This is a genomic window from Rothia nasimurium (assembly GCF_928382285.1).
Taxonomy (GTDB): domain Bacteria; phylum Actinomycetota; class Actinomycetes; order Actinomycetales; family Micrococcaceae; genus Rothia; species Rothia nasimurium_E.
Map to the genome: position 1 here is coordinate 229832 of NZ_CAKMSS010000002.1, position 57671 is coordinate 287502.

Consider the following 57671-nt stretch of genomic DNA (forward strand, 5'->3'; position numbering starts at 1 on the left):
GTTGGTGACCCACCGGATTGAGAGCGGTTCTGGGGCTTCCGGCAGGTAGGTGGCTCGCAGGTAGTCAGCTCGCTCCCGCAAAAACTCATCGAGAGCACCCCGCTGGGCACCGGCGTCCTTACGGGCCCGGCGGGCCTCTACCTTAGGTAGCATGCGGCGCAGGTAGTCCTCGATCTCCCTGTCGGTGGAGGTGGCGGGGACCATCAGGCGCAGGCGTCCGTCCTTATGCGGCGCTAGCTGTACCGTGCGGGTGCGGCGGGTAGAGCGCACCACCTCAATCTCAGGGCGGGACGCCGTTGCCGGCAGAATCTCACGCGAAATAGCCACTAGACCCCCTTGGGAGCAATGTCGTTGATAAAGCGGGAGCGTTTGCGCCCAGCCCTTCCGCCGGGGGTGCGCGAGCGCGACCAGCTGAGGGTCAGGTAGGAGCGGGCGCGGGTGATACCGACGTAGAAGAGACGGCGTTCTTCGTCGACCTCGTCGCTGGTTTGGGCGAAGGAGATGGGCATAAGGCCCTCGTTGAGGCCGCAGAGGAAGACGGCCTCCCACTCCAGGCCCTTGGCTGCGTGCAGGGATGCGAGGGTGACGCCGTTGAGGGAGGGGGCATCGCGGTGCTGGGAGCGCTGGATGAGCACGGCAACCAGCTCGTAGAGGGTGAATTCGGGGGGCAGGTCGGTGGCGCCGTTAGCGGACGCCCGCTCCCGCGCTTGCCTGCGCTCGTCGGCGAGGCGGTCGGCAAGGGACACCAGGGTTTCAAGGGACTCCCAGCGGGCTCGTTCCTGGCCGGAACGCTGGGGGGCTTTGGCTGACCAGCCCAGGTTTTTGAGGTTATCTCGCACAAGCTGGGTGACGCTGTCAGTAGCTTCAGCGCCCTTGGCTGCGCCCTGGAGCATGCTGATAGCGGTTCGGACTTCGGGGCGGTCAAAGAACTGTTCTGCGCCGCGCAGCTGATAGTTGATTCCGGCGTCGGTGAGGGCCTGTTCCAGGGCAGCTGACTGGGAGTTGGTGCGGTAGAGCACGGCGATATCGGCTGCCGGGACGCCCTCTTTGTCGATGAGGTCCTTGATGTCTTCAGCGATACCGATTGCTTCTTGCTCGTCATCGGCGTACTCAAACCACTCAGGTTTAGCCCCGGGCTCGCGCTGGGAGACCAGCTGCAGGGGCGGGGCCCAGGAGTAGCGGGTGGAATCGGGCATCTGACGGCGGGCCGCTAACAGGCGGTTAGCCAGGTCGACCACCTGCGGGGTGGAACGGTAGTCACGCACCAGCTTAACCACGGTAGCGCCCTCGAACCGGGTGCGGAATTCGAGCAGGTGGCGGCTGGTTGCCCCGGCAAAAGAGTAGATGGTCTGGGAGGCGTCGCCCACCACACACAGGTCATCGCGGCGCCCCAACCAGGCGTCCAGTAGGCGTTGCTGCAGGGGGGAGACGTCCTGGTATTCGTCCACCACGAAGTGGCGGTACTGCTGGTGAATCTGGGCGGCGATATCGGGGTTTTCCTCGATGATGGCGACGGTCAGCAGCAGGATATCTTCAAAGTCGATGACGTTGCGCTCGTCCTTCAGCTCCTCGTAGGTACGTAGCAGGCGCACCATGTCGATGGGGCTGATATCTGCCGGCAGCTCCCGGTGAGCCAGGTGGGGCATGAGGGAGTCGGCCGTGAGCATGGAAACCTTAGCCCACTCGATTTCGCTGGCGAGGTCGCGCACGATGGCCCGGTCGGTAGCCAGCCCTAGGCGGCGGGCTGATTCGATGATGAACTGGGACTTGTTCTTGATAATCTCGGGCAGGGCTCCACCGATGGCCTGGGGCCAGAAATAGCGTAGCTGGGCGAGAGCGGCTGAGTGGAAGGTACGGGCTACAACCCCGGCGGCACCCAGCTGGCGAAGGCGCACCTTCATTTCTTCGGCTGCCCGGTTGGTGAAGGTGAGAGCCAGGACGGCTCGTGGGTTATAGCGGCCGATGGCGATACCGTAGGCGATGCGGTGGGTGATGGCCCGGGTCTTGCCGGTACCGGCACCTGCCATCACGCACATGGGCCCGGCCAATTCGGTAGCCACCCGACGCTGTTCGGGGTCAAGCCCCTCAAGGATAGTCTCGGGGTTGGGGGCAGACAGGGTAATGGGCTGGGCCCTGAGCTTATCGTGAATCATGGTGCTTCTCCCCTACCCTCGTATGTTCTTGCTGGCCGCGTGCGGCCACGCCAGCTATCTAGTCTACCGCTCAGCAGGCGTCTGAGGATGCCCCAGCGGCTGCCCCAGCCAGAACTCGATCAGGCGGCGGGAAATAGAGCTGGGCCCGGGAAGTTGCACGGTACCTGAGCGGTGGGCTTCAAGTAGTTCGGCTCGGCTAAACCAACGAATTTCTTCAATTTCAGCCCCGTCGGCTTCAACCTGGTTGGGGTTGGAGATTTCAGCGAGATAACCGCACATCAGAGACCTGGGGAAGGGCCAGGGCTGCGACCCTAGATATCTCAGCGAGGTGACCCGCCCACCGCACTCCTCGTAGACCTCTCGGAGCACAGCGGTTTCAAGGGCTTCCCCACCCTCAACAAAACCGGCGAAGGTAGAAAAACGTCCCTTCCCCCAGGCCCGGGACTGCCCCAACAGAATCTTGTTCTCCCCCTCACAATCAGCGGTAACAGCTGTAATAACAGCCGGGTCGGTGCGCGGGAACAGCTCCCGCCCTTCGTCCGTAACCCGCACCCAGCCACCGCGGGTAGCATAGGTGGGGGCGCCCGTCCGCCCATCAAAACCAGAGGATGTATGCCAGGCACTCAAGGACGCCGCTGCCGCCAGCACCTCGCCCCAGGCAAAAGCGGCTCCCTGCCCCTCATAGGCGAAGGCTGCATAGTCGCGGACGCTCACCCAGCTACCACCAGACCGGGCAGCTATCACCTCGGCCAGGGTCTGCTCCTGATTTTCAAAACCCTGAAGATTGAGCGGGGCATCACCCAGGCTAAGGTAGCGGTCAAAGTCGGCCAGGAGTACCAGCACGGGCTGCTCCATTTGAGGCGCTGCGGAGTCCTCCCCCACCTGCTCCGGAGCGGACGCCGGCACCCGGCTCCCAGCGAAAATCAGGGAAGGGTGCTGGTGGCGGTCGAGTGAAGTGTAGCTCAGCAAGGCTTCGCCGTGCAGGTCAAAGACACCGGCCAGGTCTAGTGGCTCAGGGTCTTTACCTGTTTCTGCAACGAGCACCTTGCCCCCGTCCAGAGCGATGAGGGCAGGTCGAACTTTCCAGGGGTAAAGGCCGTTTGACGGGGCATCGGTCGGTAATGGCCACTCTGTTAGAGCCCGCCCCAGGTGCCCAAAGAAACCGGAGTGTTCTCGCACTGCGCCGGTGATTCGTACCCGGTCGGTAGTCAGAGGCAATCGCCCCAAGGGTGAAAACCTGCCCTGCCCACCCGGGGTCGGAGCAGCGTCCCTCCCGTACTGCGAACCAGCTACCGACAGATTAGTCATATTTTCAGCATTCATATCGGGTTCGTTCCAACTTCTCTTGTACCCTTAAAAGTGTGACTTCAACACCGCTTCAACTTGCCGCCATCGTATCAGCTGGGGTTCCCGGGCTCTACCCCGTAGCAGCCCTGCCCTCAGCCGACGACGCCCTGGACTTCGACTCAGCCATCATCATTGACTCAGCCGACAAACGCTGGCGCGTCCGTGCCCCCAAACACCCCGAAGCTAGCGTGCGACTCGAAGCGGAGCACGTCATCCTCCAGTCTTTTACCCCGGGCCTGCGTGCCCGCCTGCCCTTCCTCGTACCCACCATCGTAGGAACCGTCCCTCTCGACGGGCGGCAGGTCTTTATCTACACCCATAATCCTGGGGCCCACTACGACATCGATGACTTAGCCGACCTTTCCCACCATACCCGGGAAGGCCAGCCCAATATTGCGGACGAGATTGCCCGCCACATCGCTACCATTCACGTTTTCCCCACCACCATCGTTGAGGACGCCGACCTACCGGTCTACACCGGCCAGCAGGTTCGCGAGCGCCGCCTGGCCGAGCTAGATTTGGCTGTTGCTACCGGCAAGGTGCCCTCTGGGCTGCTCACCCGCTGGGAAGAGCAGCTCAACGATTCAGCGATGTGGGACTTCCGCCCCCGCGTCATTCACGGGGACCTCAACGAAGACAACCTGGTGCTTGATCAGAAGAAAATCGTTGAGATCACCGGCTGGTCAGAGGTCTGCGTCGGTGATCCCGCTGCTGACTTCGCCTGGCTGTACGCCTGCGAAGACCCCCTCTTCAGGGAGAGGGTCTTTGCGTCCTACCGTGAAGAGATGCCCCAGGAGCCCGACCGGAACCTCGAAGCTCGAGCTAACCTCTATGCGGAGTTCGGTCTGGCCCAGTGGTTGATCCGCGGGGTTGAGCTAGAGGATAGGGTAATGATCTCAGAAGCTGTTTCTATGCTGGATCACCTTGAAGCCGAGCTACGAGCTGTTGGGGCGATTCAGCCAGCCAGCTGAGCCGCTCGCTCCACAGCCTTCTCTAACTCTGCCCGAGTGGAGAAGTTGGTAACTTCGATACTCTCTCCGGTGGAGGCATAGAAGAAGTGGGCTTCTACGTTTTCTTCGGGCACCCCTTGCAAGCGAGCAAAGCCCAGGCGGTAGAGGGAGAGCTGCACTGAGCGCTCCTTGAGCTCCTTCTTGGTGCGCGGCGGCTGCCCCGTTTTCCAGTCCACCAGCTGCCAGACGGTCGAGCCGTCGCCGTCCGTCCGGGTAAAGATGGCGTCGATGCGGCCGCGCACCGTTACTCCGGCAAGAGGTGTTTCCAGCGGGTATTCCAGTGCCCAGGGTTCACGGCTTGCCCAGTCGCTGGCGAGGAAGTTCTCTCTCAGGGCCGGAATATTGAGCTCTTCTTCGGTGCTGTCGTCATCGAAATCTTCGTCCATGTCGAGCATGCCGCTGGTGCCAAAGTGGTCTTCAACCCAGCTGTGGAAGATGGTTCCCTGGCGGGCCGCGATACCCGGCTTTTGGGGCATGGGGCGTCGCATGTTGTCGATGACGGCCTGCGGGTCTTTGACCAGATTGACGAGCAGGGAGGCTGACAGATGGCCGGGTAGCTCGAAGGAGCTGTTTTCCGCGGGTGCGGCCAGCAGGCTCAGGAGCAGGTCGGTTTCTTCCTGCCAGTCCTCGATAGCGTCTCGTGTCTCTTGGGCCTGCTCCGGGGTGGGGTCGGGGAGGGCAGCGAGAGCTTCAGCGAGCGCATCTGCCTCAAGCCCACCGCGCAGCACGTTCTGGGCTGCACGCTCGACTACCTGGCGGGGGCTGAGCCCTGTTAGGTTGCCCTGTTTGCTCTCGTTCGGGCTGGGTGCAGGGCCTGCTGCTTCGAGTTCCTGAAGGGAGGTCCAGGTCATCTGGTGGGGCCCGTCGAAGGGGTCGAAGGGCCAGAGGGCAGTGGTAATCGTGGCTGACTGGGGGTTGACGGTGCCTACCTGGTCAGGGTCAAGATCGCTCAGAATTTCAGCTAACTCAACCGGGGCATCGAGCAACTCGGCGACGAAATCAGACATGAGGCGGGGCTTAGCCGTGGTTCCCTTCCAGGCCGAGGTAGTCAGAACGAGCAGGGATCGGGCACGGGTGTACCCCACGTAGGCCAGACGGCGCTCTTCCAGGGTGCGGTGTTCTACCGCTTGCTCCGAGAGCTGGGCCATGAAACCACCGAGATCCTGCAAATGATCAAAGTCTGACCGCCAGCCGGGTAGGTAGGCGGCGTCCCCGCGCAGGGGCCAGGGCAGGGTGTCCGACTGCTTGGTCCATCGCTCGTCCTTAGCATCGGGGAAGTCTCCGGCAGCCATGCCCGGAATATACACTTGGTCCCACTCCAACCCCTTTGAAGCGTGCACGGTAAGAATCTGCACCGCGTCGTGGCGGGGGGTCTCTGCTGCCATTTCGAGCCCGGCTTCCTGCTGGGCTGCCGCATCGAGCCAGGCTAAGAAGCCGCTAATTCCCGATGCCGAGGCGCCGGTGGCGCTGAGGGCAAAGCGGACGCCGGCTTCTCCCTCTTCCAGGGGCTGGCCGTTGGCAGCGGCCAAGAGCAGGGCGTTCACGCGGGGAGCTGTGGACTCGTAGGTAGCGGCCACATCGTAGAAGGCGTCAAGGTGCCTGCGGGCAGAAGATGCGTGAACTCCCGGGCGGGCGGCTAGCTCAATATCTAGCAAAAGAGTACGCTCAATTTCGCTGATGAGGGTGGTGAGGTCATCAGCGGTGAACTGGCGTAGGTAGGCGAGCTCCCCCGCAACTGCCCTCAGGCGGCCAAGCCCCTCAGCACTAATGGACCGACCTGTGCGGGCTGACGCCCAACCCTCCTGGGGTAGGTTTTCGAGCGCTTCGATGAGGGAAGCACCGTCGGTGACGTCGGGGGCGGCTGCCTGGAGCAGGCGCCGGTAGTCTTCGGTGGACGCGGGCACTTGCCCGCCAGCGTCCTTCAGGTCCCTCGCGGTAGTGGCGCCGCGTTCAGCGGCTTCGCTCAGCCCCTCAACCTCGTCGAGGACTTCCTGCTCAGCGCGTAGAGCAGCGGCCTGGGCAGTGATGCCGAACCTGATTTCGAGTTCACGCTGGCGTTTGAGAGTCTCTGCCCACTCGCCAAAGGCTAGAAGGTCAGATACGCCAAGTCGCCAACGGGCCCCAGCCAGAATACGCATGAGGGCATCTGAGCGCCCCGGGTCGCTGAGCACCCGTAGGACGGCCACAAGGTCCACAATCTCAGGAGTATCGAGCAGACCGCCTAAGCCTACGACCTGGTAGGGAACGCCCAACTCGTCGAAGGCCTCTTGCAGGGGTTCCATCATGGCACGCTTTTTGCAGAGGACGGCCATGGTGGGCATGTCAGACAGTGGACGGCCAGCGAAGGTGGAGCGTTGCTCGGCAATCATTTGGCCAAGAGCCCGGGCTTCTTGCAGATCGGTGAGGTATTCGCCCACCAGCACCCGCCCTTCGGTGGGGTTGGGGCGAGCGACCAAGGGCGGCACCTCAATGGCGTGGGTCCGCTTGACCCAGTCAGGGCTCGCGCTCAGGGGCTCAGCTACCCGATTGGCAGCTGCCAAGATAGAAGTGTCATTTCGCCAGGCCACGGTGAGGTAGCTGGCGGTACGGTCTTCTGCTGGGAAGTAGTCGTAGAAGCTAAAGAGCTGACCGTCAGAAGCTCCGCGGAAGCCGTAGATAGACTGCTTGGGGTCGCCCACCGCCATCACGGGGTGGGCAGGGGCATCTGCTTTTGCCCCGAACAAATCGGAGAAGAGCTGCATCTGGGCATGGGAGGTGTCTTGGAATTCGTCCAGCAGCACCACCCTAAAGCGTTCCCGTTCTGTCTGCGCAGCTTGAGGTACGGTCTTCGCGATGTGGGCAGCCTTGGCGATGAGGTCGCCGTAGTCCATCACCTGCATCTGTTCTTTGATGGACGAATAGCGTTTGACCAGCTCAGCGTAAAAAATACGCAGTTGTAGCCCCTGCACCAGGGCTCGTTGTTCAGTGGTAGCCCCCTTAACCGTGGGCTTACCCAGGTGATCTACCTGTTTCAGAGTTTCTGTGCACCAGTCGATGACAGTATCTGGGCTTACCAGGTGTTCAGCGCACTCGGACGAGAGTTTGATGATGGATTCCACCATAGTTGATTTAGCGACGTCTTTTTCAGGTAGCTTACCCTCATAGTGCTCCACGATTTGGGCAACCAGCTGCCAGGTTTGAGCGCCACCCAGCATTTGGGCGTCATCTTCTACGCCGATGCGGAGCCCGTACTGCTGCACCAGCGTATTAGCGTAGGAGTGGTAGGTGGAGATGGTGGGGTCGCTCGTAACTCCGTCCGCGCCCTGATCAGGGTTTTCTCGCACGAGCCCCTGGCGGCGGAGCTCTTCAAGGCGGGAGCGCATACGCTCCCGCAGTTCGCCGGCGGCCTTGCGGGTGAAGGTTACCCCCAGTACCTGGTCGGCGCGCACAAGCCCGTTTGCAACCAGCCACACCACCCGGTCCACCATGGTGGCGGTCTTACCTGACCCTGCTCCCGCTACGACCAGGCGGGGTACTAGCGGGGAGCTGATAATGGCAGACTGCTCCGCTGTGGGCAGGGGGCGGCCCAGGGCTTTTGCAATATCTTCGGGGCTGAGAAAGGTTTCTGCTGGCTTCTGTTCAGTCATGATTCTGCCTTACTGGGCGGGGCGGACGGTGATAGCGCGGCCCCGTGAGCAGATGGGGCAAATATCGGGGAGGGCACAGCCGATGCCAAAGGGGCCACCTGCGGTATGCCGAGCCTGCAGGTGCTCCCCTGCAATCAGTTCGGCAGCCCGGTTGATGAGTTCAACAGCCCAGGTACTTTCAGCGGTCAGCGGGGCCTGCTCCTGCTCGGAGTAGCTCTTCGTGGTCCCACCAATTTGTAGAAGTAGGGCACCACCCGAAAGCTCGTGGAGCCCGTCGAGTACCGGCACCTGGTTCGGTTGCGGCTTCGCTGGCTGCTCACCCTCTTTCTGGGCTAGGGCATCGTGCTGTAGAGCCTGCTGCATCAGCGCCCCTGCACCGGCTTCAAGAGCAACCTGGTAGGCAGCGAGCTGCGGGTGCTGTTCAAGATCTGCCTTACTGGGTTTACTCTTACCGGTCTTTAGATCGATGATAATGAAGCGCCCTACCTGGTCTACCTCGATGCGGTCTACACGCCCCGACAGCAGGGCGTCCTTGGCGGGGCCGGGCACCAGCACACTAAAGGAACCCTCGACACCCACCAGGGAGCGTCCTTTACCCTTGAGGTCTCGCACGTAGTCAGCAAACTTCTGGAGCATGCCCTCGGCCCGCTCCACCATCTTCTGGCTCTCCCAGGTGTCAGGAAGCCCTAGCTGGGGTAGGCGGCGGTGGAGCTCGTCGCGCAGGTCGGTTCCGTTCCCATCGGGCATATCTTCGCAAATGGCGTGGATGAGAGTGCCCAGCGATCGCGAGGCGTCGGTGGCAGCTTCAGCACGGGAGGCAGCTACAAACCAGTCCAGGGGCGAGCGGTGAATCTTTTCAATCTGAGACGGCGATACCGGAATCGGCCCGTCCCCTTCAAAGGCCGGAGCCAGTGAGGACAGGGGCAACAACCCCCACCAGGAACGGGGGTGGGCACCGGGTAGGTTCAGCCCGGAGGTCTGCTCAGGGTCAGCGAGGCGGCCCAGCAGGCGGGCAGCGGCATCGGCTTTCGCCGGTGAAATATGCTGGGCTTCTGACCACTGGCGCAGTTCGGCAACCAGCGAGCGCAGGGTCATGGGGCGGCGGACCTCGGTGAGGGGACGCTCGCCACCGGGGGCCGGGGCAAAAATATCGATCAGCTCGCTGGGGGCCTGGTCGGCAGAAGATACAGCGGTGCAGACTACCCGGGAGCGGGCTCGGGAGGTTGCTGTGGCGAACATACGGAACTCGTCAAAACGGTTGGAGCGCAGCCTCTCAAGGAGTGAATAGCCGGGAGCTGCTCCCCCGCCGTTATCGTGCCTGTTTGCATCCAGACGCCCGGTAGCTGCATCCACGAGGTCGAGGGTTCCCAGTAGGGAGCCGCGGACGGTGGTGTTCGGCCAGGTGCCATCTTGCAGGCCGGCGATGTAGACGGTGTCCCATTCGCGCCCTGCGGCGAGAGCAGGGGTCATGATTTCTACGGCGCCGCGGTGGTTGGTGCGCTCTGCCAGGGTATCCATGGGTAGGTCTTGGGCATCGATGTAGGCCAAGAACTGTTCGGCGGTGGCTCCCGGCATCTGGTCGGTATAGCGTTCAGCTGCCTCAAACAGGCCTATCATGGCGTCGATGTCCCGCCCGGCGCGGTCGGCTCCTGCACCGCCTGAGAGGGACTGGGCTTTCCAGAGGGGTGCGAGTTCTGATGCCTCCCAGAGTGCCCAGAGGACGGTTTCGGCGGTAGCGCCGGGCTGGTCGAGGGCTTTATCGCCTGCGGTGAGTACCCGGCCCAGGCGGCGGGCAGCGGCGCTGCTTTCGCCGGTGGGCAGTAGTTGGGGGTTGATGAGGGCTTCAACTAGGAGGGCATCGCTGTCGCGGGTGCCCCCGGCGCGCAGTTCTTCGGCGCGAAGACGCTGGCGTAAACGACGCACATCCATGGTCGAGGCCCCGCCCAAGCGGGAGGTCAGCAGGGAAACCGCAGTATCAGCACCCAGGCCCCAGGTGTTTGCTTGCTGAGTAGCTGATAGCTCTGTCTCTGCGGCGTGAGGGCTCGTGGCCCGCTCTGTAGACCGTAGGCGCCGGGTGTGCAGGATTAGCCCCAGGGCATCGAGGAAGGGGCGGGCGGCAGGTTCATCGCGCACGGGGGTGATGGAGGCTGCTGTTTGTACGGGAACACCCAGGTTAATGAGGGCTCGTTTGAGCCGGGTGACGTCTGAGCCGTTTCGCACGATAATAGCGCTACGCTGGTAGGCCCTGCCCCGGTAGAGGTGGTCTTCAAGAATCATTTGGGCTAGCAGCTGGTTTTCCTGCTGGGGGGTTTCTACAACCAGGCCCTGCACCTCGGGGTCTGGTTCTGCTGCTTTTGCGGGGTTTAGCAGGGCGCCGTCGTCCCCGACCGGCAGGAGGGCTTCTTCGCTGGGCGCCTGCGGGGCGGGGGTAAGGACGCGCCGGTGGGCTGCCCGGGGCACAACGGGTAGGCGGGAGGCCAGTTCTGCCCAGCGCTCGGCGATAACTGGTGCCATGCGCCAGCTCGTGGTGAGCTCTTCTGTAACGAGAGAGGGGAAGATATCGGGGAGGTCGGCTGCCAGCTGGGGGCTGGCTCCGCGGAAGCCCTGCACGACCGTATCGGTGCAGCAGGTCATGACCACTACCGGGCCCGAGGCAAGAAGGCCGTCCAGGTCTGATGATTCGGCTTCTGTGACAGAGGCCAGCGAGTTACTGGCTGTGGCACGCAGGTACTCTGCTGACCTGCCGGTCAGAACAGCCAGCAGCCGGTAGATAGAGGGAGTGAGTTCTTGCACGTCGTCAATGAGTACCAGGTCAAAGCGGGTGCGTTCTGCACTCAGCACATCGGGGTGGGCTAGCAGGGTCTTGGTGGCCTCGTGGATAAGGGCTGCGGGGTCGAAGGCATGCGGGGCGCGGAGGGCGCGCACCTGGCGGTATTCGGTATAGAGCTTAGCCAGGGCCTGCCACTCGGGGCGGTCGAAGCGCTGTGCTAGGTCTGCAACTGCTGAGGCTGTGAGGTCGTATTCGGCCATGCGGTCGAAGAAGTCTCGCACCTCGTGGCGGAAACCGCGGGTTTCAAGGGCTTCACGGAGGTCATCGGGCCAGATAATGCCAGAGCCTTCGCCGCTGCGGTGGCCGTCGAGGAGTTCTTTAATCAGGACGTCCTGCTCGGGGCCTGAAAGGAGCTTGGGGGTGAAGTCCAGGTGGGGTAGGTAACCCTCGATATGGGCCCGTCGCAGCAGATCAAAGGCGTAAGCCTGCCAAGCTCGCACCGGGGCGGTTGAGACTGTTGCGGTGATACGGGCTGAAAGCGTTTCTCGGAACCTGGTTGCGCTGACGCGTGAGGGGGTGAGCACCAGCAGACGGGCAGGGTCTTTGCTCTGCTCAATGAATTCGGTAGCTGCTTCTAGCAGGGCCTGGGTTTTACCGCTGCCGGGCGCGCCCAGAAGCAAGGTAGCGCCCTGAGTCTCTAGCTGCTCGTGTGTCACCGTGCACTCCCCATCTTTTGTCGTGGCCGAGGTTCTCACTGTATTCCAAGTTCATCATAGGTGGCTGACATTTTAAGAGCCTGGGCGCCACCTGCCCCAAATATTTTTGTGGCGCTACTTCTGTCGCTACTATCGAAGGTATGACTTCATGGACCGAGCTTCCCCGCGCCACTTTCGATCTTGAGACAACAGGTATCGACCCTAAGACCGCCCGCATCGTCACGGCTTCTTTGGTCTTGGTTTCTCCGGACGGCGAGGTTTTGCGCGCCGGGGAATGGCTGGCTGACCCCGGGGTTGAGATTCCTGAGCAGGCATCCGCTATTCACGGCATCACCACCGAGTACGCCCGCGAGCACGGCAAGCCTGCCCAGCAGGTGGCCTACGAGGTGGCTATGGCTCTGGGCGGTCTCTTCGCCGACGGCGTTCCCGTCATCGCCTTTAACGCTGCCTACGATTTCTCGGTGCTGCATTTTGAGCTGGCCCGCTACGGGTACCCGCCACTGACCTGCTACCCCGTGCTCGACCCCCTGGTCATCAATAAGCACGTGCACAAGTTTAAAAAGGGCAAGCGCACCCTGGAAGTGCTAGCCAGCGAATACAGCGTGGAGCTGGAAAACGCCCACACTTCGAAGGACGATGCCCTGGCAGCTGAGCGCCTACTGACGGCTATGAGCTTTGAATACGAAGAGATCGAACAGCCTGCTACAGCCCTGCACGAGCAGCAGATTACCTGGGCAGCTGAGCAGGCAGCCGAGCTGCAGGACTACTTCAACCGTATTGGCAAGCAGGCGGACGTCAGCGGCGCCTGGCCGGTGCGCAAAAATTAAGACAATATAATTAGGAAAAATAATGCAAAATAAACTACCTGTAATCTCACTATTCTCAGGGGCTGGAGGGTTAGACTTAGCCGTAGAAAGAGCGGCAAATGCGCCCCTTGAGATTAATTCAAAACCAGAAAGTCCTTATAAAGTAGCGGTATCAACCGATTATGACCAAGATACTTCAAAAACCTTCAAAGATAATTTTGGAAATACGCCTTCTCTTGTTGGAGATATCCGTGAAATTTCAACTAACCAAATTCTAGAGGCGGGTGGATTGTCACGGGGTGATGCTGCCCTTGTAATTGGTGGCCCCCCTTGCACACCTTTTTCAAAGTCCGGATTTTGGCTAGCAGAAAAACGTGAATCTAGAGACCCAAACGCATCACTCCTCGATGATTACTTCCGAGTTGTTTCAGAAGCTTTGCCTGAAGCATTTGTTTTAGAAAATGTCCAAGGACTGACATATAAAACTCATAAAGCCCAGCTAGACCGCTTAATTTCTCAGTTATCATCAATTGGATATAATCCTCAATTCAAAGTTCTGCTTGCCGCGGATTTCGGAGTGCCACAGCTACGGAAACGAGTTTTCATCGTTGGGCGCAGAGATGGTAAGAAATTTGATTTTCCTGAAAATAAATTTGCTGGAGACAGTGAGCACAGCAAAAGGAGATTAAACGAGACACTTCCGCCACATATCACAGCCCGCGAAGCTTTTAAAGACCTCATCACCACTCCTGAGCCTGGAGAGTTAGTAACTGGTACTTGGCAAGATTTAGCAGCTGAGGTACCACCAGGTGAAAACTATCTTTGGCACACAGAACGTAAAGGCGGAAGGGATATATTTGACTGGAGAAGCCGATACTGGACATTTCTTCTGCGCCTCTCCCCCGATAAACCATCTTCAACTATCCAAGCCCAGCCAGGCCCATGGGTTGGCCCCTTTCACTGGGAAAATTTGGTGGATGAAGAGTCTGGAAGACTTGCAGCTCGACGATTAAGAATTCCTGAACTCAAAAGGCTTCAAACTTTTCCGGATAACTTCAAAATAACCAATAATAGACAATTAGCTCAAAAACAAATCGGCAATGCTGTCCCTGTTGAACTTGGAAAAGCAGTGTTCAACTCACTAGCAACACAGCTTGGACATATAGAAAAAAATGAACAATTTAATTCACAAACAAAAATATGGTAGGGGACGCTAAGCAATGATAGACTACAACAAAGCAGAAGAATTACTACACAAAGCTTACAATTTAGCCCTTGAGGGAAAATACTCTGAACAATGGATTATTAATATCACCACGATATGGAGTTTTAGCGCAAAGACTTATACACCAGCGCTAGGAACAATATTACTCGCAAAATCAGTCAACAAAGACATTGATGTATTTTCAATCAAGAAAAACAAACAGAATAAAAAATCTTACTCACTTCGATCCCTGTGCCACAGAACATTGGTACCCATTTCAAATGAACTAAATTTTTCAATTAGAAACACAGGGCGAGAACCACTCAACAACCAACCATTTTTTCGCTACGACAGAATTGATGAAATATCCCGTGTAAGAGATTCTCAAGAGTTAGATGTATTTCAAAATTTACTTCATGATAAAATATCAAAATTAGATGAAGAGCAAGCATTAATCGCACTCTCCTCATTTATTAAGATTGGAATGGTCGAAAGAGCTAATTCGTTAGCTCTACAAAATTTAGAATTATCTTTAACCAGCACAAACCTAATCGATTCCATTAAAGAGCTTTACAAACTAGATAACGCTGGCCCATGGGTCACACAAGCACTTGGTGCAACATTTCTAGAATTTTTTGGGGATAATATTGCAACCCGAAGACTCAATGATCCTTCACGGGATTTTCCTGGTGATGTCCAGTGCATAGTTGATAATGCTCCACTCATTTCTCTTGAGGCGCGCAATAAAAGGATAACCGAAAGTGATGCAACGGTATTTATTGAGTCCTGCGCAAGGGCCGGCATCAAAAAAGCTATCCTTTTGGAAATAACCAATAATCCGACAAATCTTGATAAAAATAATTTACCATTAAGGTTTTGGGATAATTATCTAGTTTCAACCTTGATTATTGATAGCGTAGAGGAGCTTTACAGTCTAAGCCTGAACTTCGGATTTCACACCCGTTCCAATCATGCCGAAGTTTTCGCCAATAATCTAACCAGAAACCTAACTTCAATTGAAGCACCACCATCAATATTAAATCAATGGATAACTCAGATAAATCCTAATTATGAAAGTTTAGATCTTACCTCCTAATTAATAAATCCAGAAACTTAAAGAGGGAACATTTTTTCTTATCATCTATACTTCACTTATAAGACAAAGTGCCATAATAGCTAAACGTTAGGATTACTTAGATTGTCTTGGAAGGCAGGCGGACGTCAGCGGCGCCTGGCCGGTGCGCACCGACTAAGGTTCAGGTAGCGTGAAGGCTCCGTCAGGACGCCGGTAGGCAGGTAGGTGCCTTGAGCACCGTCACCTGCCCACCGGCGTCCTTTTCTGCCTTCCCTCTACTAGATTTAAAGGAGCAGATATACCACAACCGCAAGGACGACCGTGAACGAGCCCGCGCCCACCAACAGCATCTACCTCGGCTCCACCCGCAATCAGCACAAAGAACTGGTAGCCCAATCGGCGGTCGTCCTCAAACTAGGCCTGCTCCTCATGAAATCTGGAGCCAGCGCCTACCGCGTCAAAACCTCCATGTCCCGCCTGGCCAAAGCCGTAGGGCTTGAAGAACACCACGCCCAGGTACACTTCACCGAACTCTCCACCACCGCCTACTCCGGCGGAAACTTCCGCACCGAGATTGCAGAAACCCGCGTCAAGGGAATCTCCGCCTACAAAATCGACCTGCTCAGCGACTTCGTCTCGTCCCTGCCCGAGCGCATCGACCCAGCTCTAGCCGACGCAACGCTCACCCGCATTGAGAAAGAAAAGCCCCTCTACGCCCCCTGGCTCCTAGCTCTCGCTGCCGCCCTAGCCTGTGCAGCCTTCGCCTTCCTCAATCGTGGCGGGGTCATTGAATGCTCAGTCGTTCTCATCGCGGCCTTCGCCGGCCAGCTCCTACGCTCCACCCTCGCCCACCGGGGTCTCAACCATATGGCGGTCTGGATGCTCTGTGGCCTGCTCTCAGCCGGTATCTATGTGGGAGTCATGTCGGCGCTCATCGCCCCCGGTCTCATCGCGGATAACCACCTGGTGGGCTTTATATCCTCGATTCTCTACCTGGTACCGGGTTTCCCCCTGGTCACCGGCATGCTAGAAATAGCCCGCATGGACTTCTCCTCCGGTATCTCCCGCCTCACCTATGTTGCCCTACTCCTGGGTAGTGCGTCCTTCTCGGTCTGGCTCATATCCCTGGTCTTTAGCCTGCCCCTAGAGCAGGCCCCTGCCCCGCAGCTGAATGCCTGGTTGCTCCTGGTCCTGCAAATGCTGGCCTCCTTCACAGCGGCCTACGGTTTTGCCATGCTCTTCTCAGCCACTCCCCTCTCTTGCGCCTGGGCAGGTGCGATTGCCGCGATTGTGAACCCGGGTCGTATCTGGTTAGTAGAAGCCGGGTGGGCACCCCACCTCGCCATTGCCCTGGCCGTTTTTACCGCCGGGGTACTCTCAGAAATCATCGCTCCCCTCCATGCCCGCAGGGTTTCCCGCATCTCCCTGGCGGTACCGGCTACCGTCACCATGGTTCCCGGTGTCATGTTTTACATGTCCATGGCCCACTTCTCTAACGGCGATGTCAATGAGGCCCTAGCCAGCTTCGTGCAGGTCCTGCTTATCTTCGCTGCTCTAGGAATGGGCCTGGCCCTCTCCCGCCTGCTCATGGACAAGAACTGGCTCTACGACCGCGACACCCAGAACCTGGCCACCCTGCCGCAGGGGCACATGCGATAGCCGTAAGTGCTCCCAAATACCAGTATGAACACAAGCGCGGTGCACTGGCCGGTAGCCAACTGGCTGGGGCTGGCATGAATCGCTTGCGAGCTTGCGAGCCAGCGAGAAGGTTAGTTGGCGAAGGTCAGTGCACCGCGCTTATGCATAGGGTTTTACTCTAGGCTGTCGCCTCCGCCGCTGCTCGGGCGGCGTCGGGCAGGGCCGAGATGATGCGGTCCATGGCGGCATCATCGTGGGCTGCCGAGAGGAACCATGCTTCAAAGGCGCTGGGCGGCAGGTAGATGCCGGAGTTCAGCATGGAGTGGAAGAAGGCATTGTAGCGGTAGGTTTCTGATGCCTTGATGTCTTCGTAGTTGTGCACGCCCGTATCAGCAGTGCCAAAGGCCACGGAGAAGAGGTTGCCTGCGGTCTGGATGGAGTGGTTGACCCCGGCGGTGTTGAAGGCTTCGACCAGGGCGGCCTGCAGCTGGGCTGAGCGGGCGTCAATGGTTTCGTAGACGGTGGCGTCAGCGGCCTTGAGGGTAGCCAGACCGGCGGCCATGGCGATGGGGTTACCGGAGAGGGTACCTGCCTGGTAGACGGGGCCCAGCGGAGCCAGGTATTCCATGATTTCGCGCTTACCACCCAGGGCAGCCATGGGCATACCGCCGCCGATGACCTTGCCGAAGGTGAAGATATCGGGGGCCCAGTTACCTTCTGAGGGGGCGGAGTAGCCCCAGTAGCCTGCGGACGAGACGCGGAAGCCGGTCAGCACCTCGTCAAAAATCATGAGGGCACCCTGTTCGCGGGTGATCTCGCGCAGGAAGGCGTTGAAGCCCTCAGCAGGGGTCACAACGCCCATGTTGCAGGGGGCTGCTTCGGTGATGATGGCGGCAATTTCGCCGGGGTTGGCGGCAAAAGCTGCGCGGACGGCGTCCTCGTCGTTGTAGGGAAGGACGATAGTTTCGGCGGCAGTAGCGGCGGTGACGCCTGCCGAGCCGGGCAGGGCCAGGGTGGCGACGCCGGAGCCGGCTTCTGAGAGCAGGGCGTCGACGTGGCCGTGGTAGCAACCGGCAAACTTAATGATTTTGTCGCGGCCGGTGTAGCCGCGGGCCAGGCGGATGGCGGTCATGGTTGCTTCGGTGCCGGTGGAGACCATGCGGATCTGGTCGATGGTTCCGGGGGCTACGGCGTTGATGCGGTCAACTACGAGTTCTGCCAGCTCGGTTTCAGCGGCGGTTGAGGCGCCGAAGGAGAGGCCGTGTTCAACCGCTGCGTGCACGGCTTCGATGACGCCGGTGTGCTTGTGGCCGAGCAGGGCCGGGCCCCATGAGCAGACCAGGTCGACGTAGTTGTGGCCGTCCGCGTCGGTCAGGTAGGGGCCGGAGGCTTCCACCATGAAGGCGGGGGTGCCGCCAACGGAGTTGAAGGCGCGCACGGGTGAGTTGACGCCGCCGGGAATGACGCGGGCGGAGCGGGCAAAGAGGTCTTCTGAGACGGTCAAGGGGTTTACCTTTCGTTGAGCCAGGTGGCGGCTTCGGTGGCGTAGTAGGTCAGGATGATGGAGGCACCTGCTCGGCGGATGCCCATGAGGGCTTCGAGGGCTACGGCCTTGCGATCGATCCAGCCGGCGGCGGCAGCGGCTTCAATCATGGCGTATTCGCCGGAGACATGGTAGGCGGCCACGGGGACGGGCGAGAAGTCGGCGACTTCGCGCACGATGTCCAGGTAGGCGGTAGCTGGCTTGACCATGACCATGTCGGCGCCCTGCTCGATATCGAGCTGGACTTCGTAGAGGGATTCCCGGCGGTTGGCGGGGTCCTGCTGGTAGGTTTTGCGGTCGCCGGTGAAGGTGGAGCCCACCGCGTCGCGGAAGGGGCCGAAGAAGGCCGAGGCGTATTTGGCGGAGTAGGCCAAGATAGAAACGTCGGTGAAGCCGGCTTCGTCGAGGGCGGTACGCATGGCGGCGATTTGGCCGTCCATCATGCCGGAGGGGCTGACGGTGTGGGCACCGGCGCGCGCCTGGGAAACCGCCATCTTGCAGTAGGACTCCACGGCGGCGTCATTATCAACGACGGTGTTACCGAAGGCGTCTTCGACCAGGGGGCCGCAGTGACCGTGGTCGGTGAATTCGTCGAGGCAGGTATCTGCCATGACGACCACCGAGTCGCCGAAGTGCTGGCGCACAGCGCGGATAGCCCGGTTGAGAATACCGTCCTCAGCCCAGGCAGCTGAACCGGCTGCGTCCTTATCTTCATCGCGGGGCACGCCGAAGAGGTCAATGCAGCGCACGCCGGCATCTACTGCTTTCTGGACTTCCCCGATGACGGTTTCCAGGGTGTGCTGGTACTGGCCGGGCATGGATTCGATGGCAACGGGCTCCTCAATTCCGTCGCGCACGAAGAGCACCTGCACCAGGTTGGCCGGGGTTAGGGCGGTTTCGGCGGTCAGGGCTCGCATGGGGCCGGTGGTGCGCAGGCGGCGGGGCCTGACGGGCAGGGCGGAGGGTTCAAACATGGTCTTCCTTGACAGGTAGGTGTCGTATTGAGCTTAGAGGGATAGGGCGGCAGCTGCCAGGTCAGCCGGTGCCGGGCTTGCCGCCACGGTGATGGTGGCAGGACGCTGCTGCTCGGGTAGGTTGCGGGCTGCGGCTTCGGTGCTGGCCCCGATGGCAACGGTGGGGGGCAGGGTGCTGCCGGCGGCGTCCGCTAGGGTTTGCAGGAGCAGGGGCGAGGTTGCAATCAGGACGTCGGTGGTAGCGAGCGCGGTGACGGCCTCGCCCAGAGTGAGCGCGGAACCTGACGGAGCGTTAAGGTCAGCGGGGTTCTGCCCGCTAAGAGGGTTCTCTGCTGGGTAGGGCAGCATGTCGTAGACCGGTAGGGTGGCTACGGTGTAGCCGTAGTCGGTGAGTCCTTCTTCGAGGGTCGGTGAAGCTGTAGTTCCCTGGACGGCCAAGATGGTTTCGTCCATAGGGTTGTCCCATTCTTCGTCGATGAGCCATTCGTCGACCATTCCGGCTGCTGACTGGGTTTCGGGCACGAAGTCGACCAGCAGGCCCCGCTCAACCAGGGCCGCCTCGGTAGCCCGACCGACGGCTGCAACCTGAGCAGCGCCTAACAGCTCGACCAGGCTTTGGCCCAGCCCCTGTGCCAGGGCGTCTAGGCCCAGTACCCCGTTAACCGAGGTGAAAGTGACCCAGGAGAACTCCCCACGAATCAGGGCGAAGGCGACTTCTTCCCAGTCTTCTGGTTCAGTACCTACAGGGTCAAGAATGGGGGCGTAGAGCAGCTTCGCTTCGGCGTCCTGGTCCAGAAGAACGCTGGTCAGCGCGGCGGCCTTAGCCGGGGTGCGGGTGATGAGATAGGTAGTCATAGCTCTAGGCACCGCCTTCAAGACCAGCGAGAGCGGCAGCACCCATGCCCAGCAGGTCATCGGCAGCCTGGGTGCCAAGAAAAGCGGCAGCTTCTACCGACAGGGTCTCTGTCTGCACGGTATGCCGCAGCAGCTCGGTGCCGTCGGGATTAGCCACAGCGATGTTAAGGACGAGCTGGCCAGCGTCCACCAGGGCATAAGCCCCAATAGGAGCGGCGCAGCCCGCTTCAAGACGGCGGAGCAGGGCGCGCTCAGCGGTCACAGCCAGCTGGGTCTCGATGTGGTTGACAGCGGCTACAGACTGCCCCAGCTCTGTTTGCTCACCGGCATCGTCGGTACGAATTTCGATAGCGAGAGCCCCCTGGCCGGGAGCGGGCACAACCCTGTCAACCCCCAGGTACTCGGTAATGGTCTCAGCAAGGCCCAGACGGTGCAGACCGGCGGCAGCCAGCACTACCGCATCGCAGTCACCGGTGATAGCGCCAAGCTTCTTCTCACCGTGCAGGCCGTGGGCACCCACCCCGTAGTGCTCCTTGCCAGCCACACGGGCCAGGCGGGTACCCACATTACCGCGGATATCAACAATGGTGAGGTCAGGACGGATAGCCAGCAGCTGGGCGGCCCGACGCGGCGACCCCGTGCCCACACGGGCACCAGCAGGCAGGGTGTCGAGGGTCAGACCGTCCCGGGCGCACAGCGCGTCGCGGGGGTCCTCCCGCTCCGGGGTAGCAGCAACGGTCAGCCCCGGGCAGGGCGCACTGGGCAGATCTTTCAGGGAATGGACGGCCACATCCACTCCCCCATCAAGCAGACGGGAGCGCAGGGTCGCAGCAAAAACACCGGTACCACCCAGCTGAGACAGGGGGCCGGTGAGCACGTCGCCCTCAGTTTTGACGGTGACGGTCTCTAGCTCAATGCCGGTCGCCTCCCGCATACGCTGAACAGCCCAGCCAGTCTGGGTAGTCGCAAGAGCCGACCCGCGCGTACCTACGGTAAATGTTCGAGCTGCCAATGAGCGTCCTTTCGTGCAATCTTTATCTGAAATGTTTAAGCCGCCGTGTTGCAGAGGGGCGTGGGTCGCGTACTCCGGGGAAACACGCAGCGCTCGCAACCGCTCTCGCTCCTCGCCTGGGGGCTCGTCGCGATTCACCGCCAGCCCCGATCCACGCGAGCTTGCTGCGTGTTCCCCTCCGCCCGCTTTCCTGACCCATGCGACAACCGGGCGGCGAGGCATTCATGAAGCCAACTGGCTGGGGCAACCAAGGTTCGCGCCGTAAGGCGCGGGGGCTGCTGCCGAAAGCGAGCGTGGATTGGGCCTGGCAATGAATCGCCCCAGCGTCTGGAGCTACAATGCGAGCTTGCGAGCAAGCTCCAGAGGCGGGGCGAGAATGGTTGCGAGCGTGGCAGCAGCCCCCGCGCCACCAGCCCTAACCATCGCTTTGACCCGCCCTAGGTGTTACCCCTGGTAATCAGCAATCACGGGCTTGTCGGAGCCGGGGCGCTGGGACTTGCAGCAGTCGGGGTTGCAGGCGTCGAACCAGCCGTTTCCGCCGCAAACGGACTGACGGGCTGCCTGTACGCCGTCGGCGTCCTGGGCGGGGGCGGTGGAGGCGACGCGTTCAGCAATCAGCTGGCGCAGGCCTTCAACGTAGGCTGGGTGAGTGCCGGGGGTGGGGGTGCGGGTTGCTGCGAAGCCGAGGCGCTTGCAGGTGTCGAGGGCTTCGGTGTCGAGATCCCACTTGACTTCCATGTGGTCTGAGACGAAGCCGAGGGGCACGAGCACGATACCGTCGACCTTACCGTCGAGGGCTTCGAGGGCGTCGTTGACGTCGGGTTCGAGCCAGGGCATGGAGGGCGGGCCGGAGCGGGACTGGTAGACCAGTTCCCAGTCGACTTCATCGAGGAGGGCGGGGTCAACGGCCTGTACGCCGGCGAGGACGGCGCGAGCGGCTTCCAGGTGCTTTTCGACGTAGGCGGAGCCGCCTTCGTAGTCGACGCCGCGGGGGCCTGCCTCGTTGGCGGCGCTGGTGGGTACGGAGTGGGTGCAGAACATGATGCGGATTTTTCCGTTACCCGCGGCAGCCTGCTGGGCGGCAGCGAGCTGGGCGCGGACGTCCGTGAGCCCCTCAACCAGGCCGTCGATGAAGGGCTGGATGAAGCCGGGGGTGTCCCAGAACTGGCGGACCTTGTCGATCTGCAGTTTGCCGTCTAGGCCCAGCTTTTCGAGGGCGATTCCGTAGTCTTCGCGGTACTGGCGGCAGGAGGAGTAGCCGGGGTAGGCGCTGGTGGCCAGCACAAGAATCTTGCGTTTGCCCTCGTCGTAGGCCTTCTGGACCACGTCGTTGACGTAGGGCTCCCAGTTGCGGTTAGCCCAGGTGATCTCGATGTCCGGGCCCTTTTCGGCCATAGCCTCGCGCAGGGCGGCCAGCAGGGCGCGGTTCTGCTCGTTGATGGGTGAGACACCGCCGTTGGCCCGGTAGTGGGTGGCGACTTCTTCGAGGCGTTCGTCGGGGATGCCGCGGCCGGCGGTGACGTTGCGCAAGAAGGGGATGACGTCGTCCTGTCCCTCGGGACCACCGAAGGATGAGAGAATCACCAGATCGTAGTCCTGCGGGGCGGACGCGCGGGGGCGGGTGAGGGTGCGCTCGCTGGTGTAGGTGCCGATGGTGCTCTCATCGAGCACGGCCGGACCGTTGGAGGCGGTGTTGGCCGGGTCGGTCTGGTTAGGGATGATATCGGCAGGAAGCTGGGCGGTCATTAGGCAATCACCTGGGCAATCTCGGCAGCTTCGATGCGGCGGCCGGTGTAGAAGGGAACTTCTTCGCGCACGAAGTGGCGGGCTTCGGTGTTGCGGAAGGAGCGCATGAGGTCAACGATAAGCACCAGTTCGGGGGACTCAAGGGCGATAAGCCACTCGTAGTCGTTCAAGCCGAAGGTGGCGATGGTGTTGGGCAGAACCTCGGGGAAGTCAATACCCTTCATGCCGTGGTTCTTCATAATCTCGCGGCGCTTTTCGGGGTTGATGGTGTACCAGTCGAGGGAGCGCACGAAGGGGTAGACGCAGACCCACTTTTCGGGCGCGATGCCCTTAGCGAAGGTGGGGGTGTGACCGGCTGAGAATTCGGCATCGCGGTGCACGCCCATGGTTGACCAGACGATCTTGGTGCCCGAGAAGGCTTTGGTGCGGCGGAAGCTACGGATAGCCGCCTGTAGGTCTTCTGGCACAGCGCCGTGCACCCAGACCATGACGTCCGCATCGTTGCGCATAGCGGAAACATCGTAGAAGCCGCGGGTGATCACGCCCTTGGCTTCGAGCTCAGCAACCAGGGCTTCGAGTTCGGCGGTTGCCTCAGCGCCGGTAGCGGCGGGGTCAGCTGCACCTTCGCGGGCAAAAACGGTGTAGAGAGCGTAGTGGAACTGGCTGTCGCCTTCGGCTACTTCGCCGGGGCGCTGGCCCTGAATTTTGCCGGCCGCATCCTTGGCGGTGGGCATGGGCGGACGGCCGCCGTGGCCACGACCTGCCGAGCCGTGGGAGTAGGCACCGTGGCCTGCCCCGTAGCTTGACCCGTGGCCGGTGCTGCCCTGGGAGCTGGAGGTGGGGGTGTGTTCTGCAGGGTTACCGTGGTGTGACATGGTCTTACCTTTCGATGTGGGAAGTCGGTGGTGTGTGGCTGCTGACCATCAGTGCTGCTTACCGATTGGTGCTGGTGGTCTGCACAAAGTGACGGATGTGGCTATGGGTGTCTGCGGTGACGGCGGCCAGGCCGGTTCCGGCGATCCAGGCGCCAACGGCGGTGGCACCGGGCAGGTCGGTGAGGGCTGTGCGGAAGGCAGTGACGCGGTCCTTGTGCCCCGGTGTGGTAGAGGGCAGGGCACTGCGCCAGCGCACGACGTCCGCAGCAACCAGATGGCTCTTGGTGATGGGAACACCCAGAAGGTGGGCGGCGTCGTATAGACCCAGGGTGACCAGCTGGTCATCGTGCAGGGCTAGCTCTGAGAGGGGCGAGGTGTCATGGTCCTTGCCGCGCCCGTACGACAGGCGTACCACGTGGCGCCCTTCCCCTGCCCGTTCTGCGACCCAGGCCCACTTAGCGGTGGCGTGGGTGAGGGCCTTGGCGCGGACGCCGGTGGCAGCTTCGCTCACCAGCAGACCGGTACCGCGCGGGGCGGCGTCGAGGGCTGGCTGGTCGAGCACCAGGGAGACCAGGGCGACTTCGGGGCCGGGGGCAACGGCGGGCAGGGCGGATGCCGGTAGGTGGGGCCCGAGCAGGCGGATGGAGGTCTGGGCGTCGGTGGCTACCACCAGCAGTTCGCCGCGGATAATGGCTGATTTTTCGCCGTATTCGGGCTGACGCTGGATGGCCGTCCACCCGCCGGTGACGGGGTCGCGGTCCACGGCGATGGTGTCGAAGCCGCTGACGATACGCACGCGCTGACGGAGCAGGTCATCCACGAGCGCTTCGGAGAGCTGGTTCATGCCGCCTTCGATACCGGCAACCTGGGAGCCTGCCGGTGAGGCTGCCCGCAGGCGGGCACTGGCTGCGGTGAGGGAGCCCAGCTCGCGGAGGCCGGTCAGCAGACCGGGGGCGATGGTGGCGATTTCTAGCTGGTCGGGGTGTACCGAGTGCACACCGGATACCACCGGGGCTACCAGCTGGTCGAGTACCTGCTGGCCCAGACGCACCCGCACCAACTCACCCAGGGTTTTGGCGTTAGACCCGGCTGAGCGCGGCAGCACGGCATCGAGCTTGGCGCGGCGGTAGCCTGCCCGGCCCAGAATTTTTTTGAGGGCCGGGTCATCGAGGCTACCGGGAATGCCCAGAACACCGGTGGACGGTGAGGGGTAGGGCCCGGTGGGTAGGTAGAGCCAGGAGCCAAGAGGCTCGGGCGTTACTATGCGGTCAGCCAGCCCCAGGTCGGTCAGCAGGTTGCGGACGGCGTCGGTACGGGTTGCAAAGGACTCAGCACCGGAATCCAGCACCAGGCCAGCTAGCTGGTGGGCGCCTACAGCACCTCCCAGGTGGCTTTCCCGTTCAACCAGGGTGACTTTCTTACCGGCGCGGGCTAGTTCGCGGGCTGCGAGCAGGCCCGAGATGCCGCCGCCAATCACCAGGGCGGTGTTGTGCAGGTGCTGGTGCTGTGCCATGGGGTTCTTTTTCCTAGCCTTTGCGGGTTGAGGTGTGGATGTAGTCGACCAGGCGGGTCAGGACGGTGGGGTCGGTGGTCGGGGGCACCCCGTGCCCCAGGTTGACCACGTGGGCCGGGGCGGTGCGTCCTTCTTCAAGAACCGCATCGGTGTGGGCGGCGAGGGCCTCCCAGCCCGAGGCGAGCAGAGCCGGGTCGATATTGCCCTGTAGCACGATGCCGCCGCCCAAACGGCGCTGGGCTTCGGAGAGGGGCAGGCGGTAGTCAACGCCGATGACGTCGGCGCCGGCTTCGAGCATGGCGGGGAGCAGTTCGGCGGTGCCGGTACCAAAGTGGATGCGGGGCACCCCGTAGTGTTCAACGGCTGCGAGGGTAGCTGCGGAGTGGGGCATAACGAAGCGACGGTAGTCGGCCTCGCCCAGGGAGCCTGCCCAGGAGTCGAAGAGCTGCACGGCTGAGGCACCGGCCTCAATCTGGGCAGCCAGGAACTGGGCTGAGGTGCGGGCGGCCCAGGCGCCCAGGGCTTCCCAGGCTTCGGGGTCGGTGTGCATCATGGTGCGCGGACGCAGGTGGTCGCGGGAGGGCCCGCCCTCTACCATGTAGGCGGCCACGGTGAAGGGGGCACCGGCAAAGCCGATGAGCGGGGTGGAGCCCAGTTTCTCAACGGTTAGGGCAACAGCCTCTCGAATGGGGTCAAGGGCGGAGTCTTCGAGTTCGGGCAGGTTCTTAATATCGTCGAGGGTGCGGACGGGGGCATCGAGCACGGGGCCGCGCCCGGGAACGATATCGACCCCCACACCGGCTAGCTTCATGGGGATGACGATATCCGAGAAGAAGATACCGGCATCGACCTTGTGGCGGCGCACCGGCTGAACCGTAATTTCTGCGGCCAGCTCAGGGTTGAGGCAGGAATCCAGCATAGGGATTCCCTCGCGAATTTCGCGGTACTCGGGCAGGGAGCGTCCTGCCTGGCGCATAAACCAGACCGGGGCATGCTCAGCTTCGCGCCCGGTCAGGGTACGAATCATGGCTGACTCGCCAGTACCGGCGGTCTTCAAGGGGTGGGTAGCGGGCAGGTGGGCAAGCTGCTCGTCGGTGAGCAGGGGGCGCTGACGCAGCGCTGATGACACGGTCTGACTCATATACACCATTCTGCCAAGTTTAAAGCACAACTTTAGAGACAACCTGTCACCAGACCCCCAACAGGGAACTGTTTATAATAGAGTCGTCGTGACTATTTTCAGCCTTGTAGCATCGCATCGCTCCGTCGACCTCACCACCGTGGCTTATCTCAGCGAAGGCGTTGAGAAAATCCACCGGGATCTTGAACGCACCGGCATTCGTGGTGAGGTGATTTTGTCTACCTGCAACCGCTTAGAACTCTACGCAGAGATTCCCAGCAAACCGGGGGCCACCGACCAGAACATCGCCAACGATGTTGCTACCGCCTCAGAGCACATTTTTGACCTGATCTCCAAGCGGTCCGGGCTTTCCTATGACCTGGTAGAAAACAGCTTTGATGTGCTGGTAAATACCGATGCCGCCCACCACCTCTTCACTGTGGCATCAGGCCTGGAGTCGGCCGTTGTGGGTGAACGCGAAATCACCGGCCAGGTGCGCCGCGCTCTGTCTCTCTCCCAGGAGCAAGGACGGGCCACCGGCAACCTGGTGCGCCTCTTTGAACACGGGGCTCAAACCGCCCGCAAAGTTGGCCAGCAGACCATGCTGGGGTCTCGCGGACGCTCCATTGTCTCGGTTGCCCTAGACATGGCAGATGACATCGCTGAGAAAACCTGGGAAAGCCGCCGCGTGCTTGTTTTCGGTACCGGTGCCTACGCCGGGGCAACCGTAGCTGCCCTGCATGCCCGGGGAACGACCGATATTTGGATTTACTCCCGCTCAGATCGTGCAGCCACTTTTGCCGACAAACGCGGAGTACAGGCTGTACCCCACGGCGACCTGCACGAACAGATGGCAGCAGCCGATATTATCATCGGCTGCTCGGGTGGAGCTTCCCCCATGCTCCCCATCGAAATCCCCGAAGGGAAGCGCGTCATTCTAGACCTCGCGCTCTCTCGGGACTTCGCCCCCGAGGTAGCAGACCTGCCCGAGGTAGAACTCATCACCCTCGAATCTGTGCGCCTGGCAGCCCCCGAAGAAACCGTCGAATCCGTCCACACTGCCCGCACAATTGTGGACGAAGCTGCCGCCGAGTTCTCTGTTAAAGAGAAAGCTCGGAGCGTTGACGCTGCTATTGTTGCTCTCAGACAACACACCATGAGCGTGCTTGACGCTGAACTAGCTAAGGTCCACAACCAATACGGGTGTACCGCAGCTACCGAACAGCTTGAACTGGCAATGCGCCGCATGGTCAAGTCCCTCCTGCACACCCCGACCGTCCGAGCCCGAGACATGGCCCGCGAAGGCCGGGTAGACGACTATGTAGCGGCCCTCGAAGCCCTCTACGGAATCGAAGTGCAAGAACCCACCGAAGAGGCCGAGCCCCAAACCGACGCCTCCTAGCAGGCAGGCACCCCACCAGCCGCGACCCCGTCCGCCCACCATCCCAAAGGTTCGGCAGCAACGATGTCTACCACCATATTTTCAGCTGACTCCGACCCCGGCGACCCCATCGACCCGTCCGGGGCCTCCCGCCTCCCTAAAGACCTACGCCGCCAGCAGCTTATCGGCAACGCCGTGCGAGTTTTTGCCTCCCAGGGCTACCACACCACCACCATGGATCACATCGCTGCTGCCTCAAACGTGACCAAACCCGTGCTCTACCAGCACTTCACCGGCAAACGCGACCTCTACCTGGCCGTGCTCGATGAGCAAATCAACAACCTCATGACCCAGCTGGTGCAGCCCCTCCACGCCACCAAAGTCAACCGTGAACGAGTGCAGGGCGTCATCGGTGCTTTCTTCAATTTTGCCCGCAACAATGTGGCAGGCTACCGCGTCATTTTCGAATCCGACATTCAGAACGACTACGCGGTGCAAGAACGCACCGAAACCATGCACATCACCATCGCCAAGCAAATCGCAGAGGTGCTAGCGCCCAACGCCGGCATGCCCTTTGAAGAGGCGCTGATGACAGCCCGCATGCTCACCGGCATGGTGCAGTCAGCGGCCCACATGGTCATCGGCACCGACGCCTCACCCCAGCAGCTTGCAATGGCTGAGCGTGCGGTCTTCCGGCTGGCCTGGGGCGGTATCTCCATCATCGATGAAGATTGGGAGTAGCGCCCCCGCCGTTGCAGCCTTTTTCTCCCCTGTCAGCTCAGACCGAAACCCCGCACCTTTCCTGCCCCTACTCACGTAAACTGGTGGGCAGAGACCCCCTGCAGTCAGGTAGGGAACCATCGAAAGGAAACCTCATGGAAATCAAGATTGGCGTTATCAACGTGCCCAGCCAGGTCGTCATCGACACCGACGAAACCGCCTCAGACGTCCGCGCCAAGGTCGCTGCGGCTCTTGAGCAGGGCGGCATCCTGGAACTGACCGATTCTAAGGGTTCCACCACCCTGGTTCCGGCCGCTAACATCGGCTATGTCGAGCTGGGCGCTGAAACCAAGCACCGTATCGGCTTCGGTATCGGCCAGTAACACCGGGCTTACTCAGCCAGAGGGGCCCCGGGAGTTTGACGCAAAACTCCCGGGGCCCCTCTTACATTTACGGTACTTGGCGGTAGAATAAAGAAGTTATTTGGTTGCCCGGTCGTACCATCCGTATAGACTCACCTGCCTTTAGCTCTCCCGCCCAACGCTCTGCAAGCGTCCGCCCGGCGGTTGATAGAGCTTCTTTGTTGCATGAAAACCCACGATCGGCTTCCTCGTTTGCCCCGGGCCGGGGCCTCACTTATAAGGAACACGATTCGTGACTAACCCTGATACCACTAAAACTTTCGCCGACTACGGCGTGCGCCTAGACATTGCCGACGCCCTCGCCGAGAAGGGCATCGTCTCCCCCTTCCCCATTCAGGCCCTGACCCTGCCGGTGGCCCTGTCTGGCCAGGACATCATCGGTCAGGCTAAGACCGGTACCGGTAAAACCCTGGGCTTTGGTCTGCCCGCCTTGCAGAGCGTTGCTGTCCCGGGTTCGGACGCTTTCAACCAGCTTCCCGCCCCCGGTGCGCCCCAGGCCCTGATTATCGTCCCCACCCGTGAACTGGCTATCCAGGTGGGCGATGACCTCTCTGTTGCTGCCTCAAAGACCGGCGTGCGAGTAGCAACCCTCTACGGCGGCCGCCCCTACGACACCCAGGTCAAAGAACTGGAAAAGGGCGTTGAGCTAATCGTGGGCACCCCGGGCCGCCTGATTGACCTGCACCGCCAGAAGTACCTCAACCTCACCCAGATTAAGATTGTGGTGCTCGATGAGGCAGACGAGATGCTTGACCTGGGCTTCCTGCCCGATGTGGAGCGTATTCTCTCAGCCGTGCCCGAGGTGCGCCAGACCATGCTCTTCTCGGCAACCATGCCCGGGCCGGTCCTGACCATGGCCCGCCGCTACATGAGCCGCCCCATGCACATCCGCGCCGAATCCGGTGAAGAAGAGACCATGACTAAGGCCTCGATTCGCCAGGTTATTTACCGGGCCCACCCCCTCGATAAGGACGAGCTGGTCGGCCGTATTTTGCGTGCCGAGGGCCGGGGCCGCACCGTCATTTTCACCAAGACCAAGCGCTCCGCTGCCAAGCTCTCTGATGAGCTGACCGCCCGAGGTTTTGCGGCCGGCGCTATTCACGGCGACCTCAACCAGGGTGCCCGCGAGCAGGCCCTGCGCGCCTTCCGCAACGGCAAGATCGACATTCTGGTTGCAACCGATGTGGCTGCCCGCGGTATTGACGTTGAGGACGTCACCCACGTCATTAACTACCAGTGCCCCGAGGACGAGAAGACCTACCTGCACCGTGTGGGCCGCACTGGCCGCGCGGAGAAGGAAGGCACCGCCGTCACCCTGGTGGACTGGGAGGACGTGCCCCGCTGGAAGCTGATCAACAAGGCCCTGGAGCTGGGCGTAGATGAGCCGGTTGAAACCTACTCTTCTTCCCCCCACCTCTTCACCGACCTGGGCATTGCCAAGGGAACCAAGGGCCGCCTGCCCAAGGAGGAGCGCACCGCAGCGGGTCTGCAGGCTGAAGAGGCTGAGGACTTTGGCGGCGCTCCGGCTCGTGAGAAGCGCCAGGGGCGCGGTGGCCGCGGGGATCGTCGCGGACGGTCGGGCTCCCGTTCTCCGCGCCGCGATGGCTCACGCTCTGGCGGTGAGGGCCGGGGGCAGAAGCGCGATGATCAGCGTGGCGGTCAGGGCGGGGAGGCTGATTCCAAGCCGCGCCGCCGTCGTACCCGCCGGGTTGAGGGTGAAGCCGGGCAGGAGCGTCCGGCCCGCCGCCAGCGCCAGCAGAAGCCTGCTGAAGCGGCTGAAGGTAGCCAGCAGGGTGAAGGCCAGCGCCGCCGTCGCCGCCGCACCCGCCGGGTAGAGGGCAGCGACAGCTAACCCCTAGGTACCATTTAAATCAGAAATGACCAGCAACTAGCTGGTCATTTCTGATTTAAATGGTACTCACAAGAGCTTATTCGTTTATGAAGGTGAAGCATGCTCGCAGCGAAGCTGCTGGCTCGGCGGCTGGCGTGAATCGCCCTTGTGAGCGAAGCGAACCATGCGAGAGGGTCGGCAGCGAGCGTGAGCATGCGGAACCGCCAGCGAACAAGTCACCCTACCCTAGCGGGTGGCGCGGGCCTGGCCCTCTGCGTAGCCAGCGGCCGACTGAATACCCACCACGGCTCGCTCGGCGAACTCCTCGATAGAGGCAGCGCCGGCGTAGGTGAAGGATGAGCGGACGCCCGAGATAATCGAGTCAATCTGGTCTTCTACGCCTCCGCGGCCCTCAGGCAGGTAGATTCGGGCTGATGAGATGCCCTCTTCGAACATTTCACGGCGGGCCTTTTCAAAGGCTTCGGTCTTGGAGTTGCGGTTGATGACCGCGCGGCGGGAAGCCATGCCGAAGGATTCCTTGTAGAGGCGACCGTCGGCGTCCTGTAATACGTCGCCGGGTGACTCGTAGGTGCCCGCGAACCAGGAACCGACCATGACGTTGGAGGCGCCGGCGGCCAGAGCCAGGGCGACGTCGCGGGGGTCCTTGATACCGCCGTCCGCCCAGACGTGTACGCCCAGCTTCTTGGCTTCGGCGGCGCATTCCAGTACGGCGGAGAACTGGGGTCGGCCCACGCCGGTCTGCATGCGGGTGGTGCACATGGCGCCGGGGCCAACGCCGACCTTGATGATGTCGGCGCCTGCTTCTGCTAGGTCGCGGACGCCCGCGGCGGTGACCACGTTGCCGGCGGCTACGGGGATGGAGGGGTTGAGGGCCTTGACTTTCTTGAGGGCCTCGATCATGGTTTCCTGGTGGCCGTGGGCGGTGTCGACTACGAGTACGTCGGCACCAGCCTCGATCAGGGCGGCGGCGCGACCTGCTACGTCGCCGTTGATGCCAATCGCAACGCCGATGCGGAGCTTGCCGTTGGCGTCGGTGGCCGGTTCGTAGAGGCTGGCGCGCAGGGCGGCCGAGCGAGTCAGCACGCCGACCAGCTTGCCGTCAGCATCCACAACGGGGGCAACCTTGCGGGACTTCTCGTGCAGAATGTCGAAGGCTTCACGCGGGGTGACGGTGTCGGGCAGGGTGAGCAGTTCGGTGCTCATCAGGTCTTGTACCTGGTCAAAGTTGTCTGCCCCGCGCAGATCCTTGGGGGTAATGACGCCGATGGGGGCTTCGCCGTCCACAACGATAGCGGCCCCGTGGGCACGCTTGGGCAGCAGGTGGCGCACGTAGCCTGCGGTGTGGTGGGGCTTGACGGTGATGGGGGTGTCGAAAATCAGGTGGGAGTTTTTGACCCGCTTGATGGTTTCAGCGACGATATCGGTGGGAACGTCCTGGGGAATGATGGCGATGCCGCCGCGGCGGGCAACGGTTTCGGCCATGCGGCGGCCAGAAACGGCGGTCATATTAGCGATAACCAGGGGGATTGTGGTACCGGTTCCGTCGGCGGTGGAGAGGTCTACGCCCATGCGGGAGCCTACCGCGGAGCGGGAGGGAACCATGAACACGTCGTTGTAGGTCAGGTCGGTGGTGGGAGTCATATTGTTAAGAAAGCGCATGCTTCCCACTCTAAAAGATGAGCGGCTTCTGGGCACAACATTTCGCCAAGAGCTGATTTTTGCACAGTCTTAGCCTATTTTAAAAAGTTATTAGGTCTACCCTACCCCGATTTTTTATTCGGCGCAACCCTCTACACCTGTTTTCTTAGTCTTGTCGCGCCAGCTTTGGGCAATTTTTCCGTCTAGCTTCTTCTCATCCCTGTGCGCGGACGCCGGGGCGTAGGCTGGTGGGCAGGGGCAGGTTCTCTGCCTCATAGCTTCTTCCGTGAAAGGTTCAACGATGAGCGATTCAAACCTCTTGGTCCCGGCAGCAGACGACCCCACCTGGTGGCGTCAGGCCGTGGTCTACCAGATTTACCCCCGGTCCTTTGCGGACGCCGACGGCAACGGGATTGGCGACCTCAAGGGCATCACGGCTAAGGTTCCCTACCTCAAGCAGCTGGGGGTCGATGCCGTCTGGCTCTCCCCCTTCTACCCCTCAGCCCTGGCCGACGGCGGCTACGATGTCGATGACTTCCGCGATGTCGACCCAAAAATTGGAACCCTGGCTGACTTCGATGAGATGGCAAGCGCCCTGCACGCAGCGGGCCTGAAGCTCATTGTTGATGTGGTGCCCAACCACACTTCCAACCTGCATGTCTGGTTCCAGGAGGCCCTGACGTCCGCACCGGGGTCGGCGGCGCGTGACCGCTATATCTTCCGTGACGGTCTGGGTGAGAAGGGCGAGCTGCCCCCGGCTGACTGGACCTCTATCTTCGGCGGCCCCGCTTGGGAGCCGGTGGGCGACGGCCAGTGGTACCTGCACAACTTCGCTGTAGAGCAGCCCGACCTCAACTGGCATAACCCCGAGGTCCATGAAGACTTCAAAGAAACTTTCCGTTTCTGGGCAGATCGCGGTGTCGATGGCTTCCGCATTGACGTGGCCCACGGTATCGCCAAGGACCTACCCGAGGTACTGCCTAGCCAGGCAGAACTCGACGCTATGCCTAAGGACGGCACCCACCCCATGTGGGACCGCGACGACGTGCACGAGATTTATAAGGAATGGCGGGCCGTTTTCAATGAATACACCCCGCCCCGTACCGCCGTGGCAGAAGCCTGGGTGGAGCGCGACCGTCGCCCCGCCTACGCGTCCGCCCAGGGTCTGGGCCAGGCCTTTAACTTTGACCTGCTCACCGCCCGCTTCGAGGCGGGCGAGTTCCAAAAGATTGTGGCTGAGAACCTGGAACTCTCAGCCGAATCCGGTTCGTCGAGTACCTGGGTGCTCTCCAACCACGACGTGGTGCGCCACCCCACCCGCTACGGCCTGCCCTTCGTGGAGGGTAAGACCAACGAGAAGGTAGGCCACGAGTGGCTACTGGCTGGCGGCCCGGCTGAGGAACTTGACCGGGAACTGGGTGCCGCCCGTGCCCGCGCCGCTACCCTCTTCGAGCTGGCCCTGCCCGGTTCGGCCTACCTCTACCAGGGTGAAGAGCTGGGCCTGCACGAGGTCGCCGAGATTCCCGACGCAGACCGCCAGGACCCCACTTTCTTCAACTCCCCCGGCGTCAACGTCGGGCGCGATGGTTGCCGGGTGCCCCTGCCCTGGGAGGCGGACGGCCCCTCCTTCGGCTTTGGACCGGCAGCACCGCACCTGCCCCAGCCAGCCTGGTTCGCCGACTACGCTGTAGCCGTTGAGGACCAGCAGGAAGACTCCACTCTCAACCTCTACCGGGCAGCCCTGGCAGCCCGCCGTCAGCTCCAGGGCGCCGAGGAACTGACCTGGCTCGCCACGGATTCAGCTGACCTGCTGGCTTTTGAGCGCCCCGGCGGCTGGGTCAACCTGACCAACTTCAGCACCAAGCCCGCTCCCCTGCCAGCTGATCTGGCTGACGCCGAGTTCGTTCTGGGCTCTGCCCCCGGTGCCGCGGACGCCTTCGCCGCAGGTGCCGTGCCCGGGTCAGCTACCTTCTGGCTCAAGAAGTAGCCGAAGAACTAGGGGGTAGGGCAGGTGTAGCAGGCTCACAGCGAAGCTGTTGGCGCGGGGCTGGCGTGAATCGCCGGTGATGAGCACCGAGATTCCGAGCTCGCGAGGAAAACAAATCTCGGTGCGAATCTGGCGAGCTTGCGAGCCAGCTAGCGAACCGGCGAGAGGGTCGACAGCGAGCGTGAGCCTGCGAAACCTGGCGCGTCTGCCCTCCCCTTATGCCCGAGACATCTCACGAATCTTCTCAACCGTCTCGCGGGGCGTGGTGTTTTCGCCCAGGCGGTTAGGTTTGCCTGCGCCGTGGTAGTCGGATGATCCGGTGACGAGAAGGTCGTGTTTGGCTGCGGTTTCAAGCAGCCAGGCGCGGCCTTCTTCGGGGTTGTCGCGGTGGTAGACCTCAAAGCCGGCCAGCCCTGCCTCAATCATGGCGTAGATGGTTTTGTTGCTGGCGAGTTTTCCGCGGGCGGACGCCTTGGGGTGGGCCATGACCGGTACGCCCCCTGCGGCGCGCACCAGTTCAACAGCCTTCACCGGGTCCACGGCGTAGTGGGGTACGTAGTATTTTGAGCGGGTGGTCAAGATAGTTTCGAAGGCTTCTGACCGGTTGGCTACCGCGCCTAAGGCTACCAGGGCATCTGCGATGTGGGGGCGGCCTACGGTAGCGCCCTCGTGCATCTGTTCTTGAACGGTCTCCCAGGTGATTGGGTAGTCTTCGGCGAGTCTTTCAACCATGCGCTGGGCGCGGCCTACCCGGGAGTCGCGGGCGCGATTAATTTCAGCTAAGAGGGCTTCGTTGGCCGGGTCGTGCAGGTAGGAGAGCAGGTGGATGCTCACGCCCTGAGCCGAACACGAGATTTCCATGCCGGGCAGGAAGTCTAGCCCCAGGCGTCCGGCTGTCTGTTCAGCTTCTGCCCAGCCAGCGGTAGTGTCGTGGTCGGTCAGGGCGAAGCCGGTAAGCCCGGCGGCGGCTACGTCGGCGACCAGCTCGGCTACCGGCTGGGTGCCATCAGAAATACGGGAGTGTGTGTGCAGGTCGTACATAGCACCAGACTACCTGCGGCGGCCCGTCCGTAACAGATAGCAACCATTAGCCACCCTTAAGTATCAAGGGTACTATCTTCAGCTAGACGCGCCGTTACCCGGCTCACTAGACTGGTAGGCATGACTACTAGCGACAATACCTCAACTCCCGGTGACGATCAGCCCATCGAAGAGCGCGTCACCAACCGCTCCGCAGCTCCCAAATCCAACGCTTTTACCGACTTTATGGCAGCTAACTGGGCGCCGGCGTCCGACCAGCTCCCTGCCCGTGCCCGCGTAGCCGACTTCGCCGCAGAACGCCGCGCCAAGATTTCAGCCCTCTTCCCCGGCGAGCGCCTGGTTCTGCCCGCTGGCCCCCTCAAGGTCCGCTCTAACGACACCGACTACCGCTTCCGCCCCCACTCTGCTTTTGCCCACCAGACCGGCCTAGGTCTGGATCATGAGCCCGATGCGGTGCTGGTCTTTGAGCCCGTTGAAGAGGGTCAGGGAGACAACGGCTCCAACCACGAGGTCACCCTCTACTTCCGTCCTCTGGCAGGCCGCGATACCGAGATGTTCTACCGCGATCCCCGCTACGGGGAGTTCTGGATTGGGCCCCGCCCCACCCTCGAATCGCTGGGTGCCGAGTACGGTCTGCGCACCAAGGACCTGGGCGAGCTTGAGGTAGCTATCACCAAGAACGCCGGCCCCGAGGCCCTGGGCGGGGTGCGCATCCGTCTGGTGCGCAACGTTGACCTGAATGTCGATGCCCTGGTCGATACCTCCCGCTACAACACCTCTGTTGATCTAGAAGAGTCAGATAAGCTCGACGCTGCTTTGACCGAGGCCCTGTCTGAGGCCCGCCTGGTCAAGGACGCCATCGAGGTGGAGAACCTGCGCCGCTCGGTTGACCTGACCATCGACGGTTTTGCTGAGGTCGTCAAGGCCCTGCCCACAGCTATTGCCCACCGCCGCGGCGAGCGCGTGGTCGAGACCGCCTTCTTCACCAAGGCCCGTGTTGAGGGTAATGACCTGGGCTACGACACCATCGCAGCCTGCGGTAACAACGCCACTATCCTGCACTGGATCCGCAATAACGGCACCGTCGATGAGGGTAAGCTGCTGCTGCTCGACGCCGGCGTTGAAGACGACACCCTCTACACTGCGGACGTCACCCGCACCTTCCCGGTCAACGGCAAGTTCTCCGAGATTCAGGCTAAGGCCTACAACATCGTGCTCGAAGCTGCCGACGCCGCCTTTAAGGTTGCGGTGCCGGGTAAGAAGTTCCACGAGGTTCACGACGCTGCCATGCAGGTTCTGGCTACCCGCCTGCACGAGTGGGGCCTGCTGCCCGTCTCTGCTGAGGTTTCCCTGTCGGCTGAGGGCGGCCAGCACCGCCGCTGGATGCCCCACGGCACCAGCCACCACCTGGGCCTCGATGTGCACGACTGCGCCCAGGCCAAGAACGAGCTCTACATGGAGGGCATCATCGAACCCGGCATGGTCTTTACCATTGAGCCCGGTCTCTACTTCAAGGAAGAAGATCTCGCTATCCCCGAGGAGCTGCGCGGCATCGGTATCCGTATCGAGGACGACGTGCTGGTCACCGAGGACGGCAACGAGAACCTTTCTGCCGCCCTGCCCCGCACCGTTGAGGGTATCGAAGCCTGGATGGCGGAGAACTCCCGCTAAGTAAGGTGCTATGGGGCTTGTTCATAGGAGTCGGTGAAGCAGGCTCGCAGCGAAGCTGCTGGCTCGGGGCTGGCGTGAATCGCTTGTGAGCGCTAGCGAACCAGCGAGAGGGTCGGCAGCGAGTGCGAGCCTGCGTAACCCCTGATGAACTGGCCTCTCAACTGCATAACGAAACCCCGCCTGCTCTCTTCCAGAGCGGGCGGGGTTTTCGTTAGGTTTTGCCGTTTAGAGGCGGGTGATTTTTAGGGACTTGATGAACCAGTCTGAGAAGGTCCAGATGAAGGTAGCCTCGAAACAGTGGGGGCCGGTGACGTCCTGCTCGTAGGCGGTTCCTACCAGCTGTACCTGAGCGGTAGCCAATCCGGTTTCTTCCCCGGCGGTGGTGGCGATATCTTCAATGGTTGCCTCGTCGAGGTCGAAGAGGTCTTCGTCGAGATCGTCGATCCACTCCTGGGCGGTTTTTACCGTGCCGTTGGGTAGGGTGAGCTGAAAGTCGCCGGTGAGGAATTCGATAATGAGGTGCTGGTTGTTCTCGCCGATGTAGCCGATGAGTTCTTCAAAGCGGGTGGCGAGTTTCTGGTCGGGTGTCATTGGCCGTCCTTCTGCGGTGTCTGCTCGGCTTCTGCTGTTTCGGGGGCCTTGCGGATGGTTGCCTCAAATTCTTCGGGGGTTTCCACGCGCAGGCCGTAGCGCTGCTCGCCCTTTTCTGCGCGGATCGCTTCGATACGCTCGTTGGTGGCGGGGGGCTCGGGGGCCTTGCGGATCATCTGCTCAAATTCTTCGGGGGACTCCACGCGCAGACCGAATTTACCGGTAGCCTTCGAGCCGTCGCGGTTGGTTTCAGCGGGAGGGGTGAAGACGGGGGCGGACGGACGCTGCTCGGCTGCCGGTGCCTGGTCCTGCTTCTGATCCGCCGGGTTAAATCCAGGCAGGAAGGGTTCGGGGGCCTGCTCTTGCTTGGGAGAGGGGGCTGAGGGGGCAAACCATTGGGGGGCCTGCTGACCGTTCTGGGCCCCTTGGCCATTCTGCACCTGCTGGCTGCTGGGGGCGCCCTGGGGCTGCTGGGCCGAATAGCCCTGAGGGTTGGCCTGGCTCATGCCGGGGTGTACATAGGGGCTTGAGGTCTGCCCGTTCTGGGCAAAGGGGTGGGTGCCGGGGCCGTGCACGCCGCTGTGGGTGCCACCAGGCTGGACGGTCACGCGCAGCAGATGGCGGGCAGCCTGGGCAGTGGCAGGAATAGCCATCAGGTCAAAGCGCTGGGGCAGCATCTGGGTGCGAGTACGGATACCGCGGCCCTTGGTGCGGGAAGCAACGATAATTGCGTAAATCATGCAGAAGGCAATAGCCAGGGGCACAATGCTCAGGAAGTTGGCCAGAATCGAGGTCTGGGTGATCACGGCATTGAAGAGGGCGACCAGGGCACCGAGGCTCAGGCCCTGGAAGACGCCACTGAGGGCCGCCCGCGGGTAGGTGGCCTGACCGGTAACGTAATCAACCTGCTGCACGTCCCGGCCCACCACGTAGAGGGAGTGCACGGGGAACTTCTGGCTGGCAAGAAATTCGATAGCCTTGTTGACCTCTTTACGGTCGGTAAAGGTAGCTACCAGCTCGCCGGGAGGTAGGTGGGTGCCGTCTGCCATGGCCAGTGCGGGAGGTGCTTTGAGTTGATCCATGCCCCTATTTTTTCGCAAAGTGCAGGGAGTTTGCTGGGAGCACGCCGGTGTATCGCCACAGGTGAACTAAGCAGGGTGATTCTCATTGTGCTGGCAACCGGTGGCAGCTCTGGGCTGGGGCGAGTACCCTTGATAACTGTGAGTAGCGTACCGAACAAGATTTTTATCGCCCGCCTTCTGGGTCTTGATGTTTTTGACCCCCACGGCGACCGCCTGGGCCGTCTGCGCGATGTGGTGGTGCTGAAAAGCGGTTTCACCCAGTTCAACGCAGTGGGGTCTTTGGCCAAACTCAAGGAGCCCGTTGTGGTGGGTATCGTCATCGAGATTCTGGGGAAGAAGCGCATCTTCGTGCCCATGACTCGTGTGACCAGTATCGACTCCACCCAGGTGATTCTGACCGGTCTGGTGAACCTGCGCCGCTTTGAGCAGCGCGGTTCTGAGGCTCTGGTGGTCGGTGAGCTCTTTGACCGCAAGGTACAGCTACGTGACGGGTCGGGTAGGGCTCAGATTGAGGACGTTGCGATGGAGCAGCGCCGCAACGGCGACTGGTTTATCTCTGAGCTCTTTATTTCGCGCGGCCACACCAGCCTGATGCGCCGCCGCAAGGAAACCCTGATTGTGGACTGGGACGAGGTCATTCTCTCCACAGATTTTGAGCCGCAGGCTGCAACCGCGTTTGTGGCAAGCCACGAAGACTCCAACCCCGCTGACCTGGCAGACGCTATTCACGAGATGCCCGATAAGCGCATGGTTGAGGTGGCCCAGGAGCTCCAGGACGAACGCCTAGCGGACGTGCTGCAGGAGCTCCCCGAAGAAGACCAGGTGCAGATTCTGTCCCACCTTGAGGTGGAGCGAGCGGTCAACGTTCTGGAAGAGATGGAACCGGACGACGCCGCCGACCTTCTGGGTGAGCTCTCAGACACCCAGCGTGAAGAGCTGCTGACCCTGATGGACCCCGAAGATTCGGACGACGTGCGCCGCCTGCTCGAATACGAGGAGGGTACCGCCGGTTCGCTCATGAACCCGGTGCCGATCATTCTTTCGCCCGAAGCGACCGTAGCTGAAGCGCTGGCCCATATCCGCCAGGAAGAAATCTCCCCTGCCATGGCAGCGGCGGTTGTGGTCACGCGTCCGCCCCTTGAAACCCCCACCGGCAAGTACCTGGGCATTGTGCACATGCAGCGCCTGCTCCGGCACTCCCCCAGCGAGCAGGTAGGCAACATCATCGACACCTCCATTGAGCCGGTCACCGACGCAGCCAGCATTGAAGAAGTAACCCGCGTGCTGGCAACCTACGACCTGACCATTATCCCGGTGGTCAACGACTACGACCGCCTGGTTGGGGCGGTCACCGTGGATGACGTGCTCGATGAGATGCTGCCCGACGACTGGCGCACCTATGACGATGGAACCCCAATTCGAAAGGTAGGCCGCCGCTTTGAGTGATGCACGCGAGCGCAACGATTCAGCGCAGACTCTCGGGACCCCTCAGCAGAAGAAGCGGCGGCCTCTCTTTCAGCTGAGCCCTAACCCCGATGCTTTCGGTCAAATGACCGAAAAAATTGCGCGTTTTATGGGTACTCCGCAGTTTTTGCTGTGGATGACGATTTTCTGTGCCCTCTGGTTGGGTTGGAATACCCTGGCACCTGAGGAGCTTCAGTTTGACCCCCGTGCGCTGAACTTTACCCTGCTCACGCTGATGCTCTCTTTGCAGGCTTCGTATGCGGCTCCCCTGCTGCTACTGGCGCAGAATCGGCAGGACGACCGCGACCGCGTGGTTGCCCGCCAGGACAGGCAGCGCGACCAGCGTAACCTCGAGGAGACCGAGTATCTGACCCGTGAGATTGCGTCCTTGCGTATTACCCTGCGTGAGGTTGCCACCCGTGACTTTGTGCGCGGCGAGATGCGCGACATTATGGAAGAGCTCGCTGAGGTGCAGCGTCGCCAGGAGGAGCTCTTTGCCCGCGCTGAGGCCCTGGCGGCTAAGGCGAATGAGCTTGAGGCACCCGAAGAAACTAAGCCCTTCGATCCCAATGCCGCCCAGCCTGTGACCAGCGCCTTTGATGTGCTGAGCGATGACCACCCGAAAATGCGTAAGAAGAAGAAGGTAAAGGACATCGACCGCTCGTTTGAGTAGGCGATTTACCCCATGCAGACATCACATCTGAATGAGGAGCTGCTTGCAGCTCTTGCAACCGTTATTGACCCTGAGCTGCGCCAGCCCATCACCGAGTTGGGTATGGTCGACCGGGCTGAGCTGACCGGTTCGGTCGCCGATATCAGGGTGCTCCTGACCATTGAGGGCTGCCCCCTGCGTTCGACGATTGAGGCGGACGTCCGCGCCGCGGTCTCTGCCCTGGAGCAGGTGAGCGAGGTGCAGCTTGAGATTGGTTATATGAGCCCGGATCAGCGCGCGACCCTGCGCCAGCGTCTTGGCCACACCAAGCAGAACCCTTTTACTGCCCCCGGCTCGCTGACCCGTATCTTTGCGGTAGCTTCGGGTAAGGGCGGGGTCGGCAAGTCCTCTGCGACTGCTAACCTGGCAGCGGCCTGTGCCTCCATGGGTTTGAGCGTTGGCATTATTGACGCCGATGTGCACGGGTTCTCGATTCCCGGACTGCTGGGCATTACCGCTGGCCCTACCCGCATGGACGACATGATTATTCCGCCTGTGGTTGAGGCCCCTTCAGGTGGCGGTGTCATCAAGGTAATTTCTATCGGTATGTTCGTGAAGCCCGACCAGCCGGTCGCCTGGCGCGGCCCTATGCTGCACCGGGCTCTAGAGCAGTTCCTCACCGACGTGCACTTCGGTCACCTGGATGTGCTCTTCCTCGATCTGCCCCCGGGCACCGGCGATATCGCGATTTCAATGGCCCAGCTGCTGCCCCACGCCGAGATTCTTCTGGTCTCAACCCCGCAGCTGGCTGCTGTGGACGTGGCCCAGCGGGCCGGTACCCTCAGCCTACAGACCGAGCAGAAGGTGATTGGGGTGCTAGAAAATATGGCCGCCATGCAGCTGCCGGACGGCACCACCCTACCCCTCTTCGGAGAAGGGGGCGGGGCCGTCCTCACCGAGTCCCTGGGCAGGGCCCTGGGCTACGAGGTGCCCCTGCTGGGGTCGGTACCGCTCGAGGTTGCCCTGCGCGAGGGCGGGGACGCCGGCACCCCGGTGGTCTGGGGTGCGCCCGAGACCGCCGCGGCCCAGGAGCTGGTGAAGACCGCCAGGGCGCTGACCCACCGTCCGCGCGGGCTAGCGGGAGCCCCCCTACCCTTTACCGTCTAGCCCCGGCTCAAGGGGACCGCAAAACTTCAAAAGGACCGCATAATATGCGGTCCTTTTTTGAAAATCAGGTCCCCTTGGCGGGAGAAAGAGTTTAGGTGGCCTCAGTATCGAAGGGGGCCCAGGCGCCGCGGGGCAGGCGCACACTCACAGAGGGAGCCGGTGCAGCTGCCGCCTTTTCTTCAAGTTCCTTGCGGCGCTCTTCGTCGTCCTCAGCAAAAGCCTCGCGCACAATGACGCGGGGATCGTACTGGCGGGGGTCATACTGGCGCCAGTTGATATCGCCCAGGTCGGGGCCGAGAGTTTCTTTGAGGTCGTCCTTAGCGTCAAAGGCCATACGGCGAACCCACTTGATAAAGTCTTTGAGCTGCTGGGCATATTCGGGCATGCGTTCTGGCCCGATGACAACAAACACCAGAATCGCTAGAACGATAAATTCGAGGCCGCTAATTCCAAACACACAAAGAGATTACCAGCTCAGCCCGAGTGTTCGCCCATAAAACGAGCGGGGTTGATTAAGATGTTTCCAGAATCATTCTCGCGCGCACTCATGTGAAGGTGAAGTACTAGGTGAATACTCAGGAACAGGCTCGAAGCTGGGTTTATGCTGAAGAGTTCCCGTTGGAGGCTCCTGCGGTGGCTTCTGCCCGGGCTGGGGCCGAGCGGTTGGACGCCGCCCCCGTCGCCCCGTCGGTAGCTTCCCTGCTTACGGTGCTCGCGGCAGCTACCAAAGCCCAACACGCTGTAGAAATCGGTTGCGGGGCCGGCGTTGCTACGGCTGCCCTGCTCACGGGCCTGGCCCCCGGTGCGGCGCTAACCGCCATCGATATCGATGCCACCCGTTGCCAGGCAACCCGCACGCTGCTGGCAGCTGCCGGTCTTGATAAGAGCCACCGGGTGCGCGTCATCACCGGCGATGCTGCCGAGGTACTCCCCCGCCTCTCAGCAGCCTCCTACGACCTGGCCTTCATTGACGCCGGCAGCCAGCTAGCTGAACAGCTGGTCTACGATACGCTGGCCCTCCTAGAACCTGGCGGGCTCCTGATTCTGCATGACCCGCTGGTGGGCGGGGCTGTTGCTAACCCTACAGCCCGCGATGCCGTGACCGTTTCGGTACGCTCTGTCTTACACGAGGTAGCGGCCTGCACCGCCGATGTTTTTGTCTCCCTTGTACACGCGGGCGAGGGTCTTTACCTGGTCTACAAACGCTAAAGCCCCCGCCCCAAACCGGTGGGGTTCGGAGCAGGGGCCGGGCTTAGAGCCGAAGCCTAGACGTTTTCAACGCACTCGCGGATCGCCTCGACTTCTTCTTCGGTGATATCAAGAACCAGGCGGCCGCCACCTTCAACGGGAATGCGCATGACGATGCTGCGCCCTTCGCGCACGATTTCGAGGGGGCCGTCGCCGGTGCGTGGTTTCTGAGCTGCCATCTTGGTTCTCCTTCAACGAGGGTTGGTCTGCGGTTTCTTGGCTTCTGTTGCCGGTCTCACCTTCTTTTAATCATAGTGCTTAGTGGCTCACTTCTGGCGTTTTTGGGTGGAAACTTACAGGTTTAGGGCGGGTAGTCTCCGCCGCCGGGTAGCTGCTTCCAGTGCCAGAGCCAGCCGACCCAGCCAAATTGCAGGGTTGCTCCGCTAAGAATCAGCAGCCAGCGGTAGGCCCGCGAAGCGGATAGGGCCACGAGGGGCAGAAGGAGCGGGAAGAGGGGCAGCAGTAGGCGGAAGGTGGAGGACTGCGGGTTGAAGAAGGCCAGCATATACACCGCGTAGGCAGCACACCAGGTGATGAGCGCCGGGTGGAGTACCCGCCGGGTCACGGGAGCCAGCAGGGCCAGCAAGTAGGCGCCCAGTAGCAGGATAAGGACGAGGGGGCCCAGCATCTGCCCCAGGTAGAGCTGGCTCTGGGTGTACCAGGGCATAAAGGGCAGAACGTGCTCCCCGCCAGCTCTCCACGCGGCCTCGGTCGCGGTGTAGGCGTCGATACGCCCGGTGGACGCCCAGGCAATGGCCGGGTGGATAAAGGCAAAAGCACACACGGTGAGGGCAGAGGCCAGCTGCGGGGCGGTCGCTTTCAAGGCGCTCAGCAGGTTCTCAGCGCGAGCCTGCTGAACCCAGCACACGAACCACCAGATGCCAACCACGGCTCCCAGGGGCACGCCCACAGGGCGGGACAGGGCCGCCCCAAAGGCCGGAAGAAGCAGAAGCACATAGCGTTGCTGCACCAGCCAGTAGAGGGCCCAGGCCAGGAAAAAGAGGCCGGTTGCCTCGGCATAGCCGGTTTGCAGAATCGGTGCAACGGCGCAGAAGCTGACGGCAGCAGTTGCCCACAGGGCGGTTGTCTCTAGCTCAGTGCCCCGGTGGGCAGTAGCGCCCCCGGTAGCTGCCCCGCGCACCTGTAGGCTGGTTTCAAAGAGCCGGTAGATAAACCAGGCTGCCCCAAAACCAAACAGCAGGGAGATAGTAGGGGCAACCGCCTGATAGCTCAGCCCGGTCGCACTCGCCATGGCACCGCTAATCAGGGGGTAGAGGGGGTAGAAAGCCCATTCGTTTTGGGCAACGTGACCGTTGGCGTCCACGGGGAGAACCGCAGGGTAGCCGCCAGCGGCTATCTTGGCGTACCAGTCGGCGTCCCAAATAGTGACAAACTCCAGGTAGCCCATCGAGGTATTTTTCCAGGGGCTAAAGGTCTGGTGCAGGCCCACGGTTGAGAAAATAAACCAGCCCCAGAGCCGGCTTGCGGCATATACCAGGGCCACTCGCAGGCCGATGGGCAGGCTCGTGAAGAACAGCAGGCCCCGACTGGCGCTCACGCTCAGGGTCGCAGTGGCGCGGTCAAGCACCCCGCTATGCTGTGGTGCGGACGGACGCCCCACTCCCCTAGCCCTCCCCGCGAAAGTCGGTAGCGGCGTCCTGACCCCGAGCACCGCGCAGGGCCTCAAGCTCTGCCCGCAGGCGGCTGTTCTCAGCAACCACCTTAGCGAGCACCCCATCAACCTCATCGCGGTTATAGCCCAGGGCCGAGGTCGCAAATCGAACCCGCTCCAGCTCGTCCGCACCCGGACGGTCCGAAAGAATCAGGGGCGGATCAGCGGCAGGAACCAGCGCTAGGCCGTCCTTGCTGACCGCATCGATAGCCTTCCGCCCCGGAATTAACCGGTCAGTGCCCAACACCGCGCACCCGGCCATCACCGCCGCCAGCACCACAAAAGTCACCGCAACCAGTAGATAATTCATACCGTCCTCCCGCAGGAGCCAAGCCCTCTCGCCCAGCACCACTCAACAAAACCCAACAAATATGACTGCAAAAACACGACACCCCGTGTAACAAGTTGTTTACCTTACAGGGGGTAAGGTAAGGCACATACACCATTTGGTTTGTGCCACAGCACCTCAATGCTACCGGCGCACGCACTGAATCCACCACAAGAGAGGAAGCCCAGTGACTACTGACGCACTGGTTCAGCTCACCCAGGTCAACAAGCACTACGGTGAGAACCACGTCCTCAAGGACATCAACCTTTCCATCGGCAGAGGCGAAGTCGTCGTCCTCCTCGGCCCCTCCGGCTCCGGCAAGTCAACCCTCTGCCGCACCATCAATCGTCTTGAAACCATCACCGACGGCACCATCACCATCGACGGCAAAAAACTACCCGAAGAAGGCAAAGAACTCGCCAACCTGCGCGCAGAAGTCGGTATGGTCTTCCAGTCCTTCAACCTCTTTGCCCACAAGACCATCCTAGAAAATGTCACCCTCGGCCCCCGCAAGGTACGCGGTATGGGCAAGGCCGAAGCCGAAGAGCTAGCCATGAGCCTGCTCAAGAAGGTTGGTGTCGATAACCAGGCCTCCAAGATGCCCGCCCAGCTCTCCGGCGGCCAGCAGCAGCGCGTCGCTATCGCCCGCGCCCTCGCCATGAAGCCCAAGGTCATGCTCTTCGACGAGCCCACCAGCGCCCTTGACCCCGAAATGGTCAACGAAGTACTCGACACCATGGTCTCTCTCGCCCGCGAAGGCATGACCATGATCGTGGTAACCCACGAAATGGGCTTCGCCCGCAAGGCAGCAGACCGCATCGTCTTCCTGGCCGACGGCGAAATCGTCGAAGAAGCCACCCCCGACCAGTTCTTCACCAACCCCCAGTCAGACCGCGCCAAGGACTTCCTGGGTAAGATCCTGGGTCACTAAGGACGGCCAGCCATGAACCTCTCCCGCGCCAAAGCAAAAGCCGCAGCCTGCGCCGCTCTGCTCGCCACCGGCGTCCTCGCGCTCTCCGGTTGCTCCACCACCGGTAGCGAAGACACCATCCGCATCGGCATCAAGTACGACCAGCCCGGCCTGGGCTACCAGGACGGACGCGACTACACCGGCTTCGACACCGACGTAGCCCGCTACGTTGCAGCTGAACTCGGCTACTCCGAAGACCAGATCGAATGGGTCGAAGCCCCCAGCGCCAACCGCGAAAACATGCTCACCAACAACCAGGTAGACATGATTTTTGCGACCTACTCCATCACCGAAAAGCGACTCAAGACCGTCGACTTCGCCGGCCCCTACTTCGTCGCTGGCCAGGACCTGCTGGTCCAGGCAGAGAACACCGACATCACCGGCCCCGAGTCTCTTGCCGGGAAGAACCTGTGCTCCGTCACCGGCTCAACCAGTGCAAAGAAGATCCAGGATAAGTACTCATCAGAGGTCCAGCTGGTTCAGCAGAACTCCTACTCTGACTGCGTCGTCGCCCTCAACGCCGGCATGGTCGATGCTGTGACCACCGACGACATCATCCTCGCGGGCCTTGCCTCTACCAAGGCCAATCAGGGCGAGCTCAAGCTCGTGGGCAACACCTTCTCCACCGAAAACTACGGTGTCGGCCTGCCCAAGGGCTCCGACAAGTGCGCCGCCATCAACGCAGCCATCAACAAGATGGTCGAAACCGGCGCCTGGGAAGAAGCCATCAAAAAGAACGTAGGTGCCGCTAACTACACCTACAACGCCGAGCTGAACCCGCCCGTCCTCACCGACGCCTGCGCCACCGTTGACGCCAAATAAGGCCGCGACGCCCAGCGCACCTTCACCACACCACAATCTTTCAACCATCGGAGGCTTTCATGTCGTTCTCTGAACAGCTCTCCACGCTCTTTGCCACCTACGACGTCATCGGCGCCTTCTGGACCAACATCCAGCTGACCTTCTGGGCAGCCATCGGATCTTTCGTCCTCGGCTCCCTGCTAGCACTTATGCGTATTTCGCCCGTGCCCTCCCTACGCTGGGCGGGCACCGCCTACGTGCACCTGGTCCGCAACACCCCGCTGACCATTCTGATGACCCTGGCAATCCTGGGCGTGTGGACCCAGTTCCAGCTCTCACTAGCAACCAGCTTTGAGTGGAACTTCTTTATCTACGCCGTTATCGTCCTTGCCATCTACCACGCAGCCTTCGTCTGTGAGGCCATCCGCTCCGGCGTCAATACTGTACCCGTCGGCCAGGCTGAAGCGGCCCGCGCCATCGGCCTGGGCTTCCTGCCTACCGCCCGCTACGTGATTTTCCCGCAGGCTCTACGCGGCTCCATCACTCCGCTGGGCAACACCCTGATTGCGCTAGCCAAGAACACCACCGTAGCCACCGTAGCCTCAGTCGCTGAGGCCTCAGGCATGATGAAGTCCATGATTGAGTTCAACTCAGACCTCATCTTCATGATCTTCTTCGTCTTCGCCATGGGCTTTGTGATTATTGTTGTCCCCATCGGCCTGCTAACCACCTGGGCCTCTCGTAAACTGGCGGTGAAGCGATGAGCAAGCGTATGACCTCAACCTCGGTACTCTTTGACGTACCCGGCCCCAAGGCCCGCGCCCGAACCCGCATCTTCAACATCGTGGCTCTTGTGCTCCTGGCAGCAGGCTTTGCCTACGTCATGATGGTGATGAACCGCCAGGGCCAGCTGGAAGCCGATAAGTGGACTTCCCTCTTCTCGGGTAACCTCTGGGCCAACTACATTCTGCCCGCCCTCTGGAAGACCCTCTCAGCAGCCCTGATCTCTGTGGTCACCTCGGTGGCTTTCGGTCTCTTCTTCGGTCTGGCCCGCCTGTCACCCAATAAGGCCGTGCGAGCCTTCGGTACCGTGGTCGTGGAGTTCTTCCGCGCCGTTCCCGTGCTGATGATGATGATTTTCTTCTGGCTCTTTTTGGGCAAACTCAACCTCTTTGCCCCCTCACAGCTGCCCTTTATCGCCGTGGTTCTGGGTCTGACCCTCTACAACGGCTCGGTCATCGCTGAGCTTCTGCGCTCCGGTGTTCAGCAGCTACCCAAGGGCCAGGGTGAAGCCGGTCTGGCTATCGGCCTGACCCCCTGGAAGGTGCTGACCCTGATTCTGGTACCCCAGGCTCTGACCGCCATGATGCCCTCGCTGCTCTCGCAGTTCGTGGTCATTCTCAAGGACACCGCCCTGGGCTACATCATCTCCTACCCCGAGCTGCTGGCCGCTGCCCGCCGCTTCGGCTCTGGCGAGGGCAATATCTTGCAGATGCTCCTGCTGGCAGCCCTCATCTTCGTGGTGATCAACTTCGCCCTGACCCTCTTCGCCGAGTGGCTCGCTAAGTACATGAGCTCCCGCTCCGACGTAGAGATCAAGCACGCCGACGGTGTGCCCGGTGAGGTGGACGAAGCCCGACCCAAGACCGAGCTGATGTTCAAGATCCCCAAGCACTAGCGTCCGCGCTTGACGCTCCGGTTACAGGCCAAGGGCCCCATCATACGATGGGGCCCTTAACCTTTTTCTCGATGGGGCTGTGCAGGGTTCTTGGGCTGTGAGCAGGTTTTTCTCTGCACACAGCCCAAGAAGTCTGCACAGGCTGGCAGGGTTAGGACGCCGTCAGCCAGCTTTCCAGCGCCGTATAGCAGGTACGCACCTCGGAGGCTTTAACGTGCTCGTTATCGGTGTGAGCCAGCAGGGCATCTCCGGGCCCAAAGTTCACGGCGGGGATACCGATCTCACTGAAGCGAGCGACGTCCGTCCACCCGTACTTGGGCTTGGGGGCTTGGCCCACCGACTCAATCAGCGAGCGCGACATGGGCGCGTCCAGGCCCGGGCGGGCAGCTGATGAGAGGTCAACGAAGTCTAGCTCGTAGCCCTCAAAAACCTCATGCAGGTGCGCGACGGCTTCGTCCAGGGTCTTGTTGGGAGCAAAGCGGTAGTTGATGTGCACGCCGGATTCATCGGGAATCACGTTCCCGGCCACCCCGCCTGAAATTTGCACGGCATTGAGCCCCTCACGGTAGGCCAGGCCCTCAACCTCATAGGTGGCAGGCTGGTAGGCAGCAAGACGCCCCAGAACGTCCGCCATCTTGTGGATAGCGTTGACGCCCTTCCAAGCGCGACCAGAATGGGCGGCGACACCCGAGGTGCGAATCCAGAAGCGGATGGTGCCGTTGCAGCCACCTTCGATGGTGCCGTCGGTGGGCTCCAGGAGCACGGCAAAGGCCGCATCGGTCAGCTTCTCCCGGTGGTTGCGCATCAGGCGGGCAAGCCCTGAGAGCTCTGATGCAACTTCTTCATTGTCATAAAAGACGTAGGTGATATCGTAGTGGGGTTCCTTCAAGTGGGCAGCTAGGGCTAGCTGCACGGCAACCCCGCCCTTCATATCCACGGCTCCGCGGCCGTAGAGAACCCGCTCCCCCGCTTCCTCAGACCAAGAGGCGGGTACGGTGCCTCGTGAGCCCTCAGCGCGTGGTAGAGGCACCGTATCTAGGTGGCCTGCCAGCACAATGCGGGTATCCCGGCCCAGGTTAGTGCGGGCGATGATGGCATCGCCGTCGCGGGTTATCTCTAAGCCGCCGATCCCCTCAAGGGCCGCCTGCACGGCGTCCGCCAGGCGCACCTCGGCGCCAGAAACAGAATAAATATTGAGCAGATCAGCGGTCAGGTCTTCAACGGGCTGGGTTAGGTTCAGGACGCCGGGGCCCACCTGAGCGAACTCAGCGGCCTGGGCGAGGGTAGGGTTCTTGGTCATAGTTCCACCATACAAGCAGATAGCGCCCCGCACCCGCCTGATTCCGTAGACTGGTAGGCATGACTGAAAACAACACCCGTGTAGCATCCGGCCTGGGCCTGGCCACCGTCGTCGCCTCCGGCGAGAACGAAGGCACCGTACTCGATGTCTGGTACCCCGCCCCCGCCCTCACCGAAACCCCCGATGACTCCGTAGCAGCCGACCTCGAAGCCCTGGTCGAAGCCGACGAAGACCGCAACGTTGTGCGTGAGCTGGTCAACGTCACCATCAACCTCGATGAGGCCCCCGCCAACGCAGCGGACGCCTACCTGCGCCTGCACCTGCTCTCCCACACCCTGGTTGCCCCCAACACCATCAACCTCGACGGTCTCTTTGGTGCTCTCGCCAACGTCGCCTGGACCAACTTCGGCCCCGTGCTAGCCAGCGAATTCAACACCGTCTCGCTGAAGCTGCGCCGCCGCGGCGCCCTGGTCGTCACCCACGTGGACAAGTTCCCCCGTATGATTGACTACGTCGTACCCGCAGGTGTTCGTATCGGCGACGCCGACCGCGTCCGCCTGGGTGCCCACCTGGCCGCAGGCACCACCGTCATGCACGAAGGCTTCGTCAACTTCAACGCAGGCACCCTTGGCGAATCCATGGTCGAAGGCCGCATCTCCCAGGGCGTTGTCATTGGCAACGGCACCGACATCGGCGGCGGCGCCTCAACCATGGGTACCCTCTCCGGCGGCGGCACCCAGCGTGTCTCCATCGGCGAGCGCTCCCTGCTCGGCGCTGAAGCCGGAATCGGCATTGCCCTGGGCGATGACTGCGTGGTTGAAGCTGGCCTCTACGTCACCGCTGGCTCCCGCGTGACCGTCCTCAACCCCGGCGCTGAGCCCAAGGTCGTCAAAGCCCTGGAACTCTCCGGCGTTAACAACCTGCTCTTCCGCCGCAATTCCGTGACCGGCGCTATCGAAGTTCTGCCCCGCGCCAACAACACCGTGGAGCTGAACTCAGAGCTGCACGCTAACTAAAGTGAGTCATCCTTGAGCGATACGGGCTCATACTCGCTATAAGCCCGTTTCAACCATCGATATTTACTGAAGATTAATCTGCTCAAGACCCGCCCTGCCGCTGAAGCGGTAGGGCGGGTCTTTACAATGGGAGAACACACTCACAACACATCAGAAAGCTATTCATGAAGCGTTCTCTTTCTCTGCTGGCAGGTCTTGGCCTGGTTTCTTCCAGCATTCTCGTTCCCGCAGCTTTTGCAGCAGACGGTACTACCGACCTGGGCGATTTGACTGTGCTGGCCTCAACCGACGTCCACGGCCGCGCCCTCAACTACGACTACTTCACCGGCGCCCCGTACGGCGAAGGTGCTAAGGCTCTGGGTATGGAGCACCTGGCAACCGCCATCGCCCAGACCCGGGCAGCAAAGGGTACAGAGTCCACCCTGGTGCTCGATAACGGTGACGCCAACCAGGGCAACCCCTTACAGACCTACTACCAGAACAACCGCACCGCCACCAGCGTTGACCCCATGGCCTCGGTCTTCAACCTGCTGGGCTATGACGCCGGTGTAGTGGGCAATCACGAGTTCAACTATGGCCCCGATGCAGCCTCCCAGTACACCCAGAACCTGACCATGCCCCTGCTCGGGGCTAACGTCATCGACACCGCAACCGGCGCTCCCGCCTACGAGCCCTACACCATGATTGAAAAGACCGTGGGCGGCGAGAAGATCCAGGTAGCCGTCATCGGTGTCGTGACCCCCGGCGTTCGCGTGTGGGATAAGGCTACTGTCGAGGGCAAGCTGGAGTTTAAGGACGCCGCCGCCACCGTTGCCGAGTGGGCACCCAAGGTCAAGGCCGCAGGGGCCGACGTTGTCGTCGTCCTCGCCCACACCGGCCTAGATGCCGAGGGCTACACCTACAACCCGGCTGACCTCACCGAAAACGTCGCCAAGTCAGTGGCTGAGCAATCCACCGACGTCGATCTTGTTGTGGGCGGCCACTCCCACGTCACCAACAAAGTCCAGGAATACTTCACCAACAAGAATGGCGAGCCGGTGCTCTACACCCAGCCCGGTTACTGGGCCCGCTTCCTCTCCGAAGTCACCCTGCCCCTGGTCAAGGAAGCTGACGGCGATATTGAGGTCAAGTGGACCGAGGATGAAAAACCTACCGCTCTTGCCCTCAACGCTGGTGACTACGCTGCCGACCCGTCCGTCCTTGCAGCTATCGAGCCCTACCACTCGAAGACCACCGAATGGGTACAGACCGTGGTAGCCCAGGCGAGCGCTGAGATGCCTGCAGCAAGTAGTGCCTGGGAAGACACTGCGGTTCTGGATTTCATCAACATGGTTCAGACCGAAGAAGTCACTCGTGCCCTGACCGGAACCCAGTATGAGGGTTTGCCCGTCATCGCTGAGGCATCCCCCTTCTCCCGCACTGCCGTGTTCAAGCAGGGCGATGTGACCATCGCCGATATGGCTAGCCTCTACATCTACGACAACACTCTCTATGCCGTAGAGCTCACCGGCGCCCAGCTCAAGGACTACCTGGAATGGTCAGCCCGCTACTACAAGCAGCAGGAACCCGGTGCTGAGATCACCGACTGGTCCACCGTCACTAACGCCCTCTATGAAGGTGCCACCCGCGGTATTCCTGACTACTCCTACGACGTGCTCTCGGGCGTCAACTACCACATCAACATCTCCAAGCCTGTCGGCGAGCGCATTGAGGGCCTCATACTGCCCGACGGCACTGCCCTGGCAGATGACCAGAAGGTCATCCTGGCTCTGAACAACTACCGCTGGTCCGGTGGCTCAGGCTACCCGCATGTGACCGCTGCTCCCATCGTCTACGAAGAGCAGAAGGCCGTACGCGACCTCATGATTGACTGGGCTATCACCAACAAGACCATCGACCCGGCTACCTTCTTCGTGAAGAACTGGACGGTCGGCACCAGCTCCCTGCCCACCGAGCAGGCACCCGAAGAGACCCCGGCCCCGGCTCCCAGCGCCAGCCCCACCGCTGCTCCTTCGGCTGAGCCCACGGTAGCCCCCACCGAAGAGCCGACTGCAAGCCCCAGTGCGGACGCCCCCGCCCCGTCTCCCAGCGATAGCCCGGCGTCATCGGCCTCCGCTAACACCAGCCAGAGCTCTGTGGCAGGAGCCCGTGAAACTGGAAAGAGCGGCATACTAGCCCACACCGGTGCTACTGCTCTGCCCCTCCTCGCAGGTGCTGCCCTCCTACTGGGTCTAGGCGCTACCGCTTTCTTCGCCGCCCGCCGCAAGAACAGCTAGGAGTAAGCGCCCGCGCCTTTTACCCTAGATGTGCTCAGCCCCGCCACCGCTTCTACCGGCTGGCGGGGCTGAGTGCAGGTAAGCTAGAGAAAACACCAATCGTCTACTAGGGGAAAACGTGAAGATTCTCGTTACCGGAGGCGCCGGCTACATCGGCTCCCACACCGTACTCGAACTGCTCAAGGCAGGCCACGAGGTAACCGTTATGGACAACCTCTCAAACTCCTCCATGGAGTCCCTGGCCCGCGTTGAAGAACTCACCGGCAAGACTGTGGAGTTCCGCAAGGTTGACCTGCTGGATCTACCCGAGATGAAGCAGCTCTTCAACCTGGTCAAGCCCGATGCCGTCATCCACTTCGCCGGCCTCAAGGCTGTAGGCGAGTCCGCTGAGAAGCCCCTCTGGTACTACCAGACCAACGTCACCGGCACCCTTAACCTGCTCTACGCCATGGAAGACGCAGGCTGCCACTCCATCGTCTTCTCATCGTCTGCAACCGTCTACGGCGAACCCGAGTCTATGCCGCTGACCGAGAAGCTGAACATGGACGCCCAGTCCTGCTACGGCCGTACCAAGGAGCACATCGAAGATATGCTCATCGACCTAGCAGCCTCAGATTCTAAGTGGAACATTGCCCTGCTGCGCTACTTCAACCCGGTAGGTGCCCACGAGTCCGGCCGTATCGGCGAAGACCCGGCCGGTATCCCCAACAACCTGGTACCCTTCATCGCCCAGGTTGCGGTGGGTCGCCGCGAATATCTCAACGTTTTCGGCAACGACTACCCCACTGTCGACGGCACCGGCGTGCGCGACTACATTCACGTCGTTGACCTGGCGGACGGCCACCTCAAGGCCCTGGATTACATCACCACCCACGGCGGCCTGCACACCTGGAACCTGGGTACCGGTAACGGCTACTCGGTGCTTGAGGTTCTGCACGCTTTTGAGAAAGCTGCGGGTAAGGAACTGCCCTACAAGATTGTGGACCGCCGCCCCGGTGACGTAGCTGTTTCCTACGCCGACCCGGCTGCCGCCCTAGCCGATCTGGGATGGTCTGCTACCCGCGACATCGACACTATGGTGCGCGACCACTGGAACTGGCAGAAGAATAACCCCCAGGGCTACGAAGCGTAGCGGGCAGCCCCTAAAGCCGAGCCCCGGCGTCCTTACCTCCTGGGAGGTGCGGACGCCGGGGCTTAGTTGTTGGCAATGTGGCTGGTTTAGCGCTCGGGGTAGTGGCGCTCGTTCTCACCGATGTAGACCTGGCGAGGGCGGCCAATCTTGCGGTCGGGATCCTGGATACCTTCGGTCCACTGGGCGATCCAGCCGGGCAGGCGGCCCAGGGCAAAGAGAACGGTGAACATGTGCTCGGGGAAGCCCATAGCCTTGTAGATGAGGCCGGTGTAGAAGTCTACGTTGGGGTAGAGCTTTCGTTCGATGAAGTAGTCGTCGTTGAGGGCCTTCTCTTCCAGGCGCTTGGCGATATCGAGCAGTTCGTTGTTGCCGCCGATGCTTTCGAGGATTTCGTCTGCGGTCTTCTTGACGATTCGGGCACGGGGGTCGTAGTTCTTGTAGACGCGGTGGCCGAAGCCCATGAGGCGGACGCCGTCTTCCTTGTTCTTGACCTTCTCCATGAAGTCTTCGGGGCTGATGCCGTCCTTCTGAATCTGGTTGAGCATCTTGAGCACTGCCTCGTTAGCGCCGCCGTGCAGGGGGCCGTAGAGGGCGTTGATGCCGGCTGAGACGGAGGCGAACATGTTGGCGTTTGAGGAGCCGACCAGTCGCACGGTGGAGGTGGAGCAGTTCTGCTCGTGGTCTGCGTGCAGGAGCAGCAGCAGATCGAGAGCCTTGGCGTGCAGGGGGTTGACCTCGTATTCCTCGGTGGGGAAGCCGAAGCACATGCGCAGGAAGTTCTCGGTGTAGTTGAGCTCGTTCTTGGGGTAGATGGAGGGCTCGCCCTTGGACTTCTTGTAGGCGTAGGCTGCCAGGGTGGGCACCTTGGAGAGCAGGCGGTAGGTTGAGATTTCTACCTGACGGGGGTCGAAGGGGTCGAGGGAGTCAGAGTAGAAGGTCGACATGGCTGAGACGCTGGATGCGAGGACGGCCATGGGGTGGGCGTCGCGGGGGAAGCCGCGGAAAAAGAATTTGAAGTCTTCGTGCACCATGGTGTGGCGGCGAATCATCTGGTCGAAGTCTTCGAGCTGGGCGGGGGTGGGCAGTTCCCCGTAGATAAGCAGGTAGGCGGTTTCGATGAAGCTGGATTTTTCTGCCAGCTCTTCGATGGGGTAGCCGCGGTAGCGCAGGATGCCAGCGTCACCGTCGATGTAGGTGATAGCTGACTTTGCGTTTGCGGTGTTCATGAAGCCCGGGTCGTAGGCGACCTTGCCAGTTTCTTTGAGCATGCCTGCAACTTCGAAGGCACCGTTACCTTCGGTTGCTTCTACTGCGGGCAGGGGCAGTTCTTTGCCGTCATAGCTCAGCAGCGCTTTGTTCTCAGTCATTGTGTTCCTCCTGTCATACGAGGCAACGTACGTGCTGTGTGATGAAGTGGGATTCTAAAAAAGGACGGTGCGGCTTTCGCGGGGTGGTGGAAGGCCGCACCGTGCACGTACGCACGTCATCTATGGTCTACATTACAGCAGAATAATGCGCGGGGTCACATTGGTGTGCGTTCAGAAGCTACATTACGTTCTTTAGCTGAGCTTATTTGACATTAACAGTTTTGCTTTACTCTGACAGTCGGGCAGCGGCACGGGAAATGTCGTCATCTGAGCCGGTCAGGGCGATGCGCACATAGCCCTCACCTGCGGTTCCGTAGAAAACGCCGGGGCCAATCACGATACCCTTGTCTGCAAAGCGCTGGACGGTAGCCCAGGTATCCTCCCCCGCTGTAGCCCACAGGTAGAGCCCGGCCTCGGAGTGCTCGACGGTCAGGCCAAAGCGTTCCAGGGCGGGCAGTAGGGTTTCGCGGCGGGCCCGGTAGAGGTCTTTCTGGGCCTCAACGTGCGCGTCATCTGAGAGCGCTGCGGTCATGGCGACCTGTACGGGAGCGGGCACAATCATGCCCGCGTGCTTACGGGAGTTGACCAGGTTGGCCATAATCGCGGCGTCTCCCGCGATAAAAGCGCCGCGGTAGCCAGCGAAGTTGGACTGCTTAGAAAGAGAGTAAGCTGCCAGCACCAGGTCCTGGCTTTCGCCGCAGACGCGGGGGTCAAGGACGGAGGGCACCGGCTTCCCACCGCGGGCAGCGTCCCATTCTCCCCAGCCCAGTTCTGCGTAGCACTCGTCGGAGGCAACCACGGCACCCAGGGCACGGGCGTCCTCCACTATCTTTTTCAGCTCATCCACATCGCGCACGATGCCGGTGGGGTTGGCCGGCGAGTTAATCCATACCAGGCGGACGCGGGCACGGGTCGCCTCATCGAGCTCGTCCAGGGAGTCAGCCGCCACGGGGGTCGCGCCGGCGAGCTGGGCACCGATGTCGTAGGTAGGGTAGGCAACGGTGGGGCGGACGACCACGTCCCCCTCCCCCAGGCCCAGCAGGAAGGGAAGCCAGGCGACAAGCTCCTTCGAGCCGATAGTGGGCATGACCTGGTCGGTAGACAGCCCGGGCACGCCGCGGCGGCGGTCGAACCAGTCAACGATAGCCTGACGCAGGGTGAGGGTACCGTGGGTCGTGGGGTAGCCGTGGGCGTCGGTCGCACCAGCTAGAGCATCTCTGATCACAGCAGGAGTCGGGTCAACGGGAGTTCCAATGGAGAGGTTGATCAGCCCATCAGGGTGGGCTTCAGCGGTAGCCCGGTAGGGGGCCATGGTGTCCCAGGGGTAGTCGGGCAGGTCGAGGCCAAATTCGCGCATGGTCTGCTTTCTCTTGTGAATATGTTCAGGTGCGGTGGGGGTGCGGCGTGCCGTAAGCCAGCTGGCTCGGGGCTGGCGTGAATCGCTTCGAGCGCCCCAGCGCTCGCGGCGAGAGGGTCGCTGGCCAAGGCGCGCCGCTGCCCCAACCCTAGGTAGTTGCATGAAGCACCACGTTTATTTCTAGTGTAGGTGCTCATAAAAAAGTCAGCACAAGCATCTCAAACTTGCTTGTGCTGACTGATGTTTGTTTAGTCCTGGTTCTGCGGGGGCAGGGCCGCAATCATGGGGGCGTCCTTAGCGATGACACCCAGGCGGGCTGCGCCACCGGGTGAGCCAAGATCGTCGAAAAAGTCAGCGTTAGCGGCGGTATAATCTTCCCATTCTTCGGGGACGTCGTCTTCGTAGTAGATAGCTTCTACGGGGCAAACCGGCTCACAAGCACCGCAGTCGACGCATTCGTCGGGGTGAATGTAGAGGGAGCGTTCGCCTTCGTAGATGCAGTCGACAGGGCATTCTTCGACGCAGGCGCGATCTTTTACGTCGACGCAGGGCTGGGCGATGATGTAGGTCATGGGTGCCTTTCTGGTGGTGACGCACCGGTGCGTGGTGTGTTGGGTAACTGTGCTCTAGTGTATCTGGTCACCGGTGTGGGGGCAGATTTTTATGATGGATGAGATAGCCTGTTGAGCCGGGTTAAGTTTTATTGCGGCGGTATTTAGTGGCGCTCATAATTCCCAGGGTTGAGGCAACAAGGGATCCGAGAGCCCAGATAGTTCCAGCGGTGCCGATCGGGTTGATGGGGTTGATATAGACCAGCATTGAGGTACCTTTGGCGAATGCAAAGATGCCGATGAGGATAAAGGCCGTGGCACCGA

Annotated in this window: 49 protein-coding genes (2 of these 49 running past the window's edge); 22 read left to right on the forward strand and 27 right to left on the reverse strand. The window is 61.4% G+C overall.

Going from position 1 to position 57671, the window contains the following annotated elements; translation table 11 throughout:
* The 3 genes from L6758_RS03915 to nudC form a co-directional block, all read right to left on the reverse strand.
* A protein-coding gene (locus L6758_RS03915) for a M48 metallopeptidase family protein (RefSeq protein WP_237204569.1) crosses the window boundary here: on the reverse strand, window positions 1–327 show its 5' portion. The gene continues 246 nt to the left of window position 1, outside the view; 327 of the gene's 573 nt are visible here — the first part of the coding sequence; the start codon lies at window positions 325–327; the stop codon falls past the left edge of the window.
* Complete coding sequence (locus L6758_RS03920) at window positions 327–2153, reverse strand: ATP-dependent helicase (RefSeq protein ID WP_237204570.1); 1827 nt, start codon at window positions 2151–2153, stop codon at window positions 327–329. Before L6758_RS03920 ends, L6758_RS03915 begins: the two co-directional genes overlap by 1 nt.
* A gap of 63 nt (window positions 2154–2216) precedes the next feature.
* Window positions 2217–3380: an NAD(+) diphosphatase gene (gene nudC, locus L6758_RS03925; RefSeq protein ID WP_237204571.1), complete on the reverse strand. Its 1164-nt coding sequence runs from the start codon at window positions 3378–3380 to the stop codon at window positions 2217–2219.
* A gap of 134 nt (window positions 3381–3514) precedes the next feature.
* Here nudC and L6758_RS03930 point away from each other — a divergent pair, with 134 nt between their 5' ends.
* Window positions 3515–4471 (forward strand): phosphotransferase, encoded by a 957-nt coding sequence (locus L6758_RS03930; RefSeq protein WP_237204572.1) that lies wholly within the window; start codon window positions 3515–3517, stop codon window positions 4469–4471.
* Here the strand turns inward: L6758_RS03930 and L6758_RS03935 are convergent.
* Together L6758_RS03935 and L6758_RS03940 are read right to left on the reverse strand one after the other, a co-directional pair.
* Window positions 4456–8136, reverse strand: a complete 3681-nt coding sequence (locus tag L6758_RS03935) for an ATP-dependent DNA helicase (protein ID WP_237204573.1) — start codon at window positions 8134–8136, stop codon at window positions 4456–4458. The genes L6758_RS03930 and L6758_RS03935 overlap by 16 nt on opposite strands.
* A 9-nt stretch (window positions 8137–8145) precedes the next feature.
* Window positions 8146–11622, reverse strand: coding sequence for a UrvD/REP family ATP-dependent DNA helicase (locus tag L6758_RS03940; RefSeq protein WP_237204574.1), 3477 nt, complete (start codon window positions 11620–11622; stop codon window positions 8146–8148).
* Window positions 11623–11762: 140 nt separating this feature from the next.
* Here L6758_RS03940 and L6758_RS03945 point away from each other — a divergent pair, with 140 nt between their 5' ends.
* The 4 genes from L6758_RS03945 (at window position 11763) to L6758_RS03960 (ending at window position 16366) form a co-directional block, all read left to right on the forward strand.
* Window positions 11763–12449, forward strand: coding sequence for a 3'-5' exonuclease (locus tag L6758_RS03945; protein WP_237204575.1), 687 nt, complete (start codon window positions 11763–11765; stop codon window positions 12447–12449).
* Between the two features lie 22 nt (window positions 12450–12471).
* Window positions 12472–13635: a DNA cytosine methyltransferase gene (locus L6758_RS03950; RefSeq protein ID WP_237204576.1), complete on the forward strand. Its 1164-nt coding sequence runs from the start codon at window positions 12472–12474 to the stop codon at window positions 13633–13635.
* 13 nt (window positions 13636–13648) lie between these two features.
* Window positions 13649–14728, forward strand: a complete 1080-nt coding sequence (locus tag L6758_RS03955; RefSeq protein WP_237204577.1) for a restriction endonuclease, SacI family — start codon at window positions 13649–13651, stop codon at window positions 14726–14728.
* 300 nt (window positions 14729–15028) lie between these two features.
* Complete coding sequence (locus tag L6758_RS03960) at window positions 15029–16366, forward strand: threonine/serine ThrE exporter family protein (RefSeq protein WP_237204578.1); 1338 nt, start codon at window positions 15029–15031, stop codon at window positions 16364–16366.
* A gap of 157 nt (window positions 16367–16523) precedes the next feature.
* Here the strand turns inward: L6758_RS03960 and hemL are convergent, their stop codons facing one another.
* The 8 genes from hemL to hemE form a co-directional block, all read right to left on the reverse strand.
* Window positions 16524–17849: a glutamate-1-semialdehyde 2,1-aminomutase gene (gene hemL / locus L6758_RS03965; protein WP_237204579.1), complete on the reverse strand. Its 1326-nt coding sequence runs from the start codon at window positions 17847–17849 to the stop codon at window positions 16524–16526.
* Window positions 17850–17854: 5 nt separating this feature from the next.
* Window positions 17855–18862, reverse strand: coding sequence for a porphobilinogen synthase (gene hemB, locus L6758_RS03970; RefSeq protein ID WP_237199822.1), 1008 nt, complete (start codon window positions 18860–18862; stop codon window positions 17855–17857).
* Between the two features lie 33 nt (window positions 18863–18895).
* Window positions 18896–19717: a uroporphyrinogen-III synthase gene (locus L6758_RS03975; protein WP_237204580.1), complete on the reverse strand. Its 822-nt coding sequence runs from the start codon at window positions 19715–19717 to the stop codon at window positions 18896–18898.
* Window positions 19718–19721: 4 nt separating this feature from the next.
* On the reverse strand, window positions 19722–20729 hold the full coding sequence (hemC, locus tag L6758_RS03980) for a hydroxymethylbilane synthase (protein WP_237204581.1): 1008 nt from the start codon (window positions 20727–20729) through the stop codon (window positions 19722–19724).
* Between the two features lie 444 nt (window positions 20730–21173).
* Window positions 21174–22475 (reverse strand): ferrochelatase, encoded by a 1302-nt coding sequence (locus L6758_RS03985; protein WP_237204582.1) that lies wholly within the window; start codon window positions 22473–22475, stop codon window positions 21174–21176.
* A complete protein-coding gene (gene hemQ / locus L6758_RS03990) occupies window positions 22475–23350 on the reverse strand; it encodes a hydrogen peroxide-dependent heme synthase (RefSeq protein WP_423817402.1) in 876 nt (291 codons plus the stop codon). Before hemQ ends, L6758_RS03985 begins: the two co-directional genes overlap by 1 nt.
* 58 nt (window positions 23351–23408) lie before the next feature.
* Window positions 23409–24863 carry a protoporphyrinogen oxidase gene (gene hemG, locus L6758_RS03995; RefSeq protein WP_237204583.1) on the reverse strand — a complete coding sequence of 485 codons (1455 nt, stop codon included), beginning with the start codon at window positions 24861–24863 and terminating at the stop codon, window positions 23409–23411.
* Window positions 24864–24876: 13 nt separating this feature from the next.
* Window positions 24877–26004: a uroporphyrinogen decarboxylase gene (gene hemE / locus L6758_RS04000; protein WP_237204584.1), complete on the reverse strand. Its 1128-nt coding sequence runs from the start codon at window positions 26002–26004 to the stop codon at window positions 24877–24879.
* 88 nt (window positions 26005–26092) lie between these two features.
* On the opposite strand from hemE, the gene L6758_RS04005 reads away from it, so the two are divergent.
* The 4 genes from L6758_RS04005 (at window position 26093) to L6758_RS04020 (ending at window position 30358) form a co-directional block, all read left to right on the forward strand.
* Window positions 26093–27385: a glutamyl-tRNA reductase gene (locus L6758_RS04005; RefSeq protein ID WP_237204585.1), complete on the forward strand. Its 1293-nt coding sequence runs from the start codon at window positions 26093–26095 to the stop codon at window positions 27383–27385.
* Window positions 27386–27448: 63 nt separating this feature from the next.
* The gene (locus L6758_RS04010) at window positions 27449–28105 is read left to right on the forward strand and encodes a TetR/AcrR family transcriptional regulator (protein WP_237204586.1); all 657 of its coding nucleotides are present in this window, start codon (window positions 27449–27451) and stop codon (window positions 28103–28105) included.
* 134 nt (window positions 28106–28239) lie between these two features.
* Window positions 28240–28467 (forward strand): DUF3107 domain-containing protein, encoded by a 228-nt coding sequence (locus L6758_RS04015; protein WP_237185793.1) that lies wholly within the window; start codon window positions 28240–28242, stop codon window positions 28465–28467.
* Between the two features lie 271 nt (window positions 28468–28738).
* Window positions 28739–30358, forward strand: coding sequence for a DEAD/DEAH box helicase (locus L6758_RS04020; RefSeq protein ID WP_237204587.1), 1620 nt, complete (start codon window positions 28739–28741; stop codon window positions 30356–30358).
* Window positions 30359–30583: 225 nt separating this feature from the next.
* On the opposite strand, the gene L6758_RS04025 is transcribed toward L6758_RS04020, so the two are convergent.
* Window positions 30584–32017: a GuaB1 family IMP dehydrogenase-related protein gene (locus tag L6758_RS04025; protein ID WP_237204588.1), complete on the reverse strand. Its 1434-nt coding sequence runs from the start codon at window positions 32015–32017 to the stop codon at window positions 30584–30586.
* 114 nt (window positions 32018–32131) lie between these two features.
* On the reverse strand, window positions 32132–32272 hold the full coding sequence (locus L6758_RS04030) for a hypothetical protein (RefSeq protein WP_237204589.1): 141 nt from the start codon (window positions 32270–32272) through the stop codon (window positions 32132–32134).
* Between the two features lie 25 nt (window positions 32273–32297).
* Here L6758_RS04030 and L6758_RS04035 point away from each other — a divergent pair, with 25 nt between their 5' ends.
* Window positions 32298–33983 carry a glycoside hydrolase family 13 protein gene (locus L6758_RS04035; protein WP_237204590.1) on the forward strand — a complete coding sequence of 562 codons (1686 nt, stop codon included), beginning with the start codon at window positions 32298–32300 and terminating at the stop codon, window positions 33981–33983.
* Window positions 33984–34199: 216 nt separating this feature from the next.
* Here the strand turns inward: L6758_RS04035 and L6758_RS04040 are convergent, their stop codons facing one another.
* The gene (locus L6758_RS04040) at window positions 34200–35024 is read right to left on the reverse strand and encodes a PHP domain-containing protein (protein WP_237204591.1); all 825 of its coding nucleotides are present in this window, start codon (window positions 35022–35024) and stop codon (window positions 34200–34202) included.
* Between the two features lie 120 nt (window positions 35025–35144).
* Between L6758_RS04040 and L6758_RS04045 the strand changes: the two genes are divergently transcribed.
* Window positions 35145–36695: an aminopeptidase P family protein gene (locus L6758_RS04045; RefSeq protein WP_237204592.1), complete on the forward strand. Its 1551-nt coding sequence runs from the start codon at window positions 35145–35147 to the stop codon at window positions 36693–36695.
* Window positions 36696–36920: 225 nt separating this feature from the next.
* On the opposite strand, the gene L6758_RS04050 is transcribed toward L6758_RS04045, so the two are convergent.
* Together L6758_RS04050 and L6758_RS04055 are read right to left on the reverse strand one after the other, a co-directional pair.
* Window positions 36921–37286, reverse strand: a complete 366-nt coding sequence (locus L6758_RS04050; protein WP_237204593.1) for a hypothetical protein — start codon at window positions 37284–37286, stop codon at window positions 36921–36923.
* The gene (locus L6758_RS04055) at window positions 37283–38368 is read right to left on the reverse strand and encodes a general stress protein (RefSeq protein WP_237204594.1); all 1086 of its coding nucleotides are present in this window, start codon (window positions 38366–38368) and stop codon (window positions 37283–37285) included. The genes L6758_RS04050 and L6758_RS04055 overlap by 4 nt, the downstream gene beginning before the upstream one ends.
* Before the next feature lie 138 nt (window positions 38369–38506).
* Here L6758_RS04055 and L6758_RS04060 point away from each other — a divergent pair, with 138 nt between their 5' ends.
* The 3 genes from L6758_RS04060 to L6758_RS04070 are packed head-to-tail and all read left to right on the forward strand — an operon-like array spanning window position 38507 to window position 41651.
* A complete protein-coding gene (locus L6758_RS04060; RefSeq protein ID WP_237204595.1) occupies window positions 38507–39814 on the forward strand; it encodes a magnesium transporter MgtE N-terminal domain-containing protein in 1308 nt (435 codons plus the stop codon).
* The gene (locus L6758_RS04065) at window positions 39807–40505 is read left to right on the forward strand and encodes a DUF1003 domain-containing protein (protein ID WP_237204596.1); all 699 of its coding nucleotides are present in this window, start codon (window positions 39807–39809) and stop codon (window positions 40503–40505) included. Before L6758_RS04060 ends, L6758_RS04065 begins: the two co-directional genes overlap by 8 nt.
* A 12-nt stretch (window positions 40506–40517) precedes the next feature.
* Entirely contained in the window at window positions 40518–41651 is a 1134-nt protein-coding gene (locus L6758_RS04070; protein WP_237204597.1) for a P-loop NTPase, read from the forward strand.
* A 91-nt stretch (window positions 41652–41742) separates the two neighbouring features.
* On the opposite strand, the gene L6758_RS04075 is transcribed toward L6758_RS04070, so the two are convergent.
* Window positions 41743–42108 (reverse strand): Sec-independent protein translocase TatB, encoded by a 366-nt coding sequence (locus tag L6758_RS04075; protein WP_135013724.1) that lies wholly within the window; start codon window positions 42106–42108, stop codon window positions 41743–41745.
* A 110-nt stretch (window positions 42109–42218) separates the two neighbouring features.
* On the opposite strand from L6758_RS04075, the gene L6758_RS04080 reads away from it, so the two are divergent.
* Window positions 42219–42860 (forward strand): O-methyltransferase, encoded by a 642-nt coding sequence (locus L6758_RS04080; protein WP_237185782.1) that lies wholly within the window; start codon window positions 42219–42221, stop codon window positions 42858–42860.
* Between the two features lie 56 nt (window positions 42861–42916).
* Here L6758_RS04080 and L6758_RS04085 read toward each other — a convergent pair whose 3' ends face one another.
* From L6758_RS04085 to L6758_RS04095, 3 genes are all read right to left on the reverse strand, one after another.
* The gene (locus L6758_RS04085; RefSeq protein ID WP_237204598.1) at window positions 42917–43078 is read right to left on the reverse strand and encodes a DUF3117 domain-containing protein; all 162 of its coding nucleotides are present in this window, start codon (window positions 43076–43078) and stop codon (window positions 42917–42919) included.
* 122 nt (window positions 43079–43200) lie between these two features.
* On the reverse strand, window positions 43201–44520 hold the full coding sequence (locus L6758_RS04090) for a hypothetical protein (protein WP_237211873.1): 1320 nt from the start codon (window positions 44518–44520) through the stop codon (window positions 43201–43203).
* A 4-nt stretch (window positions 44521–44524) separates the two neighbouring features.
* Window positions 44525–44881 (reverse strand): DivIVA domain-containing protein, encoded by a 357-nt coding sequence (locus L6758_RS04095; RefSeq protein ID WP_237204600.1) that lies wholly within the window; start codon window positions 44879–44881, stop codon window positions 44525–44527.
* 220 nt (window positions 44882–45101) lie between these two features.
* Here L6758_RS04095 and L6758_RS04100 point away from each other — a divergent pair, with 220 nt between their 5' ends.
* The 4 genes from L6758_RS04100 to L6758_RS04115 are packed head-to-tail and all read left to right on the forward strand — an operon-like array spanning window position 45102 to window position 48348.
* Window positions 45102–45830 carry an amino acid ABC transporter ATP-binding protein gene (locus L6758_RS04100; RefSeq protein ID WP_237204664.1) on the forward strand — a complete coding sequence of 243 codons (729 nt, stop codon included), beginning with the start codon at window positions 45102–45104 and terminating at the stop codon, window positions 45828–45830.
* Between the two features lie 12 nt (window positions 45831–45842).
* The gene (locus L6758_RS04105) at window positions 45843–46691 is read left to right on the forward strand and encodes a glutamate ABC transporter substrate-binding protein (protein ID WP_237204601.1); all 849 of its coding nucleotides are present in this window, start codon (window positions 45843–45845) and stop codon (window positions 46689–46691) included.
* Window positions 46692–46750: 59 nt separating this feature from the next.
* Window positions 46751–47434, forward strand: coding sequence for an amino acid ABC transporter permease (locus L6758_RS04110; RefSeq protein WP_135013730.1), 684 nt, complete (start codon window positions 46751–46753; stop codon window positions 47432–47434).
* The gene (locus L6758_RS04115; RefSeq protein WP_237204602.1) at window positions 47431–48348 is read left to right on the forward strand and encodes an amino acid ABC transporter permease; all 918 of its coding nucleotides are present in this window, start codon (window positions 47431–47433) and stop codon (window positions 48346–48348) included. The genes L6758_RS04110 and L6758_RS04115 overlap by 4 nt, the downstream gene beginning before the upstream one ends.
* A gap of 151 nt (window positions 48349–48499) precedes the next feature.
* Here the strand turns inward: L6758_RS04115 and dapE are convergent, their stop codons facing one another.
* Entirely contained in the window at window positions 48500–49648 is a 1149-nt protein-coding gene (gene dapE / locus L6758_RS04120; protein WP_237204603.1) for a succinyl-diaminopimelate desuccinylase, read from the reverse strand.
* 50 nt (window positions 49649–49698) lie between these two features.
* Between dapE and dapD the strand changes: the two genes are divergently transcribed.
* The 3 genes from dapD (at window position 49699) to galE (ending at window position 54072) form a co-directional block, all read left to right on the forward strand.
* Window positions 49699–50664 (forward strand): 2,3,4,5-tetrahydropyridine-2,6-dicarboxylate N-succinyltransferase, encoded by a 966-nt coding sequence (dapD, locus tag L6758_RS04125; protein ID WP_237204665.1) that lies wholly within the window; start codon window positions 49699–49701, stop codon window positions 50662–50664.
* Window positions 50665–50828: 164 nt separating this feature from the next.
* Window positions 50829–52940 (forward strand): 5'-nucleotidase C-terminal domain-containing protein, encoded by a 2112-nt coding sequence (locus L6758_RS04130; protein WP_237204604.1) that lies wholly within the window; start codon window positions 50829–50831, stop codon window positions 52938–52940.
* 118 nt (window positions 52941–53058) lie between these two features.
* A complete protein-coding gene (gene galE / locus L6758_RS04135; protein WP_237204605.1) occupies window positions 53059–54072 on the forward strand; it encodes a UDP-glucose 4-epimerase GalE in 1014 nt (337 codons plus the stop codon).
* Between the two features lie 86 nt (window positions 54073–54158).
* Here galE and L6758_RS04140 read toward each other — a convergent pair whose 3' ends face one another.
* The 4 genes from L6758_RS04140 to L6758_RS04155 form a co-directional block, all read right to left on the reverse strand.
* Complete coding sequence (locus L6758_RS04140) at window positions 54159–55439, reverse strand: citrate synthase (protein ID WP_237204606.1); 1281 nt, start codon at window positions 55437–55439, stop codon at window positions 54159–54161.
* A 226-nt stretch (window positions 55440–55665) separates the two neighbouring features.
* The gene (dapC, locus tag L6758_RS04145) at window positions 55666–56796 is read right to left on the reverse strand and encodes a succinyldiaminopimelate transaminase (protein WP_237204607.1); all 1131 of its coding nucleotides are present in this window, start codon (window positions 56794–56796) and stop codon (window positions 55666–55668) included.
* A gap of 248 nt (window positions 56797–57044) precedes the next feature.
* Window positions 57045–57368 carry a ferredoxin gene (fdxA, locus tag L6758_RS04150; protein WP_135013646.1) on the reverse strand — a complete coding sequence of 108 codons (324 nt, stop codon included), beginning with the start codon at window positions 57366–57368 and terminating at the stop codon, window positions 57045–57047.
* Between the two features lie 121 nt (window positions 57369–57489).
* Window positions 57490–57671: the 3' end of a PIG-L family deacetylase gene (locus L6758_RS04155; RefSeq protein ID WP_237204608.1), read on the reverse strand. It continues 1117 nt past the right edge of the window; the window shows 182 of its 1299 coding nt (coding positions 1118–1299); its start codon lies off the right edge, out of view — the gene reads right to left on this strand; the stop codon is at window positions 57490–57492.

What these genes read in the sequence shown, in the direction of transcription:
- L6758_RS03920 (WP_237204570.1), bottom strand. Translation starts at nt 2,153, where the DNA reads ATGATTCACGATAAGCTCAGGGCCCAGCCCATTACCCTGTCTGCCCCC.
- L6758_RS03935 (WP_237204573.1), bottom strand. Translation starts at nt 8,136, where the DNA reads ATGACTGAACAGAAGCCAGCAGAAACCTTTCTCAGCCCCGAAGATATT.
- L6758_RS03945 (WP_237204575.1), top strand. Translation starts at nt 11,763, where the DNA reads ATGACTTCATGGACCGAGCTTCCCCGCGCCACTTTCGATCTTGAGACA.
- L6758_RS03950 (WP_237204576.1), top strand. Translation starts at nt 12,472, where the DNA reads ATGCAAAATAAACTACCTGTAATCTCACTATTCTCAGGGGCTGGAGGG.
- L6758_RS03955 (WP_237204577.1), top strand. Translation starts at nt 13,649, where the DNA reads ATGATAGACTACAACAAAGCAGAAGAATTACTACACAAAGCTTACAAT.
- hemB (WP_237199822.1), bottom strand. Translation starts at nt 18,862, where the DNA reads ATGTTTGAACCCTCCGCCCTGCCCGTCAGGCCCCGCCGCCTGCGCACC.
- L6758_RS03975 (WP_237204580.1), bottom strand. Translation starts at nt 19,717, where the DNA reads ATGACTACCTATCTCATCACCCGCACCCCGGCTAAGGCCGCCGCGCTG.
- L6758_RS03985 (WP_237204582.1), bottom strand. Translation starts at nt 22,475, where the DNA reads ATGACCGCCCAGCTTCCTGCCGATATCATCCCTAACCAGACCGACCCG.
- hemQ (WP_423817402.1), bottom strand. Translation starts at nt 23,350, where the DNA reads ATGTCACACCACGGTAACCCTGCAGAACACACCCCCACCTCCAGCTCC.
- hemG (WP_237204583.1), bottom strand. Translation starts at nt 24,863, where the DNA reads ATGGCACAGCACCAGCACCTGCACAACACCGCCCTGGTGATTGGCGGC.
- hemE (WP_237204584.1), bottom strand. Translation starts at nt 26,004, where the DNA reads ATGAGTCAGACCGTGTCATCAGCGCTGCGTCAGCGCCCCCTGCTCACC.
- L6758_RS04010 (WP_237204586.1), top strand. Translation starts at nt 27,449, where the DNA reads ATGTCTACCACCATATTTTCAGCTGACTCCGACCCCGGCGACCCCATC.
- L6758_RS04015 (WP_237185793.1), top strand. Translation starts at nt 28,240, where the DNA reads ATGGAAATCAAGATTGGCGTTATCAACGTGCCCAGCCAGGTCGTCATC.
- L6758_RS04025 (WP_237204588.1), bottom strand. Translation starts at nt 32,017, where the DNA reads ATGCGCTTTCTTAACAATATGACTCCCACCACCGACCTGACCTACAAC.
- L6758_RS04030 (WP_237204589.1), bottom strand. Translation starts at nt 32,272, where the DNA reads ATGAGGCAGAGAACCTGCCCCTGCCCACCAGCCTACGCCCCGGCGTCC.
- L6758_RS04035 (WP_237204590.1), top strand. Translation starts at nt 32,298, where the DNA reads ATGAGCGATTCAAACCTCTTGGTCCCGGCAGCAGACGACCCCACCTGG.
- L6758_RS04040 (WP_237204591.1), bottom strand. Translation starts at nt 35,024, where the DNA reads ATGTACGACCTGCACACACACTCCCGTATTTCTGATGGCACCCAGCCG.
- L6758_RS04045 (WP_237204592.1), top strand. Translation starts at nt 35,145, where the DNA reads ATGACTACTAGCGACAATACCTCAACTCCCGGTGACGATCAGCCCATC.
- L6758_RS04050 (WP_237204593.1), bottom strand. Translation starts at nt 37,286, where the DNA reads ATGACACCCGACCAGAAACTCGCCACCCGCTTTGAAGAACTCATCGGC.
- L6758_RS04055 (WP_237204594.1), bottom strand. Translation starts at nt 38,368, where the DNA reads ATGGATCAACTCAAAGCACCTCCCGCACTGGCCATGGCAGACGGCACC.
- L6758_RS04070 (WP_237204597.1), top strand. Translation starts at nt 40,518, where the DNA reads ATGCAGACATCACATCTGAATGAGGAGCTGCTTGCAGCTCTTGCAACC.
- L6758_RS04085 (WP_237204598.1), bottom strand. Translation starts at nt 43,078, where the DNA reads ATGGCAGCTCAGAAACCACGCACCGGCGACGGCCCCCTCGAAATCGTG.
- L6758_RS04095 (WP_237204600.1), bottom strand. Translation starts at nt 44,881, where the DNA reads ATGAATTATCTACTGGTTGCGGTGACTTTTGTGGTGCTGGCGGCGGTG.
- L6758_RS04105 (WP_237204601.1), top strand. Translation starts at nt 45,843, where the DNA reads ATGAACCTCTCCCGCGCCAAAGCAAAAGCCGCAGCCTGCGCCGCTCTG.
- L6758_RS04110 (WP_135013730.1), top strand. Translation starts at nt 46,751, where the DNA reads ATGTCGTTCTCTGAACAGCTCTCCACGCTCTTTGCCACCTACGACGTC.
- L6758_RS04115 (WP_237204602.1), top strand. Translation starts at nt 47,431, where the DNA reads ATGAGCAAGCGTATGACCTCAACCTCGGTACTCTTTGACGTACCCGGC.
- dapE (WP_237204603.1), bottom strand. Translation starts at nt 49,648, where the DNA reads ATGACCAAGAACCCTACCCTCGCCCAGGCCGCTGAGTTCGCTCAGGTG.
- L6758_RS04130 (WP_237204604.1), top strand. Translation starts at nt 50,829, where the DNA reads ATGAAGCGTTCTCTTTCTCTGCTGGCAGGTCTTGGCCTGGTTTCTTCC.
- L6758_RS04140 (WP_237204606.1), bottom strand. Translation starts at nt 55,439, where the DNA reads ATGACTGAGAACAAAGCGCTGCTGAGCTATGACGGCAAAGAACTGCCC.
- dapC (WP_237204607.1), bottom strand. Translation starts at nt 56,796, where the DNA reads ATGCGCGAATTTGGCCTCGACCTGCCCGACTACCCCTGGGACACCATG.
- fdxA (WP_135013646.1), bottom strand. Translation starts at nt 57,368, where the DNA reads ATGACCTACATCATCGCCCAGCCCTGCGTCGACGTAAAAGATCGCGCC.